The organism is Saccharopolyspora sp. 6V, assembly GCF_020176785.1.
Lineage (GTDB): Bacteria > Actinomycetota > Actinomycetes > Mycobacteriales > Pseudonocardiaceae > Saccharopolyspora_C > Saccharopolyspora_C gregorii.
On record NZ_JAIUKB010000062.1, the window covers coordinates 1 to 55,829 of the forward strand.

The window sequence follows — 55,829 nt, forward strand, 5'->3', positions numbered from 1 at the left end:
TGATCCCGCCCTCCCGATAATGCAGATCCGTGTGGCACACCCCGCACGCCTGCACCCGCACCACCGCCTCACCCGGACCCGGATCGGGGACGATGATGTCGACGACCTCGACCGGCGCTCCCTTGCCGGTCGCCACGACGGCGCGAACCTCGGACACGTACACCTCCAGGAGTGGGTTTTCCGCCGCCCGAACAGCCGCAGTCGCGCGGCCGCGGGCGCTCTCAAGAACAGGGCCGGACATGCGCATACCGGCATCCCCGGACGATCACGACCATACCCCCCGATCGGCCGTAGCCACCGGGTGCTCGACTGCGGTTCCGTCTGTGAGGGCCCCGCTCGGACCCGCCCCGCTTCGACACGGTGTGTGAACCAACGACTACTGTACGGTGTCGCCGACGGAGGAACGAGGAGCACATCATGGTCGACGCGCAACGCCTGTTGTCCAGGGAGATGGACATCGACCGGCCTTGCGCGGCGAGGATCTACGACGCGTTCCTCGGCGGTGGCCACAACTTCGGCGTGGAACGCGAATTCGCCGAGCGGCTGCAGAGTGCGATGCCCGGCGTCGCCGGGGTGTTCCGGGACAACCGGGCGTTCCTGCGGCGCACCGTGGAGCACCTGCTGGCGCGCGGCGTGCGGCAGTTCCTCGAACTCGGCTCCGGGATACCGACCATCGGGCACGTGCACGAGGTCGCCGCCCGCCGCACCCGCCGGTTCAGCGTGCTGTACGTGGACAACGAGCCGCTCACCGTCGCGCACAGCAGGCCGCTGCTCGACGCCGAACCGCGCGCCGCGATCATCCACGCCGACATCCGCGAACCCGACGCGGTCCTCGGCTCCCGCGACGTCGCGAACCTGATCGACTTCTCCGAGCCGGTCGCGCTGGTGATGTCGGCGGTGCTGCACTTCGTGGAAGACGACGACGATCCGATGCGGCTGGTGCGCGCCTACCAGGACGCGGTGGTGCCCGGCAGCGCGCTCGTGCTCTCCCACCTGTGCGCCAGCGAGGAGCCCGAGCCGATGAACCTGCTGGCGGCGTTCTACGAGGAGACCGCGGACCCGGTGGTGGCGCGCCCCGCCGAGTGGATCACCGAGTGCTTCGGCGCGTTCGCACGGCAGCCGCCCGGCACCTGCTACATCGGCGACTGGCGGCCGGAACCGGACCAGCCGCCGCACCGCCACCCCCGCTACCGCATCCTCCACGGCGGCCTCGCCCGCAAACCCTGATCGAACAAGCACCCCCGGCCCCAAGGCGACGCCTCCGGGTGAGTGGGCCCCCGGCCCACATCCATCGGGTGGGTGGGCCGTTCACCTGGATGCGGGGCGGACGAAGAGGAGCAGGATTCCGGCGGTGATCGCGGCCGCCCCCGCGGCGAGCCACGCCGTGGCGAGACCGGCGTGCTCGCCGAGGAGCCCGAACAGCAGCGGTCCCGCGCTGCCGCCGAAGTAGATGCCGGTCTGGGTGAACGACGTCGCGCTCGCCACCCGATCCGGAGCGATCTTGGCGACGGAGAAGTTCAGCAGCCCCGGCCACGCCCAGCCCGCGCCGAACCCGATGGACACGCCGATCAGGAACAACGTCGTCGACCCCGCCGCCATCAGCGCGTACCCGAGCGAGCCGACGACCAGCATGATCGTGATCACCCGCAGCAGGTTCACCTCCCAGCGGTCGGCGACCACCCCGGCCAGCAGCCGGATCGTCAGCCCGGCCGCCGACGCCAGCGACAGCACCAGTCCCGCGGCCGACGGGCTGAACCCGACGTCCACGGCGGTGGTGGTCACGAACGCGCCCTGCGCGTTGGCGGCGGCCGAACCGAGCCCGCCGGCGATGGCGATCAGCAGCAGCGCCACGAACCGGGATTCCCCGCCCGATCCGGCCGCCGCGGGACGGGTGGAGCGCTCCGCCTGCGGCAGCGAGGGCACGAACGCCGCGGCCAGCAGCCCGGCGATCCCGGCGAACACGAACACCCAGCGCCAGCCGATGGTCAGCGCGATCGCGGGCACCGCCGCCCCGGCGAGCAGCGTGGCGAGCGGGATCGAGGACTGCTTCACGCCGAACCCCGTGCCGCGCCGGTGCGCGGGCACGCCCTGGGTGATCAGCAGGTTCGCCGCGGGCTGCGCCAGCGAATTCGGCAGCCCGGACAGGCACAGCAACACCAGGAGCCAGCCCGCGTCGCGCACCGTCGCGATGCCCAGCAGGCACACCGCGCTGCCCGCGGCGCCCAGGCGCATGCCCAGCCGGGAGCCGATGCGCTCCACCACCCAGCCCATGAAGCGGGAGGCGAGGGCCGCGACGGCGAAGAACGCGGCGGCCGAACCGCCCAGCAGCGCGGCGCCGAACCCGAGTTCCCGCTGCAGCTGGACGCCGAGCCCGCCGACGAGGAACACCGGGAACACACCGACGGTGACGACCGCCGCGACCGAGCTGAGCACCCGGACGGGCCCGACCTGGCGTACCTGCGGGGGACCGCCACCGACCACCGCTGCCGCCATCGGTCCTCCTCCGTTCGTCGGCCGCCACCGGCGGGCAAGCCCGCCACCAGCGTGTGAACCGCGGAACCGTTTAGCAACGCTAACGTGACGCATCCCTCCGGCGCGCCACGCGAATGCGCTCGTCCGCCGTCTTGACGTCGCGCCCGCCACCCGCCACGGTCGATCAGGTGGCCATCGACGGCCACGTGTGGACGCGGACTGGAGGCGGGCCGGGTGGGCGCCGAGTTGAGCGGGATCCCGTCGGCGAACGTGCCCGAGCCCGTGCGGCTCGACGCGGTCGAGCTGTCCTGGTCGATCCGGCAGCGCGAGCTGAGCTGCGTGCAGGTCGCCGAAGCGTTCCTCACCCAGATCGACCGGTTCAACCCGCTGGTCAACGCCATCGTCTCCCGCGCCGACGAGGAAGACGTGCTCGCGCAGGCCCGCGCCCGGGACGCCGAGCTGGACCGCGGCGAGTGCGCCGGGTGGATGCACGGGTTCCCGATCGCGGTGAAGGACCTCAGCGACGCGGCCGGCTTCCCCACCACGCAGGGCTTCCAGCGGCAGGAACCCGCCACGGCGGACGCGCTGTTCGTGCGCCGGATGAAGGAAGCCGGCGCGATCGTCGTGGGCAAGACGAACGTCCCCGAGTTCGGGCTCGGCTCGCACACCTTCAACTCGCTGTTCGGCACCACCACCAACCCGTACGACCTGTCGCGCACCGCCGGGGGCAGCAGCGGCGGCGCCGCGGCGGCGCTGGCGATGCGGATGCTGCCGGTCGCCGACGGCAGCGACTTCATGGGTTCGCTGCGGACGCCCGCCGCGTTCTGCAACGTGCTGTCGCTGCGGCCCGGGTTCGGCCGGGTGCCCACGCCCGGGTTCCTCGGCGAACCGTCCGTGGTGGGGCCGATGGCGCGCACCATCCGGGACCTGGCGATGCTGCTGTCCACGATGGCCGGTCCGGACGAGCGGGCGCCGTTGAGCCTGCCGCAGGACCCGGCGCTGTTCACCGGATCCCCGCGCCGCGACGTCGCGGGCCTGCGCATCGGCTGGGTGGGCGACTTCGACGGCTACCTGCCGACGGAGCCGGGCGTGCTGGAGCTGTGCGCGGACGCGGCACGGCTGTTCGAGCGGCTGGGCTGCGTGGTGGAACCGGCGCCACGGCTGCCCGTCGAGCAGGCGTGGGAGACGTTCCTGCTGTGGCGGCGGTGGATGCTCGGCGAGTCGCTGCACGAGGTGCACCGCTCCCCCACCGCCCGCGCCCGGATGAAACCGGAGGCGCAGTACGAGGTGGACGGCTACCTGGAGCTGGGGGTGCGCGACATCGCTGCGGCGCGCGCCGGCCGGGACGCGTGGCGCGAGTCCGTGTCGGACCTGTTCGACCGCTTCGACTTCCTGCTCGCGCCCAGCACCCAGGTGTTCCCGTTCGACGCGGATCTGCGCTGGCCCGCGGAGATCGACGGCACCGCGATGGACACCTACCACCGGTGGATGGAGGTGTCGGCGCCGTGGACCTTGTCCGGGCATCCGGTGCTGAACCTGCCCGCCGGGTTCAACGACGCGGGATTCCCGACCGGGGTGCAGCTGATCGGCCCCGGGCACGGCGAGTGGCCGCTGCTGCAACTCGGTCACGCCTACGAGCAGGCGAGCGACTGGACGCACACCGTGCTCCCGCCGCCGTTGACCTGACGGGCTGCCCCCTCCACTTCTGCCGCGCGGCACCGCTGCTCCGGTGTTCCGCTCGCACTGCTCCGGTCTTCCGCGATTTCCGGGTGGTGCGGGGGAATTCTCGGGTCCGGGATGGCGCCGGGCCGATGATCAGTGCGAACGTCCGTTCCGCGGTCCTCCCGGCGGCGCGCACGTCGCAATTTCTCACGAACTCGGCGCTTGTTTGATATCTGCGGCGGGGTTCGCCGACCGGGCGCGAACGTGTGCAAGGCTGCACCCGTCAGGTCGGTTTTTCGGGAAGGTGACAAGTTGGGTACCGAGGTTTTCTCCCTCCAGGACAAAGTGGCGCTGGTGACCGGTGCCGGGCAGGGAATCGGTCTGGAGATCGCGAAGGCGCTGCGGTCGGCGGGAGCCCACGTGGTGATCGGCGAGATCAACCCGGAGACCGGCAAGGCGGCCGCCGAGCAGGTCGAGGGCGATTTCCTCCCGCTCGACGTGACGGACTCGGCCGCGGTGGCCGACGGGGTGGCCCGGATCGTGGCCGACCACGGTCGCATCGACGTGTCCGTGCACAACGCGGGCATGGTGCGCAACGAGCCCGCCGAGGAGATGAGCGACGAGTCCTGGCGCCGCGTCGTCGGGTTGAACCTGGACGGGGTGTTCTACTGCTCCCGCGAGGTCGGCAAGCAGATGCTCGCCCAGGGGGCCGGCTCGATCATCAACATCGCCTCGATGTCGGGCATGATCTCGAACCACCCGCAGCCGCAGGTCTCGTACAACGCGTCCAAGGCCGGCGTCATCATGCTGACCAAGTCGCTCGCCGGTGAGTGGGCTCGCCGCGGCGTCCGGGTCAACTCGATCTCGCCGGGCTACACCGGGACCGACCTGCTGCTGGGCGTGCAGAACACCCAGCCGGAGTGGTTCAACGGCTGGATGGAGCAGACCCCGATGGGCCGCGCCGGTCGTCCGGAGGAGCTGGGCCCGGTCGCGGTGTTCCTCGCGTCCGAGGCCAGCAGCTTCGTCACCGGCAGCAACGTCGTCGCCGACGGCGGCTTCACCATCTGGTGAGCCGGCCTGGCTGATCCCCGGCCGGTCCTGATCACCCGTCACGACCGGCCGGGACGCCACTACCGGAACGCGTTGCTCCCGGTGAGCGCTTGGCCGATGGTCAGGGCGTGCATCTCGCCGGTTCCCTCGTAGGTGAGCACCGATTCCAGGTTCGTCATGTGCCGGATCACCGGGTACTCCAGGGAGATCCCGTTGGCGCCGAGCACGGTGCGCGCGGAACGGGCGACCTCCAGCGCGCCGCGCACGTTGTCGAGCTTGCCGAAGCTGACCTGCTGCGGCAGCAGGGTTCCGGCGTCCTTGCGCTTGCCGAGGTGCAGCGCGAGCAGCCGCGCGTTCTGCACCCGCACCGCCATGTCGGCGAGCTTCTGCTGGGTGAGCTGGAACCCGGCGATGGGCTTGCCGAACTGCTCCCGGCCGCGCGCGTAGTCCAGCGCGGTCTCCAGGCAGTCGCGAGCCGCGCCGGTGGCGCCCCAGACGATGCCGTAGCGGGCTTCGTTCAGGCAGCTCAACGGCCCGCGCAGGCCCACGGCTCCGGGCAGTGCCGCGGAATCCGGCAGGCGCACCTCGTCGAGCACCAGCTCGCTGGTCACCGAGGCGCGCAGCGACAGCTTCTTCTTCAGCTCCGGTGCGGCGAATCCCGGGGTATCGGTGGGGACGACGAAGCCGCGCACGCCCTCCTCGGTCTGCGCCCACACCACGGCGACGTCGGCGATGCTGCCGTTGGTGATCCACATCTTGCGGCCGTCGAGGACCCAGTCCGAACCGTCCCGCCGGGCTCGGGTGGTCATCGACGCCGGGTCCGAGCCGTGGTCGGGTTCGGTGAGCCCGAAGCAGCCGATGGCCTCGCCCGCGGCCATCTTCGGCAGCCACTGCTGCTTGTGCTCCTCGGAGCCCCAGCGCCAGATGCCGTACATCGCGAGCGAGCCCTGCACCGACACCAGCGAGCGCAGCCCGGAGTCGGCGGCCTCCAGCTCCTCGCACGCCACGCCGTAGTCGACGGCGGAGGCGCCCGCGCACCCGTAGCCCTCCAGGTGCATGCCGAGCACGCCGAGCTTGCCCAGCTCGCGGGCGAGTTCGCGCGCCTGCGGGAACTCGCCGCGTTCGAACCAGTCCGCGACGTGCGGCCGCACCAGGTCCCGGCACAAGGCCCGCACGCTGTCGCGCAGCGCGAGCTGCTCGGTGGTCAGCTCGGCGTCGATGCCCAGCGGATCGCGGGGATCGAAGTCGGGTTTGGCGCTCATCGGTGGCCTCCTCGGGCTGGGTCGTCGGACAGCGGTGGCAACGGGCTCGGGTCCGCGGCGAGCCAGCCGCGCACCTCGTCGGTGTGTTCGCCGAGCTGCGGCGGGGCGAGCGGGTCGGCGACGTCGAGGTCGGAGAACTCGATCGGCATCCGGGCCTGGGCCACGCCCCCGTCGCCGGGGTCGACCACCGGCCGCAGACCGAGCGATTCGGCGTAGTGCACCGCGTGCGAGAGGTCGTTGACCTGGCCGCAGGCGATGCCGGCCCGGTGCAGCCGGTCCTGCCAGTCGCCGGCCCGCCGGGCGCCGAGCACGTTCTCCAGGCGCCGCACCAGTTCCGCCCGGTTCGCGACGCGTTCGGCGTTCGCGGCGAACCTCGGGTCGTCGGCCATCCCGATCAGGCCGAGCGCCTCGGTGAACCGGCGGAACTGCGCGTCGTTGCCGACGGCCACGGCGAGCAGCCCGTCCTCGCAGCGCAGCGTCTCGTAGGGGGCGATGCTGGGGTGCCGGTTGCCCATCCGCTCGGGCGCGATGCCGGTGGTGAGCAGGCCGCTCATCTGGTTGACCAGGGCGGCGAGCAGGCTGGAGAGCAGGTTGACCTCGACGTGCTGCCCCAGCCCGGTGGCGTCCCGCTGCCGCAGCGCGGCGAGGATGCCGAGCGCGAGGTCCTTGCCGGTGAGCACGTCGACGACGGCGACCCCGACCTTGGTCGGCGGCCCGTCCGGTGCGCCGGTGATGCTCATCAGCCCGCCGACGGCCTGCACCACGAAGTCGTAGCCGGGCAGGTCGGCGCCGGGCCCGCTGCCGAAGCCGGAGACGGAGGCGTAGATCAGCGCGGGGTTGAGCTCGCGCGCGCCGTCGGGATCGAGCCCGCAGCGCGCCAGCACGCCGGGCCGGAAGTTCTCCACCAGCACGTCGGCGCGCCGCACGAGCGCCCGGGCCGCGTCCCGGTCCTGCTCGTCGTCGAAGTCGAGCACCACGCTGCGCTTGCTGCGGTTGACCGATTCGAAGTAGGCGGAGCCGCGGTCTGTCCACGGTGGACCCCAGCCGCGGGTGTCGTCGCCGGTGCCGGGCCGTTCCACCTTGATCACGGTGGCGCCGAGGTCGGCCAGCGACATGGTCGCGTACGGACCGGCCAGCACCCGGCTGAAGTCCGCCACCACGATGTAGTCCAGCGGCAGTGCCCGCCCGATCACCGACCCACCCTTCCGGTTCCAGGCCCGTTCGGGCCGGGGAAAACCGCGCAGCGATCCGGAAATCCCCGCACGACGGCCCCGGCCGGACCCGTCCCGCGGTCCGCGCGGAACACCGGAGTCCGGCACCTGGGACGCGCGGCGAGCCGCCTTGCGCTCTTCCCGGATTGGATCCAATATACAGTGATCGGATGCCGGGTCAACACGGTTCGCGCCTCTCGAACGAGTGATCGCGTGCCCGGCGCCAGGGGACCATCCGCGCACGAGCGACCGGCGGGAGCCGATGCCAGCAGACCCGAACCCGCGACCGCCGACGCCGCCCGACCTGCGCTGGCACGACCTGGGCGGGAACGACCGGCCACCGACCACGCAGGCGTTCGTGCTGGACGCGCTGCGCCGGGCCATCACCACCGGCTCGCTGGCCCCGGGCAGACCGATCCGGCAGGACTCGATCGCCCACGAGCTGGGCGTCAGCCGCGTCCCGCTGCGGGAGGCGTTGAAGACGTTGGAGGCCGAAGGCCAGGTGGTCTACCGGCCGCACCGGGGCTACGCGGTCGCCGAGCTGTCGCTGGACGACCTGCTGGAGGTGTACCGGCTGCGCGCGCTGCTGGAATCGGAGGCGGCGGGGGTCGCGGCCGGCCGCTTCGCGGAGGCGGACCTGCAGCGGATCGAGGAGGCGGCGCGGGACGTGGAACGCGCGGCCGAGGCGGGCGACCTGGTCGGCATGATCACGGCGAACCGGCGGTTCCACTTCGCGCTGCTGGAACCGTGCGGGCTGCCGCGACTGCTGCGGATCGTGCGCACGCTGTGGGACGCGACGGACGCCTACCGGGCGGTCTACTACAACGAGGGCGCGAACCGGGAGCGGGTCCGCGCCGAGCACGAGGCGATCGTGCGCGCGGCCACCGCGGGCGACGCCGAACGCCTGGTGGCCCTGCTCGACGCCCACCGCGACCACGCCGTCGCAGCACTCCGCAACACCATCAACTGACCGGCGAGAGCCGCTGGTTCCTCTTGCCAGCGCGAAGCGCTGAACGGCGACCACGCACGCAACCGGCACCGCCGCGGGTTCTCAGCGGGATTCTCGCGAGGACGGCGTTTTCTCCTGTGGCGGCGGCCACCGGTGAGAACGATCCCGCAGCGAGAATCCCGCTGAGGCTCCGCCACCCCACCCCTCGGCGGCGGCGACCGCTCAGGAGGAGTACTCGTAAAATCCGCGGCCGGACTTCTTGCCGTAGTGGCCCGCGTCCACCATCCGCTGCAGCAGCGGCGGCGCGGCGTACAGCTGCTCCTTGTACTCGTCGTACATCGAGTCGGCGATGGCCTTGAGCGTGTCGAGGCCGACCAGGTCGGCCAGCGCCAGCGGCCCCATCGGGTGGGCGCAGCCCAGCACCATGCCGTTGTCGATGTCCTCGGCCGCGGCCACGCCGCTCTCGAACATCCGGACCGCGGAGAGCAAGTACGGCACCAGCAGTGCGTTCACCACGAACCCGGAGCGGTCCTGGGCGCGGATGGTCTGCTTGCCGAGCCCGTCGGTGGCGAACTCGGCGGCGCGCCGCACGGTCTCCTCGGAGGTCACCAGGGAGGGCACCAGCTCGACGAGCTTGAGCACCGGCACCGGGTTGAAGAAGTGCACCCCGATGACCTGCGCGGGCCGCGAGGTGGCGGCGGCGAGCTTGGCGATCGGGATGGAGGAGGTGTTGGAGGCGAGGATCGCGTCCGGGTCGGTGAGCACCCGGTCGAGTTCGGCGAACACCCCGGTCTTGAGCTGCTCGTTCTCCGCGATGGCCTCGATGACCAGCTGGCGGTCGGCGAGCTCGCCGAGCTCGGTGGTGAACCGGAGGCGCCCGAGTGCGGCGTCCCGGTCGGCGTCGGCGAGCTTGCCGCGGCCGACGGCGCGGTCCAGGGACTTGGTGATGCGGGCCCGGCCCGCTTCGGCGGCCTGCTCGCCGACCTCCGAGACGACGACGTCCAGCCCGCTGCGGGCGCTGACCTCGGCGATGCCCGCCCCCATGAGCCCGGAGCCCATCACGCCTACGCGTTCGATTCCCGTCACCACACCGATCCTTCCGTCCGACTTCGTCGTCGGGTCGCGCTCGACCGACGCGGCGATGATGCCAAAGCGGGCGGTTACCTACGGGTACAAGGTGCTGTAGGACACGGCGGGAGCGATCGGCGGAGCGGTCTTGCTCGACGCCGGTCCCGCCGGGAGGCGCGTGGCTCGCCGGTGCGGGACCGGCTCGAAGAAGTCGGGCCGCAGTTCCCGACCCGACTCCTCCACTCCCCGACTCGCACCCTGACCCCCCAGGGTTCCGTCATCGTATATCAACAGCGGTGGACAGATCCACTCCCATCGACCACCGGTGTGGACGAGATCGTCATGACATCGGCGGTGTCGCGGAGATCGCGACCCCTTACAGTCGAGACGTGCCCCACCCATCCGACTCCGCCGGCACCGGCGCCACCGACGTCCCCGAGGACCAGGTCTCGGGGAGCTCCATCAGCGTGCACGTGTTCGCCGAGCGGCTGACCGAACTGCTGGCGGCGCAGCCCGACCCGGAGACCGGGAAGCCCTACGGCAGCGAGCGGATGGCGGGGTTGCTGACCGCGCGCGGCGTGCGGATGTCCGGCACGCACATGTGGCACCTGCGCACCGGCCGCGCGGTCCCGCGGCTCACCGAGGTGGTCGCGTTCGCCGAGTTCTTCGGCGTGGGCCTGGACTTCTTCGACCCGGCGATCGCACCGGAGCTGCTGGCGCAGTGGCGGCTGGCCGGGCAGCTGCGCAGCCACGGCGTCGAGGAGGTCGCGCTGCGCCAGCTCACCGACCAGTTCCCGGAGCAGGACCGGCAGCACGTGGCGGACGCGATCCTCGGGGTGCTGCACGGTTTCAAGGCGCTGCGCGCCGCGGACCAGCAGCCGGAGCAGCGGTGAGGCTGCTGGTGTGGGACGGGGGCCCGGACCGGAGTTCGCGCTGGTTGCTGCGGCGACGCAGCGGGAAGCGGCTGGACGCGCTCGGCCTGCCGCGCCGGTTCACCGCCCAGCAGCTGCTGGAACGGGCGCGGGAGCACCTGGGCCGGGACATCTACTTCGCGGCCGTGGAGCTGCCGCCGCGCGCACCGAGCGGGCTGGCGCTGCTGCCGGAGGGCTGCGTGATCATCATCGCGGACGCGCGCACCACCCGCTGGCACCGCTGGCACATCTGGTTGCATGAGCTGATGCACCTGCTGTGGGGCCACGTGGGCCGCCCGCTGTCGGATCCGGCGCCGGCGCTGCGCTCCCTGTTCGGCGAGCTGCCGCCGGAGGTGCTGGACCGGGTGCTGACCCGCACCGGCTGCTCGGCGCAGGAGGAGGCCGCGGCGGAGATGATGGCGTCGGTGGCGATGCGCCGGATCAGCTCGTGGGAATCGCCGCAGGCGCAGCAGGTTCCCGACGAGGCGCGGGAGATCCTGCGCCGCTTCCAGTCGACCCTCGGGTGATCGGGTGTTCGCCGTCCTCTACCCGCTGGCGCTGCTGCTGCAGCTGAGCGCGTTCGCGTGGAAGCTGCGCGATTTCCTGCGCGATCCGCGGGATCCGCGGCTGGGTGCGATCACGCTGGCGCTGCTGTTCGTGGCGTGCGGGTTCAACTTCGCGATCCCCGGGGTGTACCTGGCGGTCGGCGCGGCGTCGGGGGTGCCGAACCTGTCGACGCTGGCGGTGTACTCCTCGATCGTGCTGTGCACCGCCTCGTTGCAGGTGTGCTCGGTGAACCTGGCGCGGCCGCGGGAGGAGGCGCAGCCCGCGGGCCGGGTGCTGGTGCTGGGCACGGTGGCGGCGCTGCTGGTGATGGCGGGGGCGTTCGCGCTGGCGCCGGTGCACGACGAGCCGCACGTGCTGGACTTCGACGCGCACTACTCGGGCGTGCCCGCCGTGGTGCTGTTCCTGGCGGTGTACCTGGGCGCGTACTCGCTGGGGCTGGTGCGCAGCGCGCTGATCTGCCTGCGGATCCGGCCGCACGCGCGGGAGCGGTGGCTGCGGTGGGGCGTGTCGCTGGTGCCGGTGGGCGTGGTGTTCGGCCTGGGCTACTCGGTGCTGAAGGTGGTCGCGGTGGCGGCGACCTGGCTCGGCGCGGACCTGGACGTGGTGAGCACGGTGGTGGCGCCGCTGAGCGCGACGGCCGGGGCGAGCGTGATGGCGGTGGGGTACGTGCTGCCGTCGGTGCCGCGGTTGCTGCGGCGGTGGCGGGCGCGCCGCTACCTGCGTCCGCTGCTGGAGGCGCTGCGGCCGCTGGATCCGGAGCTGGTGCGCAACACGCGGCTGGAGTCGGCGGAGTACCGCTGGCTGATCGCCACCGACGACCTGCTGCGCGAGCTGCGGCCCTACCTGGACCCGGCGGTGGTGCCGGTGGCCGAGCGGCACGCGGACCGCGCGGGCCTCACCGGGGAGCAGCGGGCGGCGACGGTCGAGGCGGCCCGGATCGCGGCCGGGTTGCGCGCGCACGCGGCCGGGCGGCGCCCCGGTTCGGGCAGCGACATGATCCGCGAGGAGTCCGGGATGGACGGTTCGGCGGCGGCGGTGTGGCGGTTCCCGGAGCAGGACCCGCACCGCGACTTGGCGGAGGAGTCGCACTGGTCGTGCCTGATCGGCAAGGCGTTCCAGGAACCGCACCCGGTGGTGCGGGAGGTGCTGGCGGAGCTGGACGGGGACCGGAGCCCGGCGCCGTGACCGATCCGTTCACCGCGCCCGATCCGTTCGCGGCGCTGGCGGCGCTGCGCGCGGCCGGCCCGGTGCACCGGGTGTCCACTCCGGACGGTCCGGGCGCGTGGCTGGTGACCCGGTACGCGGAGGTGCGGGCGGCGCTGGGCGATCAGCGGCTGGCGCTGGACCGGTCGCGCTCGCACGGCGGGGACTACGCGGGGTTCGACCTGCCGCCGCAGCTGGACGCGCACCTGCTCAACAGCGATCCGCCGCGGCACACCCGGTTGCGGCGGCAGATCGCGCCGAGCTTCACCGCGCAGCGGGTGCGGGAGCTGGCGCCGCAGTTGCGGGAAGTCGCCGAGCGGCTGGCGGCGGCGCTGCCGGACGAGGTGGACCTGGTCGCGGAGTTCGCGGTCCCGCTGCCGGTGCGGGTGATCGCGGAGCTGCTGCCGCTGCCGGAGCAGGCGCGCGCGGAGTTCACCGGCTGGGCGGATTCGCTGCTGCGCCACTCCCCCGGCGCGGAACCGCGGGCGCGGGACACGATGCGGGACATGCGCCGGATCATCGGCGGCGCGCTGGGGTCGACTCCCCCGGCGGAGTCGTTGCTGGCGGGGCTGCTGGCGGCCCGCGCCGGTGGCCGCCTGGACGACGACGAGCTCACCAGCATGGTGTTCTACCTGCTGTTCGTCTGGTACGAGATCATGGTGCACGCGGTGTCCTCGGCGGTGCTGCGGCTGCTGGGCGCGGAACTTACGCTGCTCGATCCCGGCGTGGAGGAGGTGCTGCGGTTCCACCCGCCGCAGCTGCTGGCGGCGCCGCGCTACCCGCTGTCGGATCTGGAGATCGGCGGGGTGCCGGTGCGCGCCGGGGACACGCTGCTGCTGTCGCTGGCGTCGGCGAACCGGGACGAGCGGGTGTTCGCGGACGCGGCGGTGTTCCGCCCGGAGCGCTCGCCGAACCCGCACCTGAGCCTGGGCCACGGCATCCACTCGTGCCCGGCGTCGGCGTTGACGAGGGTGATCGCGGCGAGCGCGGTGCGAGCGCTGCGGGCGCGGCGGCCGGAGTTGTCGCTGGCGGCTCCCGCGGAATCCGCGGCGTGGCGCGGGAACTTCCGGCACCGGGGCCCGGCGGAACTGGTGGCGCGAGTGCGCCGCTGACGCGGGTCGCCCTCCCCGCCTGCTTCAACGCATAGCGCACCCCGGGGCTTGTGGCAAGACCCCGGCACCCCCGCACACTGTGCCCCTCAACTGGGAAGACGGGGGTTTCGATGATCGACGTCATCGTGGTCGGCGGGGGTCCGGCGGGCTTGTTGCTGGCGGCGGAGCTGCGGCTGCGCGGGGTGCGCGCGGTGCTGCTGGAGCGGCACGCGGAGCCGGCGGGGGAGGCTCGGGCCCTGGGCCTGCACGCGCGCAGCGCGGAGGTGCTGGACCAGCGCGGGATGCTGGAGCCGTTCCTCGCGCACGGCGAGCGGGTCACGGCGGGCGGTTTCTTCGCGGGCGTCGGCCCCCGGTGGCCGGCGGGCCTGGACACCGCGCACCCGTACGTGCTGGCGATCCCGCAGGACGTGACGGAGCGCCTGCTCGCCGAGCACGCCGAGCAGGTGGGCGTGGACTTCCGGCGCGGCCGCGAGCTGGTGGGCCTGGGGCAGGACGCGGCGGGCGTCACCGCCGAGCTCGCGGACGGCGCGGAGCTCCGCGCGCGCTACCTGGTGGGTTGCGACGGCGGCCGCAGCACCGTGCGCAAGCTGCTCGGCATCGGCTTCCCCGGGGAGCCGTCCCGGGTGGAGACGCTGGTGGCCGAGTGCGAGCTGACGGCCGCGCCGGAGGAGCTGGCGGCAACGATCGCGCGGGTGCGCCGGACCGAGTTCCGGTTCGGCGCCATCCCGCGCGGCGCGGGCCTGCACCGGGTGATCGTGCCGTCCGGGGGCGTGGCGGCGGACCGGTCGGTGCCGCCGACGATGGCCGAGCTGCGGGAGCGGTTGCGCGCGGTCGCGGGCACCGATTTCGGGGCGCACTCGCCGCGGTCGCTGTCCCGCTTCGGCGACGGCACGCGGTTCGCCGAGCGGTACCGCGACGGCCGGGTGCTGCTGGCGGGCGATGCGGCGCACGTGCATCCGCCGACGGGCGGGATGGGCATGAACACCGGCCTGCAGGACGCGTTCAACCTGGGTTGGAAGCTGGCGGCCGCGGTGGGCGGCCGAGCTCCGGAGGGCTTGCTGGACAGCTACGAGGCGGAGCGGCGCCCAGTGGCCGCCGAGGTGCTGGAGCTGTCCCGCGCGCAGACGGAGCTGCTGCTGCCGGAGCCGGGCCCGCGAGCCGTCCGGAAGGTCCTCGCGGACCTGATCGAGTTCGAGGAGGTGAACCGGTACCTGATCGAGAAGGTCACGGCGATCGGCATCCGCTACGACTTCGGCGATTCCGCCGCGGGGCGAGGAGAACGCGCAGCCGCGGGCGGGCACCCGTCGGTGGGCGGGCGGTTGCGCGACGTCGAGCTGGGGCGGGGCCGGTTGTACCGGCTGCTGCACGGCGGGCGCGGACTGCTGCTGGACCAGACCGGCGAGTTCTCCGCGGCCGGCTGGGCGGATCGGGTCGACCACGTCGTGGACGTGAGCGAGGAGCTGGACGTGCCCGCGCTGCTGCTGCGCCCGGACGGCCACGTCGCGTGGGCGGGCGAGGATCGGGCTGCCCTGCGCGCGGCCCTCGGCCGCTGGTTCGGCGTCCCGGCCTGATGGGGTTCGGGTGCCGCGGCGGGGCCGGTACCCCGGTCCGATGGGTTCGCCCCGGCGCGTTCACCCTCGGGGCTGGCAGTGCGGGCAGTGGTAGGTGGTCCGCCCGGCGGTGGTGGTGCGGGCGAGTCCGGTGCCGCAGCGCGGGCAGTGCGGGTCGGGTTCGTCGCGGTGCCCGGTGAGCCAGCTCGGCCGGTCCGGCACGTGCCCGACCTTCGCGGACCCGCGCAGCACCGCGTGCGCGCGGCGGCTGAGCCGGTCCAGTTCGCCCCGGTCGAGGTCGCCGGTGCCGCGGGCGGGGTGCAACCGCGCCTGCCACAGCGCCTCGTCGACGGTGAGATTTCCCAGTCCGCACAGCACTTCCTGGTCCATCAGCGCGGATTTGAGCCCGCGCCGGCGCCGGGTGAGCTGCCGCCGGTAGTCGGCGGCGGTGGCGGCGAGCGCATCGGGGCCGAGGTCGCCGAGCAGCGCGTCGAGGTCCTCGCGGTCTCGGGCGAGGTGCAGCCCGGTGAGCTTGCGCATGTCCCGGTACCGCAGCTGCCCGTCGTCGAGGTCCAGCAGCACGCGGTCGTGCCGGTGCACCTCGTCGCCGGGTTCGCACCGCAGCAGTCGCCCGGTCATGCCGAAGTGCAGCAGCACCTGCGGGAACTCGTCCCCCAGCGGGAGCGCGAGCCACTTGCCGAGCCGCCACGGCGTGCCGAGCCGCTGCCCGCGCAGCGCGTCCCGGAACTCGCCGGTCCGCACCCCGCGCAGCACCTGCGCGTCGCGCACCTCGACGTCCCGCACGACCAGCCCCGCCGCCCGCTCCGCGACCCGGCGGAACCCCTCCACATCAGGCAGTTCCGGCACCACCCCGGACTACCCCCCACCACCCGCCGCACACCTCGGGTCAGGGGTGGGTGGTGAACCAGGTGGTGGTGGCTCGGGCCACTTCGGCGAGGGCACCGGGTTCTTCGAAGAGATGGGTGGCGCCGGGGACGACCTGGAGTTCGTGCTCGGCGGAGAGGTGGCCTGCGGTGCGCCGGTTGAGTTCGAGGACTTCCGGGTCGCTGCCGCCGACCAGCAGCAGGGTGGGGGCGCGCACCTGGTCGAGCGGTTCGGTGGTGAGGTCGGGCCGCCCGCCGCGGGACACCACCGCGCGCACCGAGTCCGGCCGGCGCGCGGCGGCTCCGAGGGCGGCGGCGGCACCGGTGCTGGCACCGAACAGGCTCAGCGGGCCGCGCCACCAGTCGAGCACGCCGAGGACGCGCACGGTGAGCAGCGGGATGTTGAACCGCTGCTGGCCGTGCGCGTCGCGTTCGCACTCGTCGTCGGTGAGCAGGTCCAGCAGCAGGGTGCCGAGCCCGGCCTCCTGCAACCGGGCCGCCACCCACCGGTTGCGCTCGCTGTGCCGCGAGGAGCCGCTGCCGTGCGCGAACACCACCAGCGGTGAATCCGGTTGCGGCAGCACCAGGTCCGCGGCGAGCGCACCGCTGCCGTGCGCGGCCGGGACGGCGACCTGCTCAGGCTCCGCCATCCTGCACCCGTTCGGCGTTCTCCTCCGGGGAGGCGTTGCGGGCGGGGGCCGCGGAACCTTCGTTGGTCACCGCGGACAGGCCGGTGTCCTCGACCTCCTCGCCTTCGACGACGGCGCCGGTGCCGGTGGACCGCTCGGCCTGCTCGGCGACCTGCTCGCCGCTGACCCCGTCGGCGACCTCCTCCGCCGCCTGCTCGTCGACGGTGTCGTCGAGCTCGTGCAGGCGGGTCTCGGCGAGCGGTTTGCCCACCTCGTCGTCCGGGTCGGGGCGTTCCTCGGCGAGCCGTTCGTCGATGGTCTCGCCTTCCCGCTGCTCGCGGGGCGTGGGCCGGTCCACGACGTCCCGCGACCAGTGCTCGGGCGGTTCGACACCCTCTTCCAAGGGGTCCACGCCCAGTTCGTCCTCGTCGAGATCGCCCGCGGATTGCAGCTCGGCCGGGTCCTGCGGGTCTGCGGGATCGGGGCCGACCTCGTCAGCCGAGGGCGTCTCGGCGTCCAGCGGGTCCGACATCGTGCGCGTCTCCGTTCCTCGTGCGGACAAAGCACTTCCGCACCACGGCTACCCGCACGCGCGCCGCTCAATCCCCCGATGGGGTCACGCGGAGGTGGTGATGCTCCGCAGGAACGCGCGCCAGTGCTCGCGGGGGACGACGAGGGTGCCGCCGGCGCGGTCCTTGGTATCCCGCACGCCGACCACCGAGGCCGTCATCGCCACCTCGACGCAGCCTTGGGAACTCGTCGAATAGCTCGCCTTGCGCCAAGAGGATTCCGCGAACCGCTGCATGATCCTCATCGTAGCGACTGGAGCACCGTCCCGATCAGCGCTTCGGATTCGGTCCGATCCACGGATCGTTCCAGTGCTTCGGCGAACGAGAGGCAGTACTGGTGCACCCGGACCTCGGTGTCGATCAAGCCGAGCGAGGTCACCGTCTCCTGCCACGCCAATCGGCCGAGCCTCGCGCTGGGGAAGGTGAGCAGGTGGAACGTAGATCCGCCCATAGCTCCGTAGCTACCGGCGGTGAACGGGATGATCCGGACTTCCAAGGTGTCCGCGAACCGATCGATCAGATCGAGCAGATGTTCCAGCTGCTCCGCGAGGACGTCCACTCCACCCACCTGCTGCCGCAACGAGCCTTCGGTCATGACCACCGTGGCCCGCAGCGGATCCGCTCCGCTCATCCGCCGTTGACGACGCATCCGGGCTTCGACCCGTCGCTCGATCTCCGAGCCGCGCAGGTTGGCGCGGTCACCGGCGTGGATCGCTCGGGCGTAGTCCTCGGTCTGCAACAGCCCGGAGATCGCACCGCTCTCGTAGCTGCGCACTTCCTCCGCCCCGTGCTCGAACCCGAAGTAGCGGAGGAGTTCCGGGGCGAACAGCCCGCTGTAGCGGGACCACCAGCCGCGACCGTCCGAGGCCTTGCGCAGTTCCACCAGCTCACCGGCCTCGTCGGCGTCGAGCAGGTAGGTCCCGATGAGGGTCGTCAGCTTCTCCTCGGCGATCTTGCGGCGCCCGTGCTCGATGTTGCTCAGGTAGTTCTGCGTGACGCCGATCGACTCCGCGGCCTCGGTGCCGGTGAGGTCCACCTGTTCGCGGGCTTCCTTGAGCCGCACGCCCAGTTCCCAGGCTGCGACCAGTGGTGATGCGGGCGCCATCTCGTTCCTCCGCTGACTCCGGCTGCGTGGTCCCCAGGTCTACCAGATCGATCAGAACCCATTCGAGTGATGCCGTAAGAAATATTTCTAAGCTAGATTCTGGATCAGCGGCGGCCCCGCGCCTCCCCGACCCCCGGCGGGGCCGCCGCACCCCCGATGACGACGAAGGAGGACGACGTGGGATCGCAAGTGGTGTTCGGTTCCCGCTGGCCCGTCGCCGTACTGGCGGCCCGTCGACGGCGTGCGGCACGCGGTGGACTCCGCGGAACGCCCGCACCCGGGGCAGCGGCGGACCGCGTTGTGCGGTGTCGCGCTCACCATCGCGAAGGCGAGCGACGAGCAGTGGCTCGCGCCCACCTGCGCGGCCTGCTGGGACGTGGCCCGCGCGCTGCGGGACGCCGCGCAGCGCGGGATCAGCGCACCGCACCCGCCGTGACGCCGCGGACCAGATGGCGTTGCAGCAGCAGGAACCCGGCCACGACCGGCAGGCTCACCACCAGCGACGCGGCCATCACCTCGTTCCAGTGCACCGACGACTCCGCGGCGTACTCCCGCAGCCCGACCGCCAGCGTCCGCGAACCCGAGCTCGTCAGGATCGACGCGAACAACGCCTCCCCCCACGCCGTCATGAACGCGTACATCACCACCGCCGCGATCCCCGGCCGCGCCGCGGGCAGCACCACCCGCAGCAGCGCCCCCAGCGGTCCGGTGCCGTCGAGCAGCGCCGCCTCGTCGAGCTCCACCGGCACCGCGTCGAAGCACCCCACCAGCAGCCAGATCGAGAACGGCAGCGAGAACGTCAAGTAGGTGACGACCAGGCCGAACAGGTTGCCCTGCAACAGGATTCCGGTGACCCGCCCGATCGACGCGTAGAGCAGGAACAGCGGCAGCAGGAACAGGATCCCCGGCATCGCCTGCGTGGACAGCACCACCGCGCGGAACAGCTCCCGGCCGCGGAAGCGGAACCGGCTCACCGCGTAGGCGGCGAACACCGCGACCAGCACCGACACCGCCGCCGATGCGGACGCCACCACGGCGCTGTTCGCGAAGTACCGCGCCAGGTCCACCGTGGACCACATGGTGCGGAACGCGTCCAGCGACACCGCGGACGGCCACCACGAGAACCCGTCCCGCCCGCCCGGACGCGACCCCAGCGCCGTCGTCACCACCACGTGCAGGGGCAGCACCACGAACGCCCCCAGCGCGCCCAGCCCGGCCACCCGCAGCAGCCGGACCCGGCGCGGCTCACGCCGCACGACGCCCCCGCAAGCGCGCCACCAGCAGCGGGACCGCCACCAGCAGCAGCAGGAATCCCAGCAGCAGCGCGGACATCGCCGCGGCCGACCCGAAGTTCCAGGTGCGGAACGCGCTCTCGTGCACGTGCACCGACAGCAGGCCCGCCGCCGCCGGAACCGACTCGCCGAACAGCACGTGCGGCACGGTGAACTCGGTGAACGACCACAGGAACAGCACGAGCACCAGCACCCGCGACACCGGCCGCAGCAGCGGCAGCGTGATCGAACGGAGCCGCCGCACCGGGCCCGCGCCGTCCACCTCGGCCGCCTCGTGCACCTCCGGCGGGATCGACCGCAGGCCCGCCAGCAGCACCAGCAGCGCGAACGGCCACAGCCGCCACACCTCCACCACCACCAGGCTCGCGAACGCGTTCGGCCCCAGCAGCCAGAACTCGCCGCCGCCCAGCCCGGCCGCGCGCAGCACCGAGTTCCACGCGCCGTCGCCCCGGTCCAGCACGAAGCGCCACACCAGCGCCACCGCGTACACGGGCAGCGCGTACGGCACCAGGAACAACCCGCGCAGCAGGAACCGGCCGCGGAACGGGCGCTGCAGCAGCACCGCCCCCGCCAGCCCCAGCCCGAACGACAGCACCACCACCAGCAGCGAGAACGCCGCCGTCACGGCGAACGAGCGCAGCAGCTCCGCGCCCGCCGCACCGCCGAGGTCCACCGCGGAGCGGTAGTTGTCCCAGCCCGCGAACGGCGCCGACGGCCACTCCCGCAGGGAGAACTGGTCCAGCTCGTGCACGCTCATCCACAACCCGCCGAGCAGCGGCAGCAGGTGCACCAGCAGCTCGAAGACCAGCGCGGGCAGCAGGAACAGGTACGGCAGCGCCCGCGAACCCGGCAGGCCCCGCGAACCCGGCAGCGTCCTTGAACCCGGCACCGCCCGCGAACCCGGCAGCGCCCGGCCACCGGGCATCACGCGCCCCCGGACGCGCGCATCCGCTGCTCCGCGCGCGCCAGCTCGGCCCGCACCTGCTCACGACCCACCGGCTCGCCCGTCGCCGCCGCCGCGAACAGGTCGCGCACGGCGGCACCCAGCGTCGTCTCGAAGCGGCTCTCGTTCGGGATCATCGGCATCGGCACCGATTCGCGCGCCAGCAGCTCGCCGAACACCGCGGCGCGGCCGGTGGCGAACTCCGGCCCGTCGTAGGCGTCGGCGACGACCGGCAGGCTCCCCCACGCCCGGTTCAGCTCCACCTGGGTGTCGGCGCGGGTCAGGAACTCCACCAGCCGCAGCGCTTCCGCGCGGTGCGGGCCGTCGCGCAGCACCGCGACGTTGCTGCCGCCGACGTGGGTGCGGACCGGCGCACCGCCCGGCGGCAGCGGATCGGGCAGCGGGAGCGGGAACACGCCGACATCATCCGCGCGCAGGCCTCCGTCCACAATGGCCGGAAGTGCGTTGTTCTGCGCGATCAGCATCCCGGCCCGCCCGGCGGCGAACTCCGCGGCCGCCTCCGGCGCCGAACCCAGCTCGGCGTCGTCGGCGCGCACCAGCCCCTCCCCCAGCAGCCGCACGTAGCGCAGCACCGCGGCCACCTCGCGCGGACCGGTGAACGCGGGCGCCCCCGCCGCGTCGAAGAACCGGGCGCCCTGCTGCGCGCCGAACAGGAACGCCAGGTGCGCGTTCTGCGCGTAGCTCGCGCCCGGCACGGTCACCCCCGCCCGGCCACCGCCGGAGAGCCGCCGCGCCACGTCCAGGAACTCCGCCCAGCTGCGCGGAACCCCCTCGATCCCGGCCGCGCGGAACCGCGCCTGGTCGTAGAACACCGCGTACGCCAGGCCGGACAGCGGCACCGACGCCGGCGGCCGGCCCGGCAGGCCCGTCGAGCGCATGCTGCCGTCCAGGAACCGCTCCCGGCCGCCCAGCCGGTCCAGCAGCTCCGCGTCGAACTCCACGAACGCGCCCGTCGCCTGCAACGACGCCGACCAGGTGTTGCCCACGTCCACCACGTCCGGGCCGGTGCCGGAGATCGCCGCGCCCAGGACGCGGTCGAGCAGATCGCTCCACGGGACGACCTCCACCTCGACCGGAACACCGGTCTCGCGGGTGAACGCGGCCAGCCGGGTGCGCAGCAGCTCGCGGTCCCGCGCGGTGCTCGCGCCCTGGTTCGCCGCCCAGTACACGAGCCGCCGCGGCGGCGGCCCGCACCCGGCGAGCACGCCCAGCAGCACCAGCAGCACCAGGCCCAGCACCGGGCCGCGCGGACGTGGGGGCACCGTCGTCTCCTCGTCGCGAGAGGTCGCGGGAGCGCGCTCAGCCCACCCCGCCCGTGCTCGCCCGCGGCATCAGCACGCGCGGCGGCACGTCCAGGTCGTCGGCGGCCCCCGTCTCGATCAGCTCCAGCAGCAGGTGCACCGCCGCGGCGGCGTCGTCCTCGACGTCCCGGGACAGCGCCGTCACCGGCGGGGTCACCACCCGGCACAGCATCGAGTCCTGCCAGGACAGCACCGCCAGGTCGGCGGGTACCCGGACGTCGAGCTCGGCGGCGCGCGCGACCGAGGCCACCGCCGTCACGTCATCGTCGTAGACGATCGCCGTCGGCGGCGGGTCCGCGGCGAGAAGTCGCCAGGTGGCCCGCACCCCGCCGTCCTCGGTGGCCGCCGCCTCCGCCTTCACCAGGTCGGTGCCGAGCCGCTCCCGCACCTCGGCGCGCAGCAGGGCGCTGCGGCGCTCGGTGTGCTCCAGGTCGACACCGCCCTGCACGTGACCGATCCGCCGGTGACCGAGCTCGGCCAGGTGCGCCACCACGGCGCGGACCTCCTCGGCGACGGCGAAGCGCAGCACCGCCACGTTCGCGACCCGCTCGTGCTCGCCGATCACCACCGCGGGCAGCTTCAGCTCCCGCAGCAGCGGTACGCGCGGGTCCTCGGTGCGCAGGTCGGTGACGATCACGCCGTCCACCCGGCGCTCGGCGGCCCAGGACCGGTAGGTGCCGAGCTCGGCCTCCTCGTCCGGCGGCAGCGCCAGGTGCAGGCTCAGCCCGTACTCGGCCAGCGCCGCCTCCAGCCCGGCCATCCAGTGCACCACCGACGGCTCGGCGCGGATCTGCTGCGGCGGCCGGGCCAGCACCAGGCCGATCGTGCCGGTGCGGTCGGCGGCGGGTGTCCGCGCCGGCCCCGCCGCGTCCCAGCCGAGCTGCGCGGCGACGTCGAGGATGCGTTCCCGGGTGGCCGCCGAAACCCCGGCGCGGCCGTTGAGGGCGTAGGACACCGCCGCCTTCGACACGCCGACCCGGCGCGCGATGTCGATGATCGTGGGCCGTTTCAACCGCGGGTCCCCTCGTAGCCGTCCAGCGAGACGCCAGCGTAGCGAAACCCGCCGTCGAGTCCCACGAGGCGAACGACCCGGTCGGGCGGGCTCAGCCGAGGTGCCGGAGCAGCGGCGCCGCGGCCTCGGTGACCACCTCCGACGCCTGCGAGTAGCTCTTCGACGACGGCTGGGTGGACAGCACCGCCACCGCGTAGCGCCGGTCCGGCCCGATCAGCCCCGCGCTGTGCACCGAGCGGCGGCCGTCCGCGCAGCACATCCAGCCCGCCTTCACCGCCGCCCGCCGCGCCCCGGCCTTCAACCCGTACTGCTGGTCGAAGCCCTCGGCGGCGGTCCGCGGCGCCTCGTCCAGCGGGCCGAGCACCAGCGCCCGCTCCGCGGCGGGCAGCGCCGGGACCCGCGCCAACACCGCCGCCACGTCCCGCGCCGACGTCCGGGTGTCGCCCCACCGCCCCGGCACCGCCGGCGGCAGCGTGCGGGTGAGCCCGTAGCGCACCGCCACCCGCGAGATGGCGCCCGCGCCGTCGAACCGGTCCCAGAGCGCGTTCATCGCCCCGTCGTCGCTGAGCGCCAGCGCCCGGCGGATCAGCTCCACGTCCGAGGACGACACCGGCAACCCCTCGCGGCGGCGCTCCACCACGTCCAGCGCCACGAACAACTTCGACACCGAGGCGGTGGTGAACTCGTCGTCCGCGTGCTCCCCGCCGACGACCGCGCCGGACCCGCGGTCCAGCACCGCCACCGCCACCGTGCTGCCGGAAAGCCGGTCCGCGTAGTCGTCGGCCTGCCGCACCGCGGTCCGCACCGCCGGGTTCGGGGCCGGCCGGGCACGCGCCGGCGAATCCGGGTAGCCGGCGCGCGACACCCACCACTGGCCGGACTCCTCGTGCGCGGTGCGGCCGCCCGGCTCCCCGCACCCGGCGATGGGCACCGCCAGCAGCAGCGAACAACCGAGCAGCGCGAGCGCGCGCCGGAACCGACGATCGGAACGATCCATGCGGGACCCCATGCCTCCGAGGCCCGGCGGGAAGGCCGGGCCGTCGGACGTGCCCCCAGCACGCTAACGCCGTCCCGAGCTCGATCGCAGAACTCGGCCCGGCGCGCGCGAACGCCCCCGCTGCGGGCGGGGGCGTTCGGTCGATCGTCGTGGTTGCCCGGGTTCAGCCGCCCTTGCGGTTCTCGCCGAGCTCCTCCGCGATCGGGTTGGCCGGGGTCTCGCGCTGGTGCTCGGCCAGGCCGGGCCGGACGTGCTGCCGGTCCTCCGCCGCCTTGTCCGCGGCGGACTGGCCCTCCTCGTCGGCCTTGTCCAGCGGCACCGAGCGCAGCACCTCGCCGACGTTGTCGTAGTCGGCCAGCGGCAGCGCCCGCAGCGCGTCCACCGTGTCCTGGTCCACGCCGTTGTTCCGGGCGAAGTCGACCAGGTCCTCCTTGCTCGCGGGGAAGTCGATCGTGGACAGCGATTTCTTCACCGTTTCCCGCGTCGTCGTCATGCTCCTCCTCTCACGCGTCGGTGTAGCGCAGCACCGCGCCGATGCCGTCGGTCAGCTTCACCTCGTCCGGATCGACCAGCACCAGGTCCGCATCGGTGCCCGCCGCCGACCACACGACCGCCGCGCTGGCGGGCGCGCTGCCCGGGCTGGACACGCCCATGTCGGTGAGCTCCCGCGCGTCCAGCGCCACCTGGTTCGGCACCGGGCCGACGTGCAGCCAGGACGGCGACTCCGGGGAACCCCACAGCACCGTGCGCACCTGGCCGCGCTGCAGGGCGGCGAGCACCGCGCTCCACCCCTCCGCGGCGCGCTCGTCGCGGCCGCGCTGCTGCTCGAATTCGCGGACCGCCTCGTCCACGTGCGCCGACACGGCGGCCGCCACCGTGTCCTCGACCTCGTCGCGGAGCCCTTCCGCGGAGGCGCCCCGGTCCAGGTGGCCCGCGTCGGTCTGCACGGTGCGCTCCCGGACGCCGCCGGGCAGGTTCTGGTGCACCAGCGTCCGCTGCTGCGGATCACCGGCGAGCACGACCAGTTCGGCGCCGATCCGCATGGCCTGCTTGCCGATCTCCTCGGCCGCCTCCTTGGCGTTGCGCAGCCACTGCTCCTCGACCCGGTTCTGGAAGCGCTGCTCGTTGAGCTCGTCGGCGCCGGGCGGGGACTTGTGCACCGGGTGGTCGCCGCCCTGCACCCGCCGAGTGCGGGGTTCGGCACCGGCCGCGACCACGGTCAGCTCCGCGTCGACGTGGTCGACCAGCGCCACCACGTGCGGGATCCGCGACGCCCGCAACCGCAGGTACGGCAGCAGGTGCGGCAACGTCCCGAAGTGCACCTTCTCGTCGTCGGAGGCGTCCTCCGGCGGCGTCGGCAGCTCCTCGCCGAACACCACCTCGCCCGCGGTCGCCACCAGCACCTGGCCGCGGCGGCCGATCCGGTACTCGTGCCGGTCCACGGTCTCGTCCAAGGCGCGCAACGTCGCCTCGTCCGCCCCCGCGTCCGCCAGCTGCTCCCGGGCCGAACGCCACCGCAGCTGCACCGCCTTCGCCGCGTCCTCGGCGTCCGCCGAGGTGTCCAGGTACACCGTCGCGAACGGGCCCTGGTACCCGTAGACGTCTTGCAGGAACGCGAGTTTCATCGACTCCTCCGCTCTGCCACCCCGATCACGCGCTGCGCGCCTGGGCGCGGTGCTTCCCCTCGGCGACCTCTTCGACGACCTTCGCGCAGAACGCGGGGAGGTCGTTCGGGTTCCGGCTCGTCACCAGCCCCGAGTCCACGACGACTTCCTCGTCCACCCACTCGGCGCCCGCGTTGCGCAGGTCCGTGCGCAGGCTCGGGTAGGACGTGAGCCTGCGGCCGCGCACCACGTCCGCCTCGGCCAGCAGCCACGGGGCGTGGCAGATCGCGGCGACCGGCTTCTGCCTCGCGAAGAACTCGCCGGTGAAGCGCACCGCGTTCGGCACCTGCCGCAGCGCGTCCGGGTTGGCCACGCCGCCCGGCAGCACCAGGCCGTCGTAGTCGTCCGGCGACACCTCCGTGACGACCTTGTCCACGGTGAACGTGTCGGCCTTCTCCAGGTGGTCGCGCCCCTGCACCGAACCGGGCTGGATGGACACCAGCTCCGGCTGGCCGCCCGCCTGCTCGACGGCCTTCCACGGTTCGGTCAGCTCCACCTGCTCGATGCCGTCCGGGGCCACCAGGAAGGCGACCTTGGCACCGTTCAGGTTCGCGGTCATCGTGCACACCTCCTGCAGATCGTCGCGGCGGGCCGGTTCGCGCCTCGCCGCTCAGCCGTGCCGTACCCGGCGCGCGGAGGCGGCAAACGGACAGGTCTGCCGCGGCGGCGTGCCGGGGGCTTAAGGTGACCTCGCCGGCCACGATCAAGGAGCCCCCGATGCGTCCAGGCGACACCGTCGACGACTTCGCACTGCCCGACCAGCACGGCACCGAGCGCAAGCTCTCGGAACTCCTCGACGGCGGGACCGTGGTCCTGTTCTTCTACCCGGCGGCGATGACCTCCGGGTGCACGGCGGAGAGCTGCCACTTTCGCGACCTGTCCGCGGAGTTCGCCGAACTCGGCGCGCACCCCGTCGGCATCAGCACCGACCCGGTCGCCAAGCAGGCCACCTTCGCGCGAACGAACTCCTTCGAGTACCCGCTGCTATCCGACCGGGAAGGCGTCGTGGCGCGGCAGTTCGGGGTGAAGCGCCGGTTCGGTCCGCTTCCGGTGAAGCGGCACACCTTCGTGATCGGGCCGGACCGCACCGTGCTGGAGGTGGTGCGCAGCGAGTTCAACATGGCCTCGCACGCCGACACCGCGCTCGCCTTCCTCCGCGAGCACCGCAGCGCCTGACCTGCGAACCGAGCGGTCCGGCGACCTCGCCAGGCTCCGGCCAGCGTCCTGTCAGCGGCGAAGCCGCTGAGCAGCGACCACGACACCGGCACCGCCGCGGGTTCTCAGCGGGATTCTCGCGAGGACGGCGTTGTCGCCTGTGGCGGAGCCACCGGTGACAACGATCCCGCAGCGAGAATCCCGCTGAGGTTCCGCCACCCGCCCCCCGAGCAACCGATGGGAAGGAATCCTCAGCGCGGCGGAGCCGCGCAGGAAGGGTTCAGGAGTTTCTGGATCTCCGGGGTGCCGAGGTTCTCCTTCGTCACCACCGACGAGCCGGTGTTCGTCTCCGGCGCGCCGCGCTGCTCGCCGCGGATCTGCTCGATCGCCGAGTTCACCGACGCGAAGCCCATCTTGAACGGGTTCTGCGCGATCAGGCCGGTGATCACGCCGTCGCGCAGCGACTCGATCTGCCCCTCCGAGGTGTCCCACCCGATGATCTTGATCTGGCCCTGCTTGCCCGCCTGCCGCACCGCCTCCGCGGCGCCCAGCACGCTCGGCTCGTTGCCCGCGTAGATCCCGTTCAGGCCCGGGTTCGCCGTCAGGATGTCCTGGGTGACCTGCAACGCCGTGTTGTAGTCGCTGTTCGAGGACTGCCGCGCCACCAGCCGCAGCCCCGGGTTCTTCGCCAGCCCGCGCTCGAAGCCCTCCGCGCGCGTCTCGTTCGTGCTGGTGCCGGGCAGGAACTCGATGAACGCCACCTCGCCGCGGCCGCCCAGCTGGTCCGCCAGCAGCTGGGTGCCCTCCTCGGCGGCCGCCACGTTGTCGGTGGCGAACACCGGCACCTCCGGCGGCTGCGGACTGGTGCCCGAGTCCATGTTCACCACCGTGGTGCCCTGCTCCCGCGCGGACTTCGTGACCTCCGCCAGCGCCTTCGCGTCGGTCGCCGCGAACACCAGGCCCTGCACGCCCTGCGCCAGCGAGTCCTGCAGCAGGCTCTGCTGCCCGCTCACGTCGTCCTCCGAGGTGACGCCGTCCCAGTGCACGTTGACGTTCGGGTGCTTGGTGGCCGCGCACTCGGCGCCGACCCGCACCTGCTCCCAGAAGTCGAAGCCGATCGCCTTCGGGATCACCGCCAACCGGATCGTGCCGCCCTGCTGCGCGTTCGTCCCCGTGGGCCTGCGGATCTCCAGGCCACACGCCGAGGACAGCAGCAGCACCGCCAGGCACACCAGCGGAAGGACCTTCTTCATCGCAGCGAACTCCCTCGTCCCCGGATCACGCGTCGCCGGCGAGCTTGCGGCGCTGGTAGAAGTCCCACCACACCGCCAGCCAGATGATCACGCCGATGAGCACGTTCTGGTAGAAGGTGCCGATGTTGAGCTGCACCGCCCCGTTGCGGATCACCGCCACCAGGAACGCGCCGATCAGCGACCCGAGCACCGTGCCGCGCCCGCCGAACAGACTCGCCCCGCCGATCACCACCGCCGCGATCACGTCCAGCTCCAGGCCCTCGCCGAAGTTCGGCTGCCCCGAGTTGATCCGCGAGGCCGCGATCATGCCGCCCAGCCCGGCCAGGCTGCCCGCCACCACGTACACCCACGTGGTGTGCTTGCGCACCGGCACGCCCGACAGCCGCGCGGCCTCCATGTTCGAGCCCATCACGTACGCGTAGCGGCCCAGGCGCGTCCGCGTCAGCACCAGGTGCCCGGCCACCGCGACCAGCACGATCAGCAGCACCGGCACCGGGATCGGCCCCAGCACCCCCTGCCCGAGCAGCCGGAACGACTCCGGCGCGCCGAACACGGCCACCGCGCCCGTCGCGATCAGCACCAGTCCGCGCGCCACGCTCAGCATCCCCAGCGTCGCGATGAACGGCGGCAGTCCCACCGTCGACACCAGCAGTCCGTTGACCAGGCCCGCCGCCGCGCCCACCAGGATGCCGCCGAGGATGCCCAGCAGCGGGTGGAACCCGAAGTCCGCCATCAACATCACGCCCAGCACCCCGGACAACGCCGCCACCGAGCCGACCGACAGGTCGATGCCGCCCGTGATGATCACCAGCGTGACGCCGACCGCCATCACCGCGTTCACCGAGGTCTGCGAGCCCAGGTTGAACAGGTTGTCCGCGGTCAGGAACGACGGTGCCACGATCGACAGCGCCACGAACACCACGATCAGCGCGCCGGCGGCCGCGACCTGCGACACCGCGCCCTGCATCCGGTCGGTCAGCCCGCCCAGCAGCCCGGGCCGGCCCGCGGCGGCCTCCACCGCGGTCGCGCCGCCGTCCTGCGGGGCCCCTTCGTCCTTGCCCGGCTGCTCGCTCACTGGCCCTCCTTCGCTCCGGTCGCGAGCGCGACGATCCGTTCCTCGGAGAAGTCCGCGCGCTCGACCTCACCCGTGATCCGGCCCTCGCGCAGCACGAGGATCCGATCGCACATGTTCAGCAGCTCCGGCAGGTAGCTGGAGATCAGCACGATCGCCTTGCCCTGCGCGGCCAGCGAATCCAGCTGGCTGAACATCTCCGACTTCGCGCCCACGTCCATGCCGCGGCCCGGCTCGTCGAAGAACAGCACCTCCGCTTCGGTCTGCAACCAGCGCGCCAGCACCACCTTCTGCTGGTTGCCGCCGGAGAGCGCCTGCACCGGCCTGCCGACCCACGGCACCCGGATCCGCAGCCGGTCGCGCTCCCGCTCGGCGATGCGCCGCTCGGCGCCCAGGTCGATCAGGCCGGAGGCCATCGGCAGCTTCGCCAGCGTGATGTTCTTGTCCACGCCCAGCTGAAGCGCCAGCCCGTCGGCCTTGCGGCTCTCGGTGAGGTAGCCGATGCCCGCGGCGATCGCGTCCGCCGGGCCGCGGATCTTCAACTTCGCCCCGTCCAGCGACACCTCGCCCGCGTCGGGCGGTTCGGCGCCGAACACCGAGCGGGCCAGTTCGGTGCGGCCCGCGCCGACCAGCCCGGCCATGCCGACGATCTCCCCGGCCCGCACCTCGAAGCTCGCGTCCCGCACCGCGTCGCCGCGGCTGAGCCCGCGCACCCGCAACCGCACGTCGCCGGGGGTGCTGTAGGTGCGCGGGTACAGGTTCTGCACGTCGCGGCCCACCATCAGCGTCACCAGCCGCGACTCGTCGAGCTCGGCGACCGGCCGGGTGGCGACGACGGCGCCGTCGCGCAGCACCGTGACCCGGTCGCCGATCTCGAAGATCTCGTCCAGCCGGTGCGAGATGTAGAGGACGCCGATGCCCTGCGCGGTGAGCTCGCGGACGATGCCGAACAGCTCCGCGGTCTCCCGCTCGGTCAGGGTGGCGGTCGGCTCGTCGAGGATGAGCAGCTTCGCGTCCACCGCGAGCGCCTTCGCCAGCTCCACCCGCTGCTGCTCGGCGGTGGACAGGCGGCCGACGCGGCGCCCCGGGTCGACGTCCAGGCCCACCCGCGCGAGCAGGTCGCGGGCCGCCCGGCGCTCCGCGGCGCGCGAGATGAGGCCGCCGCTGCCGGGTTCGTGCCCGATGAACAGGTTCTCCGCCACCGACAGGTCCGGGGCGAGGGCGAATTCCTGGTGCACCATCGAGATGCCCAGCCGCCGCGCCGACGCGGGCCCCTGGTAGCTCACCCGGCGGCCGTCGACCTCGATGCGGCCGGAGCTCGGCGGCTCCACCTGCGCGACGAGCTTCATCAACGTCGACTTGCCCGCGCCGTTCTCGCCGGCCAGCACGTGGACCTCACCGGCCAGCACTTCCAAGTCCACATCGGACACCGCGACGACCCCGGGAAATCGTTTGCCCACCCCGGAAAGCCGGACCACCGCCGGTGCTTGCACCGATCCCGCATCATCCGAACCGGACTGCAAGGATTGCGACACGCCGCCTCCTCGATCACCATCGATCGCCCGCCGCAGCGGTGCGCCGGAGCATACTCACAACATCACGAGCCCGAAAGGCTCGCAGCGAAGCCGAGTAACCGATTACCGATCGTTGCACGCGAACGGCCGCGGCGGCATCCGCGAACGACGCAACCACCACCTCCGTAAGCTCGGGGATGGCACCGCCGCAATCCAAGAGGGGGACGAGACGTGCAGCCGCTGCTGGCCGGCGAACCGAACAGGGTCGGGGACTACCGGCTGCTCGCCAGGATCGGCGGCGGCGCGATGGGCGCCGTGTACTTGGCCCGGTCCCGCGGCGGCCGCGGCGTCGCGATCAAGATCGTCCGCCCCGAACTCGCCGACGACGGCGAGTTCCGCGAGCGGTTCCGCCGCGAAGTCGAGATGGCCCGCTCCGTCGGCGGCTTCTGGACCGCCACCGTCATCGACGCCGACACCGAAGCCGACCAGCCGTGGCTGGCCACCGAGTACGTGCCCGGCCCCACCCTGCACCGGGCCGTCGCCGACCACGGACCGCTGCCCGAGCAGACCGTGCGCTCGCTCGCCGCCGGACTCGCCGAAGCGCTCGGCGCCATCCACCGCGCCGGACTCGTGCACCGCGACCTCAAACCCGGCAACGTGCTGCTCGGCCCGGACGGCCCGCGGGTCATCGACTTCGGCATCTCCCGCGCCATGAGCAGCAGCGCGCTCACCGCCACCGGCATCTTCCTCGGCACCCCCGGCTTCTTCTCCCCCGAGCAGACCGTCGGCACCGACGTCGGACCGCCCAGCGACGTGTTCTCCCTCGGCGCGGTGCTCATGTTCGCCGCCACCGGCGCCGGACCGTTCGGCAACGAGAACACCGCCGCCATGCTGTACCGGGTCGTGCACAACGAACCGGACCTCGACGCGCTGCCCCCCGGGCTGCGGCCGCTCATCGGCGGCTGCCTCGCCAAGGACCCCGCCGCGCGGCCCACCCCCGGGCAGCTGCTCGACCAGGTCGGCGAGGCCTCCCCGCAGAACGACAGCTGGCTGCCCGCCGAGATCACCGCCGTCATCACCGAGCACACCTCGCAGCTCAAGCAGTCCTCCGAAGCGCCATCGGCCCCGTCCGCCGCACCGCCCCGGCCCGCCCGGCAGCGCGGTGGCGGCGACTGGTCCGCGGCCCCCGCCGCACCGGCGAAACCGATCATCCCGGCCCGGCCGAAGCCGACCGCGCAGCAGCCCGAAGCGGGCCGGGGCACCGCCGCCCCCGCGCGCATCGCGCCGTCCCGGCCCGCCGTGCCGGTCGACCGGGTGCGCGCCGACGGGCCGGGGCCGGTGTTCACCACCGGCGGGCGGCTCGGCGCGCTCGTCTCCGCCGCCCTCATGTTCGGGCTGATCCACCTGGTGCTGCAGATCGGCCCGACCGCGGACGACGAGCTGTGGGCGCTGACCAGCTTCGGCATGCTGCTGCTGACCATCAGCGGGGCGTTGTCCCTGGCCAAGGCACTGCTGCCCGGGCTGCGGCTCAAGGTCAGCGCCGACGGGCTGCGGGTCTCCCGCTCCCCGCTGCTGACCCGCGAGATCCCGTGGAGCCACGTCAGCCGCATCGCCGTCGTCGGCACCGGCAAGGGCCAGTCGGTCACCGTGTGGACGCGCCCCGGCAGCCCCGCCCTCCGCTGGCGGATCTGGAACCCGACCCGGCCGTACCACGGCGGCGTGCGGGTGTACCCGGTCGGCTCCGCGGGCGGGCCCCTCACCCGCAGGCAGGAAGGCCGCCGGATCCGGCAAGCCCTCCAGCAGTACGCCCGCGGCACCTACGACAACCGCATGGTCTGACCCGAGCGACCGGCCCGGCCCCCCGGCGGCTCAGGCGGGCAGGAGGCACACCGGCGACGGGGACGGCACGGGATCGCCGATCGGGGTGAGCGCGCCGTCCGCGGCGACCGCGAACGCCTGCACGGTGTCGCTGAGCTCCCCCGCCGCGTACAGCACGTCCCCGCGCGGGGACAGCGCGACGTGCCGCGGCCCGCGCACCCCCGCAGGCACCACGCCCAGCTGCGCGAACCCCTCGGCGGAGAACACCGCGATGCTGTCGTGCCCCCGGTTCGAGGCGAACACGAACCGCCCGTCCGGCGACACCACCACCTCCGCGGCCAGGCTCCGCCCGGTGAAATCCGCGGGCAGCAGCGGCAGCACGCGGCCCGGCCGCACCTCACCGGTCCCCGCGTCGAAGGTGAACTCGGTGATCGTCGAGGTCAGCTCCCCCACCAGGTAGCCGCGCTCGCCGTCCGGGTGGAACGCCAGGTGCCGCGGACCCGTCCCCGGCTCCCAGCCGACCTCGTGCTTGAGCACCAGGTGCCCGGTGTCCCCGTCGAACGCGTACACGTACACCGAGTCGGTGCCCAGGTCGGCGGCCAGCGCGAAGCGGCCGTCCGGGGACGGCACGATCTGGTGCGCGTGCGGCCCCTCCTGCCGGTCCTTGTCCGGGCCCTGGCCGGAGTGGTCCACCACGTGGCACGCCTCCCGCAGCACCCCGCCCTCGCCGATCGGGTGCACGACGACGTTGCCGGACAGGTAGTTCGCCGTGAGCAGGAACCGTCCGCCGGGGTGCACGCTCAAGTGGCACGGCGCTGACCCGTGCGTGGGCTGCGAGTTGATCTCGGTGAGCCCGCCGTCCGGCCCCACCTGGAACGACACCACCCGGCCGCGCGCCACCTCGTTCACCGCGAACAACGTCCCGCCGTCCGGGGACAGCGCCAGGAACGACGGGTCGTAGGAGTCGGCGACGGTGTCGGTGCAGCGCAGCCGACCCGCGTCGTCGGCGAACGCGAGCCGGATTCCGTTCGCCGCCGATTCCGGGCCCGTGTAGGCCCCCAGGTACACCCGGTACTGCGCGTCCTCGGACATGAAGCGACCTCCACCCGACATCGACCTGCACGGCGCGCGCCCGCCCGGCTCCGGGACCGACCTCCCGCCGGGCACGCCGAGTCACCGGTGGCGCACGCGCCGTTCATCCGAACCTCGCCGACGGTAGCGCGCGCGGCGGCCCACGCACAGCCCCGGCCGTCCCGAGCCCGTGGAGGCGGAACGTTGCGTTCGAAGATCAGATCGCGCAACGATCCGCCGAAAGAAGCAACAGCTCACGGCTGAAACGAAGGCGTGGGCCGCTTAGCCTGAGCAGCATGACCTCCGCTTCGACCGCGACGACGCGCCCGGCCGGGACCACCCGTTCCGCCGAATACCTGCGCCTGGACGAGACCTACAGCGCGCACAACTACCACCCGCTGCCCGTCGTGATCGCCGAAGCGGACGGGGCGTGGATGACCGATGTGGACGGTCGCCGCCACCTGGACTTCCTCGCCGGGTACTCGGCGCTGAACTTCGGGCACCGGCATCCGCGGCTGGTCGCCGCCGCCACCGAGCAGCTGGGCCGCGTCACGCTGACCAGCCGGGCGTTCCACCACGACCGGTTCGGCCCGTTCTGCCGCGAGCTGGCCGAGCTCGCCGGCACCGAGCAGGTGCTGCTGATGAACTCCGGCGCCGAAGCCGTCGAATCCGCCATCAAGCTCGCCCGGAAGTGGGCCTACCAGGTCAAGGGCGTGCCCGCGGACCGCGCGGAGATCGTCGTCGCCGGGTCCAACTTCCACGGCCGCACCACCACGATCGTGTCGTTCTCCACCGACGACACCGCGCGCGCCGGGTTCGGGCCGTTCACGCCCGGGTTCACCATCACCCCCTACGGCGATGCGGACGCGGTCGCGGCGGCGATCACCGAGCGCACCGCGGCGGTGCTCGTCGAACCGGTGCAGGGCGAAGCGGGCGTCGTGGTGCCGCCCGCCGGCTACCTGCGCAGGCTGCGGGAGCTGTGCGACGAGCACGGGGTGCTGCTCGTCGCCGACGAGATCCAGTCCGGCCTGGCCCGCACCGGCGAACTGCTGGCCTGCGACCACGACGGGGTGCGCGCCGACCTGTACACGCTCGGCAAGGCGCTCGGCGGCGGCATCCTGCCGGTCTCCGCGGTCGTCGGCAGCCGCGAGGTGCTGGGCGTGCTGCGGCCCGGCGAGCACGGCTCCACGTTCGGCGGGAACCCGCTGGCCTGCGCCGTCGGGCTCGAAGTGGTGCGGATGCTGGCGACCGGCGAGTACCAGGCGCGGTCCCGGGAGCTCGGCGCACACCTGCACGCGCGGCTCGGCGAGCTCGTCGGCCGCGGCGCCGCCGAGGTCCGCGGGCGCGGGCTGTGGGCCGGGGTGGAGATCTCCCCCGGCGGGCCCACCGGCCGCCAGGTCAGCGAACGGCTCGCCGCGAACGGCGTGCTGTGCAAGGAGACCCAGGACACCACGCTGCGCGTCGCACCCCCGCTCACCATCACCCGCGAGGAGCTGGACCAGGGCATCGACGCCATCACCGACGTCCTCGCCCGCTGACCCGTCAGGACTTGACGGCGTCCCGGGACAGGGCGGTGAGGCGGGACAGGGCGCGGAGGTACTTCTTGCGGTAGCCGCCGCGGAGCATCTCCTCGGTGAACAGCTCCGAGAGCGGCGCCCCCGACACCCGCACCGGCACCGCCCGGTCGTAGAGCCGGTCGGCGAACGCCACCAGCCGCAGGCCCACGTTCTGGTTCGGCGCCGCGTGCAACCCGCGCAGGTGCACCGCGCTGACGTCCGCCACGAGCCGCCCGTACTTCGACGGGTGCACCGAGCCGAGGTGCTCGCACAGCGCGTCGAAGTCGTCCAGCGTGGCACCGGGCATCGACTCGGCCTCCGCGGTGAGCTCCGCGTCGTCCACCGGTTCTGGCGGGTCGGGCAGGCCGCGGTGCCGGTAGTCGGGGCCGTCCACCCGCAGCACGTCGAAGCGCTCCGACATCGCGTGGATCTCGCGCAGGAAGTCCACCGCGGCGAACCGGCCCTCGCCGAGCTTGCCGGGCAGCGTGTTCGACGTCGCCGCGATGTGCACGCCCGCGTCGGTGAGCTTCGCGATCAGCTGGGTGACCAGCATCGTGTCGCCCGGATCGTCCAGCTCGAACTCGTCGATCGCCAGCAACCGGTGCTCGGAGAGCCTGCGCACCGTCTCGTTGAACCCGAGCGCGCCGACGAGGTTCGTCACCTCGACGAACGTGCCGTACGACTTCGGCCCGGGAACGGCGTGCCACAGCGAGGCCAGCAGGTGGGTCTTGCCGACGCCGAAGCCGCCGTCCAGGTACAGGCCGGGCTTGCCCACCGGGGCGCGGCCGCCGCCGAACAGCGAACGCCACCACGAACCGCCGCTCCCGCCCGCGGCCGACGCCCGCTCGGCGAACGCGCGGCAGGACTCGACGGCGGCGGCCTGGCTCGGCTCGTCCGGGTTCGGCACGTAGGTCTCGAACCGGGCCTCGTCGAACCGCGGGGGCGGAGTCATCGCGTCGACCATGTCGGCCGGGCTGAGCTCGGGTCGGCGGTCGGTGAGGCGCGCGGCGGTCATGCGCCGACTCTATAACCGCTGTTCCCGCCGTAGCCGGTGGCAGTCATCACCCGCGGCGCCCGGGCGAACACCGGCCCTGCCCGCGCGCACCGCGCGCGTCGTGCTGGGATGGACGGGTGCACAGGTTGTGGCCCTCAGACGGCGATCCTCCCGGTGCTGCGGCTCCGGTGGAGGTGACGCCGGAGATCGAAGCGTTCTACGACTTCCCCGCCGACCTGGCCCGTCCCTGGCTGCGCACGAACTTCGTGTCCAGCCTCGACGGGGCGGTGAGCGTGCGCGGCAGCTCCCGCGGCCTGTCCTCCCCCGCCGACCAGCTGGCGCTGGCGCTGATCCGCGACCTGTCCGACGTGGTCCTCGTCGGCGCGGGCACCGCGCTCACCGAGGGCTACCACGGGGTGCAGCGCCACGAGGTGGACGCGGACCGCCGCGCCCGGTTCGGGCTCTCCGAAGTACCGCCGATCGCGGTCGTCACCGCCCGCTGCTCGCTGGAGCCGGACTCGCCGCTGCTCACCGACACCGTGGTGCCGCCGATCGTGCTCACCTGCGCGTCGGCCCCGGAGGCGCGCCGGATCGCGCTGGCCGACGCGGGCGCCGACGTCGTGGTCGCCGGGGACCGCACCGTGGACCTGACCGCCGCGCTCACCGAGCTCGCCGCGCGCGGGCTGCTGCGGATCGGCTGCGAAGGCGGACCGCACCTGTTCGGCGACCTGCTCGCCGCGGACCTCGTCGACGAGCTGTGCCTGACCGTCTCGCCGCTGCTCGCGGGGGGCGGGGCCGGGCGCATCGCCGCCGGACCCGGCCTCCCCGACCCGCACCGGATGCGGCTGCTGTCGGTGCTGCGGGCGGAGGAATCGCTGCTGCTGCTGCGGTACGGGAGACTTCGGGCGTGACCGGGCGGGGCGACAGCGACGCGGACCTGATGGCAGCCGCCCAGCGCGGCGACGGGGTGGCCTTCGACGAACTCGTCCGCAGGCACACCCGATCGATGTACCGGGTCGCGTACCGGATCCTCAACGACCAGGCCGAAGCCGAGGACGCCGTGCAGGACGCGTGGGTCTCGGCGTGGCGCTCGCTGGCCCGGTTCCGCGGCGAGTCCGCGCCCACCACCTGGCTGTACCGGGTGGTGACCAACGCGGCGCTCGGCCAGGTGCGGCGGCGCAAGAACACGGTGGCCCTGGACGTCAGCGACGACTCGATGGACCACCTCGTCTCCGACCACGACTCCGGCAACCCCGAGGGACACGCGGTGCGCGCCGAGGAGGCCGACCTGGTGCACCGCGCCATCGCCACCCTGGAACCCTCCCAGCGAGTGCCGCTGGTGCTGCGCGAATTCGAGGGGATGTCCTACGAAGAGATCGCAGAGGTGCTAGAGGTGAACGTCGCCGCGTTGCGATCGAGGCTGCACCGGGCGCGGCTGACCCTGCTGTCGAGGTTGAAGGAGATGCACCGTGGGTGAAGCTCCCCTCGACCCCGAGCACGCGCTGCCCTGCGGCCGCACCATCGGCGAGCTCCTCGACCACCTCGCCGGGGAAGCGCCGGAGGACTTCGGTGCGCACGTGCGCACCTGCCCGCACTGCCGGGCCGCGCTCGCCGAGCTGGCGCCCACCGGCTGGGAACCGGTGCGCCGCGCCGCCGAACTCGCCGTCGAACCGCCGGAGGGACTGGTGTCCCGCGCGCTGCTCACGGTCCGCGGCGCCCGCGCCGCCGCAGGCGGCGAACCGGCCGAGGTCGCCCAGGAGTTCGGCACGCTGCGGATCTCCGCGCAGGCCACCCTGGTGCTGGCCCGCAGGCTCAGCGCGGAGCTGCTCGCCGACGTGCCGGAGGTGCGGCTGCTGTCCTGCACCGGCGACGTGCGCGAAGTGCGGGTGGACGTCGTGATCGGCTACGGCGTGCCTGCCCCTGCGCTGACCGCCCGGTTGCAGGATGATCTGGGGCGCGCGCTGCGGGAGCACCTCGGCGCGGCGGCCCCGTCGGTGTGGGTGCGGGTCGCCGATGTCGCGCCCCCGCAGGGCTCGTGATTAGCTCATTCATGTGACCTAGGTCGCACCCCCGCGATGTTCCGGGATCACTCGCATCGGATCTTGCAGTCCCGGAGATCGCAGGCGACTGCGACGCCCAGGGCGACAACGAGATCTTCAGGGGAAGGAGCCCTTTCATGGCCCAGTCGAGTGGTACCTCCGCCCAGAGCACCGAGACCCAGAGCGGGTCCACGACCGGCGGCAAGGGCCTGAGCACCAGCGGCAGCGCCACCCCGGCCCGGCTCGCCGACGACACCTCGCAGGGCAAGACGACGATCGCCGCCTCCGTGGTGCAGAAGATCGCCGGCATCGCAGCCCGCGAGATCTCCGGCGTGCACGCCATGGGCGGCGGCGTCTCCCGCGCCTTCGGCGCCATCCGCGAGCGCATCCCCGGCGGCAGCGGCACCACGACCACGCAGGGCGTGACCGTCGAGGTCGGCGAGAAGCAGGCCGCGATCGACCTGGACATCGTCGTCGAGTACGGCGCCTCCATCGTCGAGCTGGCCCGCGCGGTGCGGCGCAACGTGATCAACGGTGTCGAGCGGATGACCGGCCTCGAGGTCATCGAGGTCAACATCTCCGTGAACGACATCCACCTGCCCTCCGAGGACGACGAGGACGGCGGCAACGGTGGCAGCACCCCCGCCTCCTCCCGCGTGGAGTGAGACGGCGCGTGGTCCCGGCTGCCCCGACCGGGGCCACGCGCTCCCATCCCGGCCCGCTCTCGAAGGACACCGACATGACCGAATCCGCGCCCGGTGACCACGGCCGGGACGATCCCGAAGTCGAGGAGCAGCTCGCCGACCGGGTCGCTCGGGCGGTGCTCGCGCACCCGTCCGTCACCCGGTTGCACGGCGGCGCGTACGGCACCATCGCCGCCTACCTGCCCGGCAGGCAGGTCACCGGCGTCCGCGTCGGCGAGCCCGGCGAACCCGTCGAGGTCGGCGTGGTGCTGCGGCTGACCGAGCCGCTGCCGGGGATCGTGGCCGCACTGCGCCAACGCGTGCTCGCCGTGACCGGCCCGGCGCCGGTCGACATCACCGTCGTCGACGTGATCACCTCGGACGAGGCCGATGCCCCCGGCCAGGACGAGGCGGCACCGCGATGACGGGCTCGCCGGACGACGACGCGCGGGTCCGCCTGCGCGCGTTCGTCCGCGCGCACCACCCCGATGTGGGCGGTGATCACGAGGCGTTCGTGGCGGGCCTCGCGGAACTGCGGGCCCGCCGCGACGCGGCCGACCGGAAACCCGCGCTCTCCCGTCCCGAACGCGGCGAACCCCGCAACCGGCCGCCGGACCGCTACGACGCACCGGTGGTCGTGGTCGCCGACCCGCGCGGACTCGGCGGCGTGCTGCGCCGGGTGCGGGCGTGGCGGCTGCGGAAGCGCCGCAGCCGGGTCCGGTGACCGTTCAACAGCCGACGCACGGTCTCCCAGTCAGGAAGGTTTCTCCCACGATGAACGCAACGCAGACCGGCCTGTTCGCCGGGCTCCTCCTCGGTGTCGCCGCCGCAGCCGGGGGCTTCACCGGTTTCCTCATCGCCCTGGTGATCGGTGCCATCGGCCTGATCGTCGGCCGCGTGCTGGACGGCGAGCTGGAGATCGGCGACTTCCTGGGCCGGGGCAAGGACCGATGAGCGCCCCCGCCACCGAGCGGGCCGAGGCCGCGACCGAACGGACCTCCGCGGCGGGCGACCCCGCCGACCGCGGCTCGCTGGACATCGACCGAGCGGTGCTGCGCAAGATCGCCGAACACGCCGCGGACTGTGTCTCCGGCACCACCCGCGCGCCGCGCCGCATCGTCGGCGTGGGCGTCGGCACCCAGGGTTCCAGCGCCCGGCTCACCGGCCCGGACCGCGAGCTGCGGGTCCGGCTCGACCTGGCGCTGCGCTACCCCGCCCCGGTGCGCGACGCGGTGCGCGAGGTGCGGGAACGCGTCCGCGAGGAGCTGTCCCGGCAGGCCGGTTGCCGGGTGACCGCGGTGGAGGTCACCGTGTCCGCCCTGGTGCCCGCCCCGAAACGAGACCGAGTGGAGTGAGCCCGTGCGTGCCCTAGTCCGTTTGATCACCGCCGCGGCCGGGTTGATCGCCCTCGCCGCCGGGGTCCTGCTGGTGGTGGAGGCCATCGGCGCCTGGGCGAACCCGGGCGGCCGCGGCGTGCTCGTGCCCTGGTCCGACGCCGGGTCCTCGATGCGCGACCTGAGCTGGCAGGACCTGCCGGTGCGCCTGGTGGCCGCCGCTGCCGTGCTCGTCGGCTTGATCCTGCTGCTGGCCGCGTCCCGCGCCGGGCGCAAGGAGGTGCGGCTGGCGGACCCCGCCCCCGAGGTCACCGTCACCACCGACCCGCGCTCGCTGGCCCGCCTGGTCGGCCACCAGGTCCGCGCCGAGGACGGGGTCGCCGCCGCCACCGTCACCGCCGACCGCCGGAAGGTGAAGGTGAAGGCCCGCGGCCGGTTCCGCAGCGTCGGCGACCTGCGCGACCGGGTGTCGAAGAAGGCCGCCGCCGCCGTCGAAGACCTGCCGTTGCAACGCCGGCCCCGGGTGTCGGTGTCGGTCTCCCCCGCGAAGGAGCGGTGATGTCGACCCAGGACACCACGACCCGCCCCACCGGGGGCTCCGGGAACGGCTCCACCGCCCGCAAGGCGCCCGCGCGCCCGAGCCGCACCGCCGTCGGCCGGTCGCTCGGCTTCGAACGCTGGCTGCTCGGCGTGCTCGGGCTGGTGCTGCTGCTCGCCGGGGCGCTGGCGCTGGTCGTCGGCGCCGGTTGGCTCGGCCGGTTCCGCGCGCAGCGGCCCGTGCTGGACCCGCTGCTCACCCAGTGGGTCGGCGGCAACCGGCCGCTGGCCTGCGGCGTCGCGATCGTGGTGGGTGTCGTGCTGGCCCTGCTCGGGTTGTGGTGGCTGCTGCGCGCGCTGCGCCCCGAAGGCCGTCCCGACCTGCGGCTGCACGGGGACGCGGAGAGCTCGGCGACCATCACCTCGCACGCGCTGACCGAGGCGGTGCGCGCCGACGCGGAGAGCGTCACCGGTGTGACCCGCGCGCGGGTGCGGATGGCGGGCACCGACCAGCGGCCCAACGTGCGGCTCACCCTCGCGCTCCAGGAGGGCACGAACGTGCGGCACGTGTGGGAGGAGCTGGACGCGAAGGTCCTCGCCCGCGCCCGCCAGGCGCTCGATGTGGAGGCGTTGCCGACCGCCATCCGGCTCCAGCTGGACCGCGCCGCCCGGCAACGCGTCCGCTGAACCGACGACGTCGATGGCCCGTCCGCCCGTCCAACCGGGTGGGCGGGCCATCGGCACGTCGGGCCCGCGGCGGCACCGAGCGACATACTCGGGCTCCGAGCTGCGGGAGGTCCAGGTGGCGTTGAGCGTGCAACCGCCGGTGAAGCCGATGCTGGCCGCCCCGGTGGACGGCATCCCGGACCGGCCGGGGCTCTGCTTCGAACCGAAGTGGGACGGCTTCCGCTGCCTGGTGTTCGCCGACCCGGGCGCCGCCGAACCTGTGGTGCTGCAGTCCCGCACCGGCAAACCGCTGAACCGCTACTTCCCCGAGGTGCTGGACGCCGCCGGACGGCTGCGCCGGCCCGCGGCGCTGGACGGCGAACTCGTGGTGGTCCGCACGGACTCGGACGGGCAGCGGCTGGACTGGGACGCGCTGTCCGAACGCATCCACCCCGCCGCCAGCCGGGTGCGCGAGCTGGCCGAACGCACCCCGGCGCTGTTCATCGCGTTCGACCTGCTCGCCCTCGACGACGCGGACCTGCGTGGCGAACCGTTCACCGCGCGCAGGCGGCGGCTGGAAGAGCTCGGGGTGACCGGCCCCGGCCTGCGCACCACCCCGCTGACGACGGATCCGGCCACCGCCGCCGAATGGTTCCGGCTGTTCGAGGGCGCGGGCCTGGACGGCGTGATCGGCAAGGACGCCGACGGGCCCTACGCGCCGGGCAAGCGGACCATGCTCAAGATCAAGCACACGCGCACCGCGGACTGCGTGGTCGCCGGGCTGCGCTGGCACACCGGCACCGAGCCGGGCACCGCCGTCGGTTCGCTGCTGCTCGGCCTGCACGACGACCGGGACGTGCTGCACCACGTGGGCGTCGCCGGGGCGTTCTCCGCGGAACGGCGCCGCGAACTCGCGGCCGAGCTGGCGCCGCTGCGCACCGACGCGGAGCACCCGTGGCTCGGCGAGCACGTCGACGACGGGCGGCGGCTTCCCGGGTCGGTCAACCGCTGGCGCAGCACGGTGCAGCCGTGGCAACCGCTGCGTCCGGAACGGGTGGCCGAGGTCGCCTACGACCACACCGAAGGCGCCGTGCCCGCGCGGTTCCGGCACACCGCGCAGTTCGTGCGGTGGCGCCCGGATCGCGCGCCGGAATCCTGCCGCTACGACCAGCTCGACGAGCCCGCGCGCTACGACCTGGACGCCGTCCTCCGCGGCGAAGCGGCTGATCATCGGCGACCGTGATCCACTCGCTATTAGCAGCCGATCATGGACCTGGCCGGCGTGAGATCCGCAGGTGAACGCGGTGCGGCTGGACCGCGCCCGGTTCACGTGCTCCGGGTGGCACCGATCGAGGCGAGCACGACGCAACCGATCGCGACCCACTGCAGCACGCCCAGCGCCTCGTGCAGCACCAGCAACCCCGCCAACGCGGCCACCGCCGGTTCCAGGCTCATCAGCACGCCGAACACGCGGGGCGGCATCCGCCGCAGCGCCTCCAGCTCCAGCGAGTACGGCACCACCGACGACATCAGCGCCACCACGAGCCCCGCCACCAGCACCGCCGGGGACAGCAGCTGCGCCCCCGCCCCGGAGATGCCGAACGGCAGCGCCACCAGCGCACCGACCGCCATGCCCAGCGCCAGCCCGGAGCCGCCGCTGGTGCGGCTGCCCAGCTTCGCGCCGACCAGGATGTAGGAGGCCCACAGCACCGCCGCGGCGAGCGCGAACCCGACGCCCACCAGGTCCAGGCCACCGTCCACCCGGGACAGCAGCAGCACGCCGAGCCCGGCGAGCACCGCCCACAGCAGGTCCAGCTTCCGCTTCGACCCGAACACGGCCACACCCAGCGGCCCCAGGAATTCGATGGTCACCGCCACGCCCAGCGGGATCCGTTCGATCGCCTGGTACAGGCAGATGTTCATCCCCGCCAGCACCGAGCCGTACCCGACGACCACGAGCAGCGTCGTGCGGTCCAGCCGCAACGACGGCCGCCACACGACCACCAGCACCAGCGCGGCGAACAGCAGTCGCAGCGTGACCACCCCGGACGCCCCGGCGAGCGCGAACAGCTGCTTGGCGAACGCGGCCCCGACCTGGAGGCTGATCACGCCCAGCAGCACCAGCACCGGCGGCGGGACGGCGCCGAACCCGCGGGCCAACGCCGGTTGCACCCCGGATCGGAGGGGCCGCCCGCGCGACGACGCACCGTCCATGTTGACCGCGACCACGCCTGCTCCTCCTGATCCCGGGTCGACCACCCGTTCCGCTCCGCTGTACCCGGCACCGGGGCGGCGCGCACGTCCGGCCCGAGTGCCCGGCGAACCGTAGCCGCCGCGGCGGGCGCGCCCAACCGGATTGCGACGAGGCACGCACCGCTCCCCCTCACCCGGTGCTCACGCCGATCATGCGATGCTCAGCGCAGATCCCGACCACGCAGAGGAGCAGTCGTGCCGCGCACCAGCCACCGCATCGGTGCTCTGCTGCTGCTCACCGCGCTGGTGGCGGGGTGCTCCGCGGGTCCGTCGCAGCGGCCCGCCGTCGCCTACCGGGACGCCGAACAGCCGGTGGCGCCCGCCCCCGCGCCACCCGGACCGGCACCGCTGCCGGGGCTCGGCCCGTCCGCGGGCAGCGCGCTGAACTGGGCGGACTGCACCGGGGAGACCCGCGAGGAGCTGGCGTTGCCCGCGACCGGCCCGTCGTTCTCCTGCTCGCAGCTGCTGACCACGTTGGACTCGCCGGAGGCGCCCGCCGAGGGCACGACCCGCGCGGCGCTGTTGAGCACCGGCACCGGCGGCGTCCCGCTGGTGGTGCTGGGCGACGTGCACGGCGAGCCGGGCACCTCGGTGGCCGCGCGGCTGGCGCTGAAGCTGCCGCCGGAGGTGCTGCGCACCTTCCGGATCATCGGCATGGACCGGCGCGGCACCGGCCAGTCGGATCCGGCGGACTGCATGCCGCCGACGCAGCGGGAGAACATCATCGGCTTCGACCCGCAGGCCACCGACCGGGCGTCGCTGGACCGGCTGCTGACCTCGGTGCGGGTGTCCAGCCAGGAGTGCCTGCTGGACCTGGACGACCGGTTGCAGGCCTACGACTCGTGGCGCACCGCCGCGGACCTGGAGGAGCTGCGGCTGGAGCTCGACGTGCCGAAGCTGCACGCCGTCGGGATCGGCGAGGCGAGCCGGGTGCTCACCACCTACGCGCAGCGCTACCCGGATTCGGTGGGCCGGATGGTGTTCGACGGCGGTCTGGACCCGCAGCTCGACGCGATGGCCGTCGCCGGGGCGCAGGCGCAGGGCGCGGAGCAGACCTTCGACGCGTTCGCCGCCGACTGCGCCGCCCGGGGTTCCTGCCCGCTGGGTCCCGATCCGCGCCGCACCGTGCAGGAACTGGTGCAGCGGACGCGGGCGAGGTCGCTGCCTGCCGCCGACGGGCCGGTGAGCGCGGGCAAGATCGTGCGGGTGCTGCTGCACGGCCTGGGCGAACCGGAGCGCTGGCCGCGGCTGGCGTCGGCGCTGGCCGCGGCGAACTCCGGGGACGGGGCGCGGATCAGCGCGCTCGCCGCCCCGCTGGTGCGGGAGACCGGGGCCGATCCCGCGCGGCTCGACGGCGACCTGATCACCAGTTGCAACGACACCAGGCTGCGGCTGCCCGCCGAGCGGCTCGTGCACGTGGCGACCGAGTGGACGGGGACGAACACGCTGTTCGGCGGCCTGTTCGCGCAGCGCCTCGCCTGGTGCGCGCAGTGGCCGGAACCGCAGGAGGAACCGCCGCCGCCGTCCGCGCCGGGCCTGCCGCCGATCCCCGTGGTGACCACCGAGAACGATCCGCTGGTGCCGGCGCAGGGCAGCAAGCACCTGGCGGAGCAGCTGCCGACGGGCGTCGCGGTCAACTGGCAGGGCACCGGGCACGGCGCGATCGGCCGCTCGGACTGCGTGACCGACGCGGTGAGCCGGTTCCTCGTGCAGGGCGCCTTGCCCGCCGAGGGCAAGGCCTGCCCCGCCTGATCACCCGTGCGCGCGGGTTCCGGGGGTGCGGAGTCCGCTGCCCCCGGAACCCGGTGCGTGCGATCAGCAGCCCGAGCAACACCCGCAGGAAGGTCCGCTGCAACTCGCGCAGCAGCTGCAACCGCCGCTGGCCTGCGGGGTCGTCTCGTTCTCAGTGGGAACCATGGCGTTCTCCTCACGTGCTTGAGCACCAGCGGTAGCGAGCATGCGCGCCCGAACACCGCGGGTGACACCGCCGAGCGAGGGATCGGCCGTCCGCCGACCTGCTGAACAGGCGGCATGCACCCATTGCAATCCGTCACCATCCCGCTCGGTGACCAGCGCGCGGCCCCTCGTCCCGGTGTCGCCCGTTCCGGGAGGGCCGCGCATCGCGCTCCCGCGGCGTCCGACCGGCGTCGCGAGCGCGCCGGAGGTCGCGGCAGGGGCTCACCCGGCGCTCTCGTCGCCGCGCCGCGCTTCCAGGGACGCCTTGCGGGAGCGGGTGGGTTCGCCGGGCATCTTGGGGTGGTCGGGCGGGTAGGGGAGTTCACCGAGGCCGCGGTCGCCGCGGTCGCGTTCGAACCAGTCCAGGGCGAGGTCCAGCGCGCCGGACGAGTCGTCCAGCCCGCGGTGCGGGTCGCCGCGTTCGGCCAGCAGACCGGGAACCGTGCCCAGGTCGAAGTCGTCCGGTTCCGCGTCCGGCAGCTGCTCCCAGGTCAGCGGCATCGACACGGTGGCGCGCGGGGTGCCGCGGATCGACCACGCCGAGGCGACGGTGCGGTCCCGCGCGGCCTGGTTGAAGTCGAGGAACACCCGCCTTCCGCGGTCCTCCTTCCACCAGGCGACGGTCGCCTGCTCGGGGATGCGGCGCTGCACCTCGCGGGCCAGCGCGATCACCGCGCGCCGCACCTCGATGAAGTCCCAACGCGGCTCGACGCGCACCAGCACGTGCACCCCGCGGCCACCGGAGGTCTTCGGGAAGCCGGTGAGGCCGGCCTCCGCCAGCACCTCCCGCAGCACCCGCGCCACCGCCACGGCCTCCGGATATCCGGTGCCGGGCTGCGGATCCAGGTCGATGCGCAGCTCGTCGGGGTGCTCCACGTCCGCCGAGCGCACCGGCCACGGGTGGAAGTCCAGGGTGCCCAGCCCCGCCGCCCACACCAGCACCGCGGGCTCGGTCGGCAGCACGCTGTCGGCGGTGCGCCCCGATGGGAACGTCACCCGCACCGACCGCACCCACTCGGGGGCGCCCTTCGGCACCCGCTTCGCGTAGAACGGCTCGGACCCGACCCCGCCGGGGAACCGCTTCAACGTCGTGGGCCGGTCCCCCACCGCCCGCAGCAACGGTTCGGCGACCGCCAGGTAGTACTCGGCGACCTGGAGCTTGGTGAACCCGCGCTCCGGGAAGTACACCTTGTCCGGGTGCGACAGCCGCACCGCTCTGCCCGCGACGTCCAGTTCCCGCGCTGCCTCCGCCATCCGCGCAGCGTAGGTCGGCGGCTCCGGCACTGCCTGCGACCGCCGTCCGCGGGCTACCGTTGGGCCATGGCGCCAGCAGGCCACGACCCCGACGCCCCGCGGGACCGGTTCGCCGACGACCTCGTCGGGCTGGACCCGCACGACCCGGAGGCGCGGGCCTTCGCCGAACACCTGGACCGGATGGAACGCCCCGGTTCGAAGGCCACCGTCGAAGGCATGCTCACCGGCGTCGACGACTTCGCCCGCTGCGCGAACCGGACGCAGGGGCACCGGCGCGTCGTGGTGGTGTTCGTCGTGCTGCTGATCCTGCTCGGCGTCGGCGTCACCGTGTGGAACGCGGTGGTCTTCATGCTCGGCGCGTTCCTCGGCGGGTGAGCGGGAGCACGCGGGCACTCGATCTTGCGAAGGGTTAGCGTGGACGCATGGATCCGGTCGTGGGCGCCACCCCCAAAGTCGTGAAGTCCGAGCAGGAATGGCGGGAGCAGCTCGGCCCGCAGGAGTACGCGGTGCTGCGGCAGGCCGCCACCGAAGCTCCGTGGACGGGCGAGTACACCGAGACCAAGTCGGTCGGCGTGTACGACTGCCGCGCCTGCGGGGCGGAGCTGTTCCGCAGCACCGAGAAGTTCGAGTCGCACTGCGGCTGGCCGTCGTTCTTCGACGCCCGCGACTCCGACGCGGTGATCCTGCGCGAGGACCGCTCGCTCGGCATGGTCCGCGTCGAAGTGCTGTGCGCGAGCTGCCTGAGCCACCTGGGGCACCTGTTCGAGGGCGAGGGCTACGACACCCCCACCGACCAGCGCTACTGCATCAACTCGATCGCCCTGCGGCACGTCCCGGAGAGCTGACCGGCCACGGTGCTCGGCGATGAGCCGCAGCTGATCGGCCGCGCTCGGCACTCCCGGCACGTCCACCCCGGAGAAGGCGCGGACCAGCTCGGCATCGGTGACCGCCAGGACCAGGTGGTTCACCCCGGTCGGCGCGATGTCCCGCTGGATGCGCTCCAGGCACTCCTGCGGTGTCCCGGCGACCGACAGCTGCTCCGCGAGCTCCGGCGGGGTGAGTTCGTAGGCCCGCGCGAGGTCACCCGCGCCGACGGCGGCGACGACCTCGGTCAGCGAAGCCGGATCCACCCCGTTGCGGCGCAGCTGCTCCGCGGGCATCGCCGAGGCGTACAGGCCGATCATCGCCCGGGCCGCCCGCTTCGCCGCCGCCCCGTCCGGGCCGGTGGCGAACACGATCCAGGCGCCGATGTCCAGCCGCCGCCAGTCCCGCCCGGCCCGCTCCGTGCCGAGCCGCACGTTCGCCACCAGGTGGTCGTAGGCGTCGCGGGTGCAGCTCAACGCGTGGTGCACGCCGTCGGAGATCTCCCCCGCCAGCTGGAAGGACTTCGGGCCGCGCATCGCGCCCAGCAGCACCGGAAGCCGCTGCTGCACCGGGGTGGCGAAGGTGAACAGCCCGTCGTAGCGGAAGAACTCGCCCTGGAACGTGATCGCCCGCTCGTCCAGGAAGGTGCGGATCACGTGGTGCGCCTCCCGCACCCGGGACAGCGGCTTCGTCCGCGCCCAGTCGATGCCGTACTGGGCGAGCAACCCGAAGTTCCCGCTGGAGATCACCACCTCGGCGCGCCCGCCGGTCAGCTCGTCCAGGGTCGCCGCGGCCTGCGCGATCAGCGTCGGTTCGCGCAGCGTCACCGGTGAGACGCTCGGCCCGAACCGGATGCGGCGGGTCCGCGCGGCGGCCGCGGCGAACAGCAGCCACAGGTCCTTGTGCCAGGTCTCGTCGGCGGCGTACGCCGCGTGGAAACCCAGTTCGTCGGCCAGTTCGATCGTCGCCAGCGAGTCGGCCACCGGGTGGTCGGGCAACATCACGTAGCTGAACCGCATCCCGCTCCCCTCGACCGGTGCCCCGTGCAGTCTGCGCCGCCGGGTGATCCGGCCGAACCCGCCGGACGGGTAGATCCGGCCGGTGCCCGGGAATCCGTCGTGGATCATGTGGAACGGTTCAGCATCACATCGTGGAGGGAGGTGCCGTGCCCGTCGACGAGACGCTGCGTTCGCTCCGGCGGTGGTCGCGGACGCCCGGGCCCGCCGACGCGGCGGGCGTGGCGGGCCGGATCGCCGAAGCCATCGTGCTGGGGCTGCTCCCCGACGGGGAGCGGGTTCCCGGCGGCGCGGAGCTGGCCGCGCTGCTCGGCTGCCGGGCCGAGGTGGCGCGGGACGCGCTCGGCAGGCTCGCCGGGGACGGCCTGGTGATCACCTCGGCGGTCGGGCCGCTGATCCGGCGTCCCGCCGATCCGCTGCTGGTCGCGGGCACCGCGCGGCTGCGGGAGCTGGACGCGCACGCGCTGCGGGAGATCTCCGACCAGCACTCCGCGATCGCGGGCACCGCCGCGCTGCTCGCCGCCGAACGCGCCACCGCCGACGAGCTGACCGCGCTGCGCGCGCTCGCCGCCGAGTTCGCCGCCGCCACCGGCACCACCGACCGGCGCAGGCTCGACGGGCGGCTGCACATCGAGATCGCCGCCGCCGCGCAGTCCTCCCGGCTCACCCACCAGGAGATCGCGCTGCAGACCGAGACCGGCGCGCTGCGCTGGCTGCCGTGGGCCGAGGCGATCCCGCACGGCGCCGAGACCGCCCAGCACGCGGCGATCCTCGACGCCATCGAGGCCGGCGCGGGCGACCGGGCCCGCGCGCTCGCCGAGGACCACGTGCGGGCCGGCATCCGGCGGCTCGTCGAATTCCGGCTGTGGTCCGGCGACCGGAGGTGCGGGCGATGAGCGCCGACGCGGCCGCCGCGCACATCAGCGGGATCCTCGACGACGCGGCGCGCTGGTGCACCGAGCTCGGCGAACGGCTGCGCGCCGCGCACGACGGCACGCCCGCGCTGAGCACCGAGGACCTGTCCGCGCTGTGGCAGCCGATCTTCGACCGGCTCGACGCGGAACCGGCGGTCCTCGCGGGCACCGGCGTGATCCTCGCCGACGACGTGCTCACCGACCGGGCGCACTGGCTGGAGTGGTGGCAGCACCGGCCCGCCGACACGCCCCGGTTCCTGCAGGTCGACCACGACCCGGACAGCGTCGGGTTCTACGACTACGCCGCCGCGCCCTGGTTCACCGCGCCCCGCGACACCGGGGCCGGCGTCGTCGTCGGGCCGTACGTGGACTTCGCGGGCACCGACGAGTACCTGGTGACGCTGGCCGTGCCGGTCCGCTCCGGGGACCGCTTCCTCGGGGTGGCCGCCGCCGACCTGCGCACCGGCGAGTTCGAGCGGGCGCTGCTGGCGCGGGTGGGACCGCTGCGGCCGCCGACGGCGCTGATCAACGGCGCGAACCGGGTGGTCGCCTCCAACACGCCGCTGCGGCTGCCCGGCACCCTCGTCACCGCGGGTCCGCTCGCCGCCGACCCCGGCCGGGAGGTGCGCGTCGCGGCACCGCTGGGCGGGCTGCCGTGGCGCGTCGTCCGCGAACCGGGGTGACGGCGTCCGATCAGGGCAGGCGGGGCAGCAGCTCGGCCGGGGTGACGCGCTTGCCGGTGAAGAACGGCGTCTCCTCGCGCACGTGCCTGCGGGCCTCGGTGTAGCGCATCTTCCACATCAGGTCGACGATGCGGTGCAGCTCCGGCGCCTCGAACGCGAGGATCCACTCGTAGTCGCCGAGTCCGAACGAGGGCACCGTGTTCGCCCGCACGTCGGGGTAGTCGCGGGCCGCCATGCCGTGGTCCTTCAGCATCGTGCGGCGCTCGCCGTCGGGCAGCAGGTACCAGTCGTAGCTGCGCACGAACGGGTAGACGCAGAGGAAGTCGCCCGGATCCTCGCCCATGATGAAGGCGGGGAGGTGGCTCTTGTTGAACTCGGCCGGGCGGTGCACCGCCACGTTGCTCCACACCGGGTCGGAGGCCTCGCCGAGCGTCGTCTCCCGGCGGAAACCGGCGTAGGCCTCCTGCAGGGCCTCGATCTTCTCGGCGTGCCACCAGATCATGAAGTCGGCGTCCGACCGCATGCCCGCCAGGTCGTAGACACCGCGCACCACGACCCCGGAATCCGCCAGGCCGTCCAGGTAATCCTGGGTCGCCGCGGCCGTCTTCTCCCGGTCCTCGGGCAGCGCGCCCGGTTCGACCTGGAAGACCGACCACATGGTGTAGCGGATGGTGTCGTTGAGTTCGGAGTAGTTCAGCCGCGCCATGCCCTCATCGTCCCACCACGGCCCGGTCATCCGGTCGCGAGGTGGCGTGTGATGCCGGTCGCGGCCGCCTCCCCGGTCGCGGCGCACGCGGGCACCCCGACGCCGTGCAGCGCCGCCCCCGCCAGTTCCACGCCGTCGAGCTCCCCGACGGCGCGTTCCAGCCCGGCGACCAGGTCCAGGTGGTCCACGCCGTACTGCGGCAGGCCGCCGCCCCAGCGCACCACCGCCGCGTCCACCGGTTCGGCGTCGACCCCGGTCACCTCGCGCAGGTCGGCGAGCACGCCGCGCAGCAGTTCCGCGTCGGTGCGGCGCAGCAGCTCGTCCTGCCCGGTGCGGCCCACCGAGCCGCGCACCAGCGGTTCGCCGCCGGTGCCGGTCAGGTGCGGCCACTTGCGGCTGGTGAAGGTGAACGCCTTCGCGGTGAACGGGGTCCCGTCGGCGTGCACCTCACCGCGGGCGACCAGCGTGCCGGAGGCCGCGGGCAATTCGGTCCCGGTGGGCAGCGCGAGGCCGAACACGGCCATCGACGCCACCTCCACCCGGCCGAGCAGTTCCGCCGCGGCCGGGGACGCCCCGGCCAGCAGCTTCCGCGCGGCGGGAGCGGGCACCGCGAGCACCACCGCGTCGGCCGCCAGCACGTCCGGTGCGGGCGCGGAACCGATCTCCAAGCGCCACCCGGCGCCGTCGCGGTGCAGGGCACGCACGGGAGCGCCCAGCCGCACCTCCGCGGCCGCCGAGTCGGCGAGCGCGGCGACGAATTCGCGGTAGCCGTGCCGGAACGCGCCGAACACCGGCCGCTTCCGCCCGTCCGGCGCGGGAGCGGGCAGCGCCGCCGCGGCGGCCTCGGTGATCGACTTCGCGCCCGCGTCGAGCGCGGCGGTCAGCGCCGGGATCGTGGCGCGCAGGCCGAGTCCGTCCGCGCTGCCCGCGTACACCCCGCCGAGCAGCGGCTCCACCAGCCGGTCCACCACCTCGTCACCGACCCGGGCGCGCAGCAGCCCGCCGACGGAGGCGTCCGCACCGCCCAGCTCCAGCGGCGGCAGGTCGGCTTCGGCGCGCACCGCGGCCACCCCGGCCGGGGACAGCACGCCCGCCACCGACTCCGGGTCGGCGGGCACGCCCATCACGGTGCCCGCGGGCAGCGGGTGCAGGGCGCCGCCCGCGCGCACCCGCGCGGCGACCGGACCCGGGTGCACCACGTCCGCGGCCAGGCCGAGCTCTTCGGCGAGCCGCAGCACTTCGGGACGCCGGGCGAGGAACGCCTCCGCGCCCAGGTCCAGCTCCACCCCGGCCAGCGGCAGCGAGCGCAACTTGCCGCCCAGCGCGTCGGTCTGCTCGACCAGCACGATCTCCGCGTCCGGGCCCAGCGAGCGGCGCAGCCGGTGCGCGGCCACCAGTCCGCTGACGCCGCCGCCGACGACGGCGACGCGGGTCACGAGCGGGCGCTCTCGGCGTGCACCTGCCGCACGACCTCGGTGAGCACTCCGGGGTCGGTCGTGGGCAGCACGCCGTGGCCCAGGTTGAACACGTGACCGGCGGCTTCCCGGCCCTCGGCGAGGATCCGGCTCACCTCGGCGCGGACCGCGTCCAGCCCGGCGAACAGCACCGCCGGGTCCAGGTTGCCCTGCACCACCGGCTCGCGGTCCGGGTCCGCGGCGCGGAGCCGGCGCACCGCCTCGTCCAGCGGGACCCGCCAGTCCACGCCGACCACGTCGGCGCCCGCCGAGCGCATCGAGCCGAGCAGCTCGCCGGTGCCCACCCCGAAGTGGATCTTCGGCACGTCCGGCGCCACCTCGGCGACGCCCTCGAAGATGCGCTTGCTGTGCGGCAGCACGAACTCGCGGTAGTCCCGCAGCGACAGCGCCCCCGCCCAGGAGTCGAACAGCTGCACCGCGTCCACCCCGGCGGCGAGCTGGGTGCGCAGGAAGGTCAGCGTCGTGTCGGCCAGCTTCTCCAGCAGCGCGTGCCAGGTGGCCGGATCGGAGTGCATGAGCGCCTTGGTCCGCTCGTGGTTGCGGCTCGGCCCGCCCTCGACGAGGTAGGACGCGAGGGTGAACGGCGCGCCCGCGAACCCGATCAGCGGGGTCTCGCCGAGCTCGGCCAGCAGCAGCCGCACCGCCTCCGCGACCGGCGCGACCTGCTCGGCGTCCAGCTCCGGCAGCGCGGCGACGGCGGCCGGGTCGCGCACCGGTTCGGCCACCACCGGTCCGGTGCCCGCGACGATGTCCAGCCCGATGCCCGCGGCGTACAGCGGCAGCACGATGTCGCTGAACAGGATGGCCGCGTCCACCCCGTGGCGGCGCACCGGCTGCGCGGTGATCTCGCAGACCAGGTCCGGCGTCAGGCACGCCTGCAGCATCGGGGTGCCTTCGCGGACCTTGCGGTACTCGGGCAGCGAGCGCCCCGCTTGGCGCATGAACCAGACGGGCGTGTGCCGGGGCGCGCCGCCGCGGGCGGCCACGAGCAGCGGGGCGTCGGCGAGGTCCCGGCGGGCCGAGACCGAAGCGGGTGAGGGCATCGGGGGCGCATCCACAAGGTCGAGGTGTCGGAGCCCGGCGCGGTTCCGCGGACGTCGGGCGGGCCACCGCGGCGCGGGCCGACGGCCCTGTCGGGGCCGTTCCGGACATCTTCGCAGACGCTCGCGGCGCCGGACGCGCGGGCAAGATCACGATCGGCCGCGGCGCCCGGCGTGGCGCCCACCCCGCGCCGATCCGGCGGCCTACAGTCCCGGTCCGTGACTGAGATGGCGGCGATCCCCGAGGAGTTCCGGCAGGCAGTGGCCGCGCTGGCCGCGCCCGCTCCGCGCGCCGAGATCGAGGTGACGGAGGTCCGCCCGCCGAAGCGGCTCGCGCCGTGGGCGTACGCGGTGGCGGCGGAGGCCACCGGCCCGGCCGACGAGCTGGCGACCGCCCGCCTGGTGCTGCTGCACGACCCGGACCGCCCGGCGGCGTGGGCGGGGTCGCTGCGGCTCGTGGTGTACCTGCGGGCCGAGCTGGACCCGGAGCTGGCCGCCGATCCGCTGCTGCCCGCGGTCGGCTGGTCCTGGCTGACGGACGCGCTGGAGGAGTCGGGGGCCGCGGCGGACGTGCTGGGCGGGACGGTCACGCTGACCTCCTCGGCCCGGTTCGGCGACATCGCGGGCCCGCCGCGCAGCCACGACCTCGAACTCCGCGGTTCGTGGACGCCGCGGGAGGCGGACCTGGGCGCCCACGCGACGGCCTTCCACCAGTTGATGTCCAGCGCAGCGGGCCTGCCGCCGGTCGGGGTGGCGGTGCTGGACCGGCGGTCGGCGCTGCGCGGAGAGGCTTGAGCCGCGATCTTTAACGATCGGGATTCCCCTCACGAGGTCGCGAAAACCTCGCACAATTGGTTGCCCGGGCAACTTTCTCACGATGTGCAATCAAGGTCTGTCGCACGGACCCGCCAAGGCGTTACGCCAAACACCGAGACCCACCCAAATGAGTGACAAAAACGAACCGCAGTGACAACTCGATCGGGATAGATACCCGATTGATCGTCCCGCTGACCCGCTTGGGCGGTTACGCTGCCCCCGACGACACCACTTTCGGTCGATCAGTGGCGCGGCTGATTGGTCGAGAGTCCCGGTGCCGGTCGGGGGGCACGACCGACTCCAGGGAGGTAGTGACGTGGCTGCCGTCGGCTTAGGTCAGGCCGCTCGAACCACGCCCGCCGGCGCTTTGCCGGCCAACATGGTCCCGCACCCGCGGGAAGAGCTGTTCACGGTGCTCGTGGTGGACGACCATCCGCTGCTCCGGGAGGCCATCGCCGCCCGGTTGCTGCAGATGGGCGCCGGCACGGTGCACGAGGCCGCATCAATGGCCGAGGCCAGGGCTCGCGCTCTGGCCACCGGTCCGTGCGACCTCGCGATCCTCGATCTCGGACTCCCCGACGGGACCGGCATCGACCTGGTGACGGAACTCCGTACCCAGGGCTGGCCGCGAATCGTGGTGCTCGCTTCGTCCGACGACCCCTATGCGGTCCGGGCCGCCTTCCAGGCAGGCGCTCAGGCGTACCTGCTGAAGTCGGCCTCGCCGATGGTCGTCACCGACGGGGTGCGCCGCGTGCTCGACGGCGGCGTGTATGCCGATCCCAGCGTGGCTCCGGTGCTCGCAGCGGGCACTCGGGTTCCGGGAACCGACAACACGCCCCGGGAGCTGTCCGGACGTGAGGTCGAGGTGCTGCAACTGGTGGCCGATGGCCGATCCAACAAGGAGATCGGTGAGGCGCTCAACCTCTCCGCTCTCACGGTGAAGAGTCACCTGTCTCGGATCGGCCGCAAGTTGGGCACCGGAGATCGGGCGCAGATGGTCGCCCTGGCCATGCGGGCCGGGGTGATCAGATGACCGGATGATCCTGATCGGGTGAATCGAGGTCCCACCGCGATCGTCGGGTCCGGTCGGGCTTGACGACCTCGGGCTGGTCGCACCCGCGGGCGGACCGCAACACGTAAGGTCTGATATCCGTGGAAGCTGCTTGCCCCGAGTCCGTCGAGCCCGACCGCCCCGAGCCGGTGCTGCTCACCGAGCCCGCTGACGGCGTCCCGCCGGTGGTGGAGACTCCTGAAGCGCTGGAGACCGGCGCGGCCGCACTGGCCGCGGGGAGCGGTCCGGTCGCGGTGGACACCGAACGCGCGTCCGGATACCGGTACTCCCAACGTGCCTACCTGGTGCAACTGCGCCGAGAAGGCGCGGGGACGGTGCTGGTCGATCCGGTCGCGCTGAACGGTGCCCTGGAACCCCTGAAAGCGGCGCTGGCCGACACCGAATGGGTGTTGCACGCCGCGTCCCAAGACCTGCCCTGCCTGTCCGAGCTTGACCTGCATCCGCAACGGCTGTTCGACACCGAACTAGCCGGGCGCCTGGCCGGGTTCGACCGGGTCTCGCTGGGCACCCTCGTCGAGCGCATGCTCGGCTACCGGTTGGAGAAGGGCCACAGCGCCGCCGACTGGTCGCGCCGGCCGTTGCCCGCCGATTGGCTGGTGTACGCCGCGCTGGACGTGGAACTGCTGATCGACCTGCGCGCCGCGATGCACGACG

The 55,829-nt window shown here is 73.6% G+C and carries 59 protein-coding genes and 2 pseudogenes (1 of these 61 running past the window's edge); 32 read left to right on the forward strand and 29 right to left on the reverse strand.

Translation table 11 applies throughout. The features are described from left to right. Positions 1-157: alcohol dehydrogenase catalytic domain-containing protein (locus LCD35_RS12985; protein WP_225044270.1), on the reverse strand; the 157-nt coding region annotated here is incomplete at its 3' end. Between the two features lie 260 nt (positions 158-417). Between LCD35_RS12985 and LCD35_RS12990 the strand changes: the two genes are divergently transcribed. Beyond that, positions 418-1,227: an SAM-dependent methyltransferase gene (locus LCD35_RS12990; RefSeq protein WP_224961660.1), complete on the forward strand. Its 810-nt coding sequence runs from the start codon at positions 418-420 to the stop codon at positions 1,225-1,227. 81 nt (positions 1,228-1,308) lie between these two features. Here the strand turns inward: LCD35_RS12990 and LCD35_RS12995 are convergent, their stop codons facing one another. Continuing rightward, the gene (locus LCD35_RS12995) at positions 1,309-2,493 is read right to left on the reverse strand and encodes an MFS transporter (protein WP_225044255.1); all 1,185 of its coding nucleotides are present in this window, start codon (positions 2,491-2,493) and stop codon (positions 1,309-1,311) included. Positions 2,494-2,706: 213 nt separating this feature from the next. Here LCD35_RS12995 and LCD35_RS13000 point away from each other — a divergent pair, with 213 nt between their 5' ends. Then, positions 2,707-4,158 carry an amidase gene (locus LCD35_RS13000; protein WP_225044256.1) on the forward strand — a complete coding sequence of 484 codons (1,452 nt, stop codon included), beginning with the start codon at positions 2,707-2,709 and terminating at the stop codon, positions 4,156-4,158. Positions 4,159-4,446: 288 nt separating this feature from the next. Continuing rightward, positions 4,447-5,205 carry an SDR family NAD(P)-dependent oxidoreductase gene (locus LCD35_RS13005; RefSeq protein ID WP_224961666.1) on the forward strand — a complete coding sequence of 253 codons (759 nt, stop codon included), beginning with the start codon at positions 4,447-4,449 and terminating at the stop codon, positions 5,203-5,205. 59 nt (positions 5,206-5,264) lie between these two features. On the opposite strand, the gene LCD35_RS13010 is transcribed toward LCD35_RS13005, so the two are convergent. Together LCD35_RS13010 and LCD35_RS13015 are read right to left on the reverse strand one after the other, a co-directional pair. Then, complete coding sequence (locus tag LCD35_RS13010) at positions 5,265-6,446, reverse strand: acyl-CoA dehydrogenase family protein (RefSeq protein ID WP_224961667.1); 1,182 nt, start codon at positions 6,444-6,446, stop codon at positions 5,265-5,267. Next, a complete protein-coding gene (locus tag LCD35_RS13015) occupies positions 6,443-7,636 on the reverse strand; it encodes a CaiB/BaiF CoA-transferase family protein (protein WP_225044271.1) in 1,194 nt (397 codons plus the stop codon). The genes LCD35_RS13010 and LCD35_RS13015 overlap by 4 nt, the downstream gene beginning before the upstream one ends. A gap of 283 nt (positions 7,637-7,919) precedes the next feature. On the opposite strand from LCD35_RS13015, the gene LCD35_RS13020 reads away from it, so the two are divergent. Next, positions 7,920-8,627, forward strand: coding sequence for a GntR family transcriptional regulator (locus tag LCD35_RS13020; protein ID WP_224961671.1), 708 nt, complete (start codon positions 7,920-7,922; stop codon positions 8,625-8,627). 201 nt (positions 8,628-8,828) lie between these two features. On the opposite strand, the gene LCD35_RS13025 is transcribed toward LCD35_RS13020, so the two are convergent. Next, on the reverse strand, positions 8,829-9,692 hold the full coding sequence (locus LCD35_RS13025) for a 3-hydroxybutyryl-CoA dehydrogenase (protein ID WP_308012562.1): 864 nt from the start codon (positions 9,690-9,692) through the stop codon (positions 8,829-8,831). Positions 9,693-10,063: 371 nt separating this feature from the next. Here LCD35_RS13025 and LCD35_RS13030 point away from each other — a divergent pair, with 371 nt between their 5' ends. The 5 genes from LCD35_RS13030 to LCD35_RS13050 all read left to right on the forward strand — a co-directional run bounded on the left by LCD35_RS13030 (position 10,064) and on the right by LCD35_RS13050 (position 15,038). After that, complete coding sequence (locus LCD35_RS13030) at positions 10,064-10,567, forward strand: hypothetical protein (protein ID WP_224961675.1); 504 nt, start codon at positions 10,064-10,066, stop codon at positions 10,565-10,567. Continuing rightward, on the forward strand, positions 10,564-11,112 hold the full coding sequence (locus LCD35_RS13035; protein WP_224961677.1) for a hypothetical protein: 549 nt from the start codon (positions 10,564-10,566) through the stop codon (positions 11,110-11,112). The genes LCD35_RS13030 and LCD35_RS13035 overlap by 4 nt, the downstream gene beginning before the upstream one ends. Before the next feature lie 4 nt (positions 11,113-11,116). Further along, the gene (locus LCD35_RS13040; RefSeq protein WP_225044257.1) at positions 11,117-12,337 is read left to right on the forward strand and encodes an MAB_1171c family putative transporter; all 1,221 of its coding nucleotides are present in this window, start codon (positions 11,117-11,119) and stop codon (positions 12,335-12,337) included. Beyond that, the gene (locus tag LCD35_RS13045; RefSeq protein WP_224961681.1) at positions 12,334-13,467 is read left to right on the forward strand and encodes a cytochrome P450; all 1,134 of its coding nucleotides are present in this window, start codon (positions 12,334-12,336) and stop codon (positions 13,465-13,467) included. Before LCD35_RS13040 ends, LCD35_RS13045 begins: the two co-directional genes overlap by 4 nt. 110 nt (positions 13,468-13,577) lie before the next feature. Continuing rightward, entirely contained in the window at positions 13,578-15,038 is a 1,461-nt protein-coding gene (locus LCD35_RS13050; protein ID WP_225044258.1) for an FAD-dependent monooxygenase, read from the forward strand. Between the two features lie 60 nt (positions 15,039-15,098). On the opposite strand, the gene LCD35_RS13055 is transcribed toward LCD35_RS13050, so the two are convergent. The 5 genes from LCD35_RS13055 to LCD35_RS13075 form a co-directional block, all read right to left on the reverse strand. Beyond that, positions 15,099-15,884, reverse strand: a complete 786-nt coding sequence (locus LCD35_RS13055; RefSeq protein WP_225044259.1) for a DNA-formamidopyrimidine glycosylase family protein — start codon at positions 15,882-15,884, stop codon at positions 15,099-15,101. A 40-nt stretch (positions 15,885-15,924) separates the two neighbouring features. Continuing rightward, entirely contained in the window at positions 15,925-16,551 is a 627-nt protein-coding gene (locus tag LCD35_RS13060; protein WP_225044260.1) for a dienelactone hydrolase family protein, read from the reverse strand. Beyond that, a complete protein-coding gene (locus tag LCD35_RS13065) occupies positions 16,538-17,062 on the reverse strand; it encodes a hypothetical protein (protein ID WP_224961689.1) in 525 nt (174 codons plus the stop codon). Before LCD35_RS13065 ends, LCD35_RS13060 begins: the two co-directional genes overlap by 14 nt. Before the next feature lie 84 nt (positions 17,063-17,146). After that, complete coding sequence (locus tag LCD35_RS13070) at positions 17,147-17,335, reverse strand: DUF397 domain-containing protein (RefSeq protein ID WP_224961691.1); 189 nt, start codon at positions 17,333-17,335, stop codon at positions 17,147-17,149. Positions 17,336-17,340: 5 nt separating this feature from the next. Then, positions 17,341-18,204 (reverse strand): helix-turn-helix transcriptional regulator, encoded by an 864-nt coding sequence (locus LCD35_RS13075; protein WP_224961693.1) that lies wholly within the window; start codon positions 18,202-18,204, stop codon positions 17,341-17,343. A 235-nt stretch (positions 18,205-18,439) separates the two neighbouring features. Here LCD35_RS13075 and LCD35_RS13080 point away from each other — a divergent pair. Further along, positions 18,440-18,640, forward strand: a pseudogene (locus tag LCD35_RS13080) (zinc finger protein); the annotation flags it as partial. Here LCD35_RS13080 and LCD35_RS13085 read toward each other — a convergent pair. The 8 genes from LCD35_RS13085 to LCD35_RS13120 form a co-directional block, all read right to left on the reverse strand. Next, positions 18,618-19,460: a carbohydrate ABC transporter permease gene (locus tag LCD35_RS13085; protein WP_224977554.1), complete on the reverse strand. Its 843-nt coding sequence runs from the start codon at positions 19,458-19,460 to the stop codon at positions 18,618-18,620. The pseudogene LCD35_RS13080 and the gene LCD35_RS13085 sit on opposite strands and share 23 nt — an antisense overlap. After that, entirely contained in the window at positions 19,450-20,421 is a 972-nt protein-coding gene (locus LCD35_RS13090; protein WP_224955460.1) for a carbohydrate ABC transporter permease, read from the reverse strand. The genes LCD35_RS13085 and LCD35_RS13090 overlap by 11 nt, the downstream gene beginning before the upstream one ends. Next, positions 20,421-21,722: an extracellular solute-binding protein gene (locus LCD35_RS13095; RefSeq protein ID WP_224955459.1), complete on the reverse strand. Its 1,302-nt coding sequence runs from the start codon at positions 21,720-21,722 to the stop codon at positions 20,421-20,423. Before LCD35_RS13095 ends, LCD35_RS13090 begins: the two co-directional genes overlap by 1 nt. A gap of 37 nt (positions 21,723-21,759) precedes the next feature. Further along, positions 21,760-22,773, reverse strand: a complete 1,014-nt coding sequence (locus LCD35_RS13100; RefSeq protein WP_224966453.1) for a LacI family DNA-binding transcriptional regulator — start codon at positions 22,771-22,773, stop codon at positions 21,760-21,762. Positions 22,774-22,864: 91 nt separating this feature from the next. After that, the gene (locus LCD35_RS13105; protein WP_224955457.1) at positions 22,865-23,770 is read right to left on the reverse strand and encodes a serine hydrolase; all 906 of its coding nucleotides are present in this window, start codon (positions 23,768-23,770) and stop codon (positions 22,865-22,867) included. Between the two features lie 163 nt (positions 23,771-23,933). Then, positions 23,934-24,263, reverse strand: coding sequence for a DUF2795 domain-containing protein (locus LCD35_RS13110; protein ID WP_224955456.1), 330 nt, complete (start codon positions 24,261-24,263; stop codon positions 23,934-23,936). A 10-nt stretch (positions 24,264-24,273) separates the two neighbouring features. Continuing rightward, positions 24,274-25,395, reverse strand: a complete 1,122-nt coding sequence (locus LCD35_RS13115; RefSeq protein WP_224955455.1) for a hypothetical protein — start codon at positions 25,393-25,395, stop codon at positions 24,274-24,276. 25 nt (positions 25,396-25,420) lie between these two features. After that, complete coding sequence (locus LCD35_RS13120) at positions 25,421-25,993, reverse strand: type 1 glutamine amidotransferase domain-containing protein (RefSeq protein ID WP_225044262.1); 573 nt, start codon at positions 25,991-25,993, stop codon at positions 25,421-25,423. Between the two features lie 158 nt (positions 25,994-26,151). Between LCD35_RS13120 and LCD35_RS13125 the strand changes: the two genes are divergently transcribed. Beyond that, on the forward strand, positions 26,152-26,610 hold the full coding sequence (locus LCD35_RS13125) for a peroxiredoxin (RefSeq protein ID WP_224977552.1): 459 nt from the start codon (positions 26,152-26,154) through the stop codon (positions 26,608-26,610). 230 nt (positions 26,611-26,840) lie between these two features. On the opposite strand, the gene LCD35_RS13130 is transcribed toward LCD35_RS13125, so the two are convergent. From LCD35_RS13130 to LCD35_RS13140, 3 genes are read right to left on the reverse strand one after another with little or no spacing between them, the layout of a single operon-like run. Beyond that, positions 26,841-27,842: a substrate-binding domain-containing protein gene (locus tag LCD35_RS13130; RefSeq protein WP_224955452.1), complete on the reverse strand. Its 1,002-nt coding sequence runs from the start codon at positions 27,840-27,842 to the stop codon at positions 26,841-26,843. 25 nt (positions 27,843-27,867) lie between these two features. Next, a complete protein-coding gene (locus LCD35_RS13135; protein WP_224955451.1) occupies positions 27,868-28,917 on the reverse strand; it encodes an ABC transporter permease in 1,050 nt (349 codons plus the stop codon). Further along, the gene (locus tag LCD35_RS13140) at positions 28,914-30,449 is read right to left on the reverse strand and encodes a sugar ABC transporter ATP-binding protein (RefSeq protein WP_224955450.1); all 1,536 of its coding nucleotides are present in this window, start codon (positions 30,447-30,449) and stop codon (positions 28,914-28,916) included. Before LCD35_RS13140 ends, LCD35_RS13135 begins: the two co-directional genes overlap by 4 nt. A gap of 210 nt (positions 30,450-30,659) precedes the next feature. Here LCD35_RS13140 and LCD35_RS13145 point away from each other — a divergent pair, with 210 nt between their 5' ends. Next, a complete protein-coding gene (locus LCD35_RS13145; RefSeq protein ID WP_225044263.1) occupies positions 30,660-32,267 on the forward strand; it encodes a serine/threonine-protein kinase in 1,608 nt (535 codons plus the stop codon). 30 nt (positions 32,268-32,297) lie between these two features. On the opposite strand, the gene LCD35_RS13150 is transcribed toward LCD35_RS13145, so the two are convergent. Continuing rightward, entirely contained in the window at positions 32,298-33,338 is a 1,041-nt protein-coding gene (locus LCD35_RS13150) for a lactonase family protein (RefSeq protein ID WP_224955448.1), read from the reverse strand. A 275-nt stretch (positions 33,339-33,613) separates the two neighbouring features. On the opposite strand from LCD35_RS13150, the gene rocD reads away from it, so the two are divergent. Beyond that, positions 33,614-34,855, forward strand: a complete 1,242-nt coding sequence (gene rocD, locus LCD35_RS13155) for an ornithine--oxo-acid transaminase (protein ID WP_224977550.1) — start codon at positions 33,614-33,616, stop codon at positions 34,853-34,855. Positions 34,856-34,859: 4 nt separating this feature from the next. Here the strand turns inward: rocD and zapE are convergent, their stop codons facing one another. Next, positions 34,860-35,888, reverse strand: coding sequence for a cell division protein ZapE (gene zapE, locus LCD35_RS13160; RefSeq protein WP_224955446.1), 1,029 nt, complete (start codon positions 35,886-35,888; stop codon positions 34,860-34,862). Between the two features lie 167 nt (positions 35,889-36,055). Here zapE and LCD35_RS13165 point away from each other — a divergent pair, with 167 nt between their 5' ends. The 11 genes from LCD35_RS13165 to LCD35_RS13215 all read left to right on the forward strand — a co-directional run bounded on the left by LCD35_RS13165 (position 36,056) and on the right by LCD35_RS13215 (position 42,369). Further along, positions 36,056-36,778, forward strand: a complete 723-nt coding sequence (locus LCD35_RS13165) for a pyrimidine reductase family protein (protein ID WP_224955445.1) — start codon at positions 36,056-36,058, stop codon at positions 36,776-36,778. Continuing rightward, on the forward strand, positions 36,775-37,344 hold the full coding sequence (locus LCD35_RS13170; RefSeq protein ID WP_224955444.1) for an RNA polymerase sigma factor: 570 nt from the start codon (positions 36,775-36,777) through the stop codon (positions 37,342-37,344). Before LCD35_RS13165 ends, LCD35_RS13170 begins: the two co-directional genes overlap by 4 nt. Next, complete coding sequence (locus LCD35_RS13175; protein ID WP_224955443.1) at positions 37,337-37,906, forward strand: hypothetical protein; 570 nt, start codon at positions 37,337-37,339, stop codon at positions 37,904-37,906. The genes LCD35_RS13170 and LCD35_RS13175 overlap by 8 nt, the downstream gene beginning before the upstream one ends. A gap of 137 nt (positions 37,907-38,043) precedes the next feature. After that, complete coding sequence (locus tag LCD35_RS13180) at positions 38,044-38,571, forward strand: Asp23/Gls24 family envelope stress response protein (protein ID WP_224955442.1); 528 nt, start codon at positions 38,044-38,046, stop codon at positions 38,569-38,571. Positions 38,572-38,645: 74 nt separating this feature from the next. Continuing rightward, positions 38,646-39,014, forward strand: a complete 369-nt coding sequence (locus tag LCD35_RS13185) for a hypothetical protein (protein WP_224955441.1) — start codon at positions 38,646-38,648, stop codon at positions 39,012-39,014. Next, positions 39,011-39,313: a hypothetical protein gene (locus tag LCD35_RS13190; RefSeq protein ID WP_224955440.1), complete on the forward strand. Its 303-nt coding sequence runs from the start codon at positions 39,011-39,013 to the stop codon at positions 39,311-39,313. Before LCD35_RS13185 ends, LCD35_RS13190 begins: the two co-directional genes overlap by 4 nt. Before the next feature lie 50 nt (positions 39,314-39,363). Then, entirely contained in the window at positions 39,364-39,543 is a 180-nt protein-coding gene (locus LCD35_RS13195; protein ID WP_224955439.1) for a hypothetical protein, read from the forward strand. Then, positions 39,540-39,944: an Asp23/Gls24 family envelope stress response protein gene (locus LCD35_RS13200; RefSeq protein WP_225044264.1), complete on the forward strand. Its 405-nt coding sequence runs from the start codon at positions 39,540-39,542 to the stop codon at positions 39,942-39,944. Before LCD35_RS13195 ends, LCD35_RS13200 begins: the two co-directional genes overlap by 4 nt. A 4-nt stretch (positions 39,945-39,948) precedes the next feature. After that, a complete protein-coding gene (locus LCD35_RS13205) occupies positions 39,949-40,482 on the forward strand; it encodes a DUF6286 domain-containing protein (protein WP_224966447.1) in 534 nt (177 codons plus the stop codon). Then, complete coding sequence (gene amaP / locus LCD35_RS13210) at positions 40,482-41,147, forward strand: alkaline shock response membrane anchor protein AmaP (protein ID WP_224955436.1); 666 nt, start codon at positions 40,482-40,484, stop codon at positions 41,145-41,147. Before LCD35_RS13205 ends, amaP begins: the two co-directional genes overlap by 1 nt. A 115-nt stretch (positions 41,148-41,262) precedes the next feature. Further along, positions 41,263-42,369 (forward strand): ATP-dependent DNA ligase, encoded by a 1,107-nt coding sequence (locus LCD35_RS13215; RefSeq protein WP_224966446.1) that lies wholly within the window; start codon positions 41,263-41,265, stop codon positions 42,367-42,369. 83 nt (positions 42,370-42,452) lie between these two features. Here the strand turns inward: LCD35_RS13215 and LCD35_RS13220 are convergent, their stop codons facing one another. Continuing rightward, complete coding sequence (locus LCD35_RS13220) at positions 42,453-43,355, reverse strand: DMT family transporter (RefSeq protein ID WP_225044265.1); 903 nt, start codon at positions 43,353-43,355, stop codon at positions 42,453-42,455. A gap of 219 nt (positions 43,356-43,574) precedes the next feature. Here LCD35_RS13220 and LCD35_RS13225 point away from each other — a divergent pair, with 219 nt between their 5' ends. Then, positions 43,575-45,131 (forward strand): alpha/beta fold hydrolase, encoded by a 1,557-nt coding sequence (locus LCD35_RS13225; RefSeq protein ID WP_224966444.1) that lies wholly within the window; start codon positions 43,575-43,577, stop codon positions 45,129-45,131. Positions 45,132-45,557: 426 nt separating this feature from the next. On the opposite strand, the gene ligD is transcribed toward LCD35_RS13225, so the two are convergent. Beyond that, a complete protein-coding gene (gene ligD / locus LCD35_RS13230) occupies positions 45,558-46,589 on the reverse strand; it encodes a non-homologous end-joining DNA ligase (RefSeq protein ID WP_225044266.1) in 1,032 nt (343 codons plus the stop codon). Positions 46,590-46,655: 66 nt separating this feature from the next. On the opposite strand from ligD, the gene LCD35_RS13235 reads away from it, so the two are divergent. Both LCD35_RS13235 and msrB read left to right on the forward strand, forming a co-directional pair. Beyond that, positions 46,656-46,964: a hypothetical protein gene (locus tag LCD35_RS13235; protein ID WP_224966442.1), complete on the forward strand. Its 309-nt coding sequence runs from the start codon at positions 46,656-46,658 to the stop codon at positions 46,962-46,964. A 47-nt stretch (positions 46,965-47,011) separates the two neighbouring features. Beyond that, entirely contained in the window at positions 47,012-47,434 is a 423-nt protein-coding gene (msrB, locus tag LCD35_RS13240; protein ID WP_224966455.1) for a peptide-methionine (R)-S-oxide reductase MsrB, read from the forward strand. A 177-nt stretch (positions 47,435-47,611) separates the two neighbouring features. On the opposite strand, the pseudogene LCD35_RS30735 reads toward msrB, so the two are convergent. Beyond that, positions 47,612-48,580 (reverse strand): annotated as a pseudogene (locus LCD35_RS30735) (LLM class flavin-dependent oxidoreductase); the annotation flags it as partial. 23 nt (positions 48,581-48,603) lie between these two features. On the opposite strand from LCD35_RS30735, the gene LCD35_RS13250 reads away from it, so the two are divergent. Beyond that, entirely contained in the window at positions 48,604-49,365 is a 762-nt protein-coding gene (locus LCD35_RS13250) for a FadR/GntR family transcriptional regulator (RefSeq protein ID WP_224966441.1), read from the forward strand. Further along, a complete protein-coding gene (locus tag LCD35_RS13255; RefSeq protein WP_224955427.1) occupies positions 49,362-50,066 on the forward strand; it encodes a cache domain-containing protein in 705 nt (234 codons plus the stop codon). Before LCD35_RS13250 ends, LCD35_RS13255 begins: the two co-directional genes overlap by 4 nt. A gap of 10 nt (positions 50,067-50,076) precedes the next feature. Here the strand turns inward: LCD35_RS13255 and hemQ are convergent, their stop codons facing one another. The 3 genes from hemQ to hemE are packed head-to-tail and all read right to left on the reverse strand — an operon-like array spanning position 50,077 to position 53,290. Next, positions 50,077-50,772 (reverse strand): hydrogen peroxide-dependent heme synthase, encoded by a 696-nt coding sequence (gene hemQ, locus LCD35_RS13260; RefSeq protein WP_224955426.1) that lies wholly within the window; start codon positions 50,770-50,772, stop codon positions 50,077-50,079. Between the two features lie 26 nt (positions 50,773-50,798). Further along, positions 50,799-52,208, reverse strand: coding sequence for a protoporphyrinogen oxidase (gene hemG, locus LCD35_RS13265; protein WP_225044267.1), 1,410 nt, complete (start codon positions 52,206-52,208; stop codon positions 50,799-50,801). After that, positions 52,205-53,290: a uroporphyrinogen decarboxylase gene (hemE, locus tag LCD35_RS13270; protein WP_224966440.1), complete on the reverse strand. Its 1,086-nt coding sequence runs from the start codon at positions 53,288-53,290 to the stop codon at positions 52,205-52,207. The genes hemG and hemE overlap by 4 nt, the downstream gene beginning before the upstream one ends. 216 nt (positions 53,291-53,506) lie before the next feature. Between hemE and LCD35_RS13275 the strand changes: the two genes are divergently transcribed. The 3 genes from LCD35_RS13275 to LCD35_RS13285 all read left to right on the forward strand — a co-directional run. Then, on the forward strand, positions 53,507-54,082 hold the full coding sequence (locus tag LCD35_RS13275) for a DUF3000 domain-containing protein (protein WP_373689966.1): 576 nt from the start codon (positions 53,507-53,509) through the stop codon (positions 54,080-54,082). Between the two features lie 400 nt (positions 54,083-54,482). Further along, positions 54,483-55,136, forward strand: coding sequence for a response regulator transcription factor (locus LCD35_RS13280; protein WP_184484937.1), 654 nt, complete (start codon positions 54,483-54,485; stop codon positions 55,134-55,136). 113 nt (positions 55,137-55,249) lie between these two features. Then, positions 55,250-55,829, forward strand: the start of a protein-coding gene (locus tag LCD35_RS13285; protein ID WP_225044272.1) for a ribonuclease D. 674 nt of this gene lie beyond the right edge of the window; 580 of the gene's 1,254 nt are visible here — the first part of the coding sequence; it begins with the start codon at positions 55,250-55,252; the stop codon falls past the right edge of the window.

Coding starts and splice junctions, on each gene's coding strand:
- LCD35_RS13185 (WP_224955441.1), top strand. CDS start 38,646: ATGACCGAATCCGCGCCCGGTGACCACGGCCGGGACGATCCCGAAGTC.
- LCD35_RS13010 (WP_224961667.1), bottom strand. CDS start 6,446: ATGAGCGCCAAACCCGACTTCGATCCCCGCGATCCGCTGGGCATCGAC.
- LCD35_RS13195 (WP_224955439.1), top strand. CDS start 39,364: ATGAACGCAACGCAGACCGGCCTGTTCGCCGGGCTCCTCCTCGGTGTC.
- hemQ (WP_224955426.1), bottom strand. CDS start 50,772: ATGGCGCGGCTGAACTACTCCGAACTCAACGACACCATCCGCTACACC.
- LCD35_RS13050 (WP_225044258.1), top strand. CDS start 13,578: ATGATCGACGTCATCGTGGTCGGCGGGGGTCCGGCGGGCTTGTTGCTG.
- LCD35_RS13090 (WP_224955460.1), bottom strand. CDS start 20,421: ATGCCCGGTGGCCGGGCGCTGCCGGGTTCGCGGGCGGTGCCGGGTTCA.
- LCD35_RS13200 (WP_225044264.1), top strand. CDS start 39,540: ATGAGCGCCCCCGCCACCGAGCGGGCCGAGGCCGCGACCGAACGGACC.
- LCD35_RS12990 (WP_224961660.1), top strand. CDS start 418: ATGGTCGACGCGCAACGCCTGTTGTCCAGGGAGATGGACATCGACCGG.
- LCD35_RS13150 (WP_224955448.1), bottom strand. CDS start 33,338: ATGTCCGAGGACGCGCAGTACCGGGTGTACCTGGGGGCCTACACGGGC.
- LCD35_RS13105 (WP_224955457.1), bottom strand. CDS start 23,770: ATGGATCGTTCCGATCGTCGGTTCCGGCGCGCGCTCGCGCTGCTCGGT.
- LCD35_RS13180 (WP_224955442.1), top strand. CDS start 38,044: ATGGCCCAGTCGAGTGGTACCTCCGCCCAGAGCACCGAGACCCAGAGC.
- zapE (WP_224955446.1), bottom strand. CDS start 35,888: ATGACCGCCGCGCGCCTCACCGACCGCCGACCCGAGCTCAGCCCGGCC.
- LCD35_RS13130 (WP_224955452.1), bottom strand. CDS start 27,842: ATGAAGAAGGTCCTTCCGCTGGTGTGCCTGGCGGTGCTGCTGCTGTCC.
- LCD35_RS13125 (WP_224977552.1), top strand. CDS start 26,152: ATGCGTCCAGGCGACACCGTCGACGACTTCGCACTGCCCGACCAGCAC.
- LCD35_RS13060 (WP_225044260.1), bottom strand. CDS start 16,551: ATGGCGGAGCCTGAGCAGGTCGCCGTCCCGGCCGCGCACGGCAGCGGT.
- LCD35_RS13120 (WP_225044262.1), bottom strand. CDS start 25,993: ATGACCGCGAACCTGAACGGTGCCAAGGTCGCCTTCCTGGTGGCCCCG.
- LCD35_RS13065 (WP_224961689.1), bottom strand. CDS start 17,062: ATGTCGGACCCGCTGGACGCCGAGACGCCCTCGGCTGACGAGGTCGGC.
- LCD35_RS13020 (WP_224961671.1), top strand. CDS start 7,920: ATGCCAGCAGACCCGAACCCGCGACCGCCGACGCCGCCCGACCTGCGC.
- LCD35_RS13190 (WP_224955440.1), top strand. CDS start 39,011: ATGACGGGCTCGCCGGACGACGACGCGCGGGTCCGCCTGCGCGCGTTC.
- LCD35_RS12995 (WP_225044255.1), bottom strand. CDS start 2,493: ATGGCGGCAGCGGTGGTCGGTGGCGGTCCCCCGCAGGTACGCCAGGTC.
- rocD (WP_224977550.1), top strand. CDS start 33,614: ATGACCTCCGCTTCGACCGCGACGACGCGCCCGGCCGGGACCACCCGT.
- LCD35_RS13255 (WP_224955427.1), top strand. CDS start 49,362: ATGAGCGCCGACGCGGCCGCCGCGCACATCAGCGGGATCCTCGACGAC.
- ligD (WP_225044266.1), bottom strand. CDS start 46,589: ATGGCGGAGGCAGCGCGGGAACTGGACGTCGCGGGCAGAGCGGTGCGG.
- LCD35_RS13235 (WP_224966442.1), top strand. CDS start 46,656: ATGGCGCCAGCAGGCCACGACCCCGACGCCCCGCGGGACCGGTTCGCC.
- LCD35_RS13115 (WP_224955455.1), bottom strand. CDS start 25,395: ATGAAACTCGCGTTCCTGCAAGACGTCTACGGGTACCAGGGCCCGTTC.
- LCD35_RS13110 (WP_224955456.1), bottom strand. CDS start 24,263: ATGACGACGACGCGGGAAACGGTGAAGAAATCGCTGTCCACGATCGAC.
- LCD35_RS13280 (WP_184484937.1), top strand. CDS start 54,483: ATGGTCCCGCACCCGCGGGAAGAGCTGTTCACGGTGCTCGTGGTGGAC.
- LCD35_RS13075 (WP_224961693.1), bottom strand. CDS start 18,204: ATGGCGCCCGCATCACCACTGGTCGCAGCCTGGGAACTGGGCGTGCGG.
- LCD35_RS13070 (WP_224961691.1), bottom strand. CDS start 17,335: ATGCAGCGGTTCGCGGAATCCTCTTGGCGCAAGGCGAGCTATTCGACG.
- hemE (WP_224966440.1), bottom strand. CDS start 53,290: ATGCCCTCACCCGCTTCGGTCTCGGCCCGCCGGGACCTCGCCGACGCC.
- amaP (WP_224955436.1), top strand. CDS start 40,482: ATGTCGACCCAGGACACCACGACCCGCCCCACCGGGGGCTCCGGGAAC.
- msrB (WP_224966455.1), top strand. CDS start 47,012: ATGGATCCGGTCGTGGGCGCCACCCCCAAAGTCGTGAAGTCCGAGCAG.